Source organism: Aromatoleum tolulyticum (assembly GCF_900156155.1).
Classification (GTDB): Bacteria; Pseudomonadota; Gammaproteobacteria; order Burkholderiales; family Rhodocyclaceae; genus Aromatoleum; species Aromatoleum tolulyticum.
The window spans coordinates 1-55,110 of the sequence record NZ_FTMD01000014.1 but is presented as its reverse complement, the minus strand read 5'-3'; the positions used below and the strand labels follow the sequence as shown (position 1 = coordinate 55,110).

Here is a 55,110-nt window from a genome sequence, read left to right as displayed (position 1 = left end):
CGGGGAAATCGCCTTGCCCAACGATACCGACGTCAGCCCATCCGCCCTCGCGCCGCTGCGCCAGCCGATGTTCCGCATGCTGTGGATCGCATGGCTCGCCGCGAACATCACGATGTGGATGAACGACGTCGCCGCGGCCTGGCTGATGACGTCGCTGACGACCAGCGCCTTCATGGTCGCGATGGTGCAGGCCGCCTCGACGCTGCCCGTGTTCGTGCTCGGCCTGCCGAGCGGCGCGCTGGCCGACATCATCGATCGGCGCAAGTACTTCGCCGCAACCCAGCTGTGGATCGCGGTGGCGGCGATCCTGCTGTGCGGACTCGCCCTGGCCGACGCGCTGACCGCGGAACTGCTGCTCGCGCTCACCTTCGCCAACGGCATCGGCCTCGCGATGCGCTGGCCGGTGTTCGCCGCGATCATCCCGGACCTCGTGGCGCGCCGCGACCTGCCCGCCGCGCTCGCCCTCAACGGCGTCGCGATGAACATGTCGCGCATCATCGGCCCGGTCGTCGCGGGCGCGCTGCTCGCAGGCGCCGGCAGCGCCTACGTGTTCCTGCTCAACGCGCTGCTGTCGATCTTCGCCTTCGTGATGATCCTGCGCTGGAAGTCCGAACCGAAGGTCAGCGCGCTGCCCGGCGAACGCTTCCTCGCGGCGATGCGCGTGGGCCTGCAGCACGTGATGCAGTCGCCGCCGATGCGCGCGGTCCTCGCGCGGATCTTCCTGTTCTTCCTGCAATCGACCTCGCTGACCGCACTGCTCCCCCTCGTCGTACGCGACCTCCACGCGGGCGGCGCGACGGCCTATACGAGCCTGCTCGCGGCGATGGGCGGCGGTGCGATCCTGGCGGCACTGAACCTCGAGCGCCTGCGCCACCGGCTGGAACGCGAGGACTTCGTGCACTGGGGCACCCTCGTCCATGCCGCAAGCGCCGCCGTCGTCGTCCTCGTACCGACACTGTGGGTCGCGATTCCCGCGATGTTCGCCGCCGGCATGGCGTGGATCGCCACCGCGAACGCGCTCACGGTGGCGGCGCAGATGGGGCTGCCGAACTGGGTTCGCGCCCGCGGCATGTCGATCTACCAGATGGCCCTGATGGGCGGCAGCGCCGCCGGCGCCGCGGTGTGGGGCTACGTGGCGAACCTGACGTCGGTCACCACCAGCATCCTCGTCGCTTCCGTCGTGGGCCCGGTGGTGCTGCTGCTCACCCGCCGCCATGCGCCGATCGGCGCGCACGACGTCGACCACAGTCCCGCGGCCGTCGTCGCGATGCTGCCCCCGCCGGCCATCGACATCGAACCCGACGAGGGACCGGTGATGGTGACGATCGAATACCTGATCGACCCCGCGCGCGCTGCCGGTTTCAACGCCGTGATGCAGGACACCCGCCGCGCCCGCCTGCGTCAGGGTGCGCTGTCCTGGGGCCTGTTCCGCGACACGGCGCGGCCGGAGCGCTACATCGAATATTTCCTCGACGAGAACTGGATCGAGCACCAGCGGCGCCTGGAACGCTTCACTGCCGCGGACCTGGGCCTGCGCGAGCGGCGGCTTGCCTTTCATATCGGCCCCGACGCACCGCTGATGCGCCGCTATGTCGCGGAGTCGGTCGATGGTCGGCCGGGCGGCGACGCCGATACGCGCTAAGCCGCCGCTTCAGCCTGCGTCGTGCGGGCCCGTCCTGCCGTAGAGGCGACGCAGTTCGTCCTTCGCCGCCTCCAGGCATGCGCGCCGCTCGACGGAGAGGTTCCTGCCTGCCCGGTTGATGTAGAAGTTCAGCATCGACATCGCCGAGCGGAACGGCTCGGTCTTCCGCTTCACGCTGGCCTCGGCAGATCGCTGCAACGAAAGCGCGACTTCCCGCGGATCCTCGAGCGAAAAGACCCCCGGCTCGAGATCCAGCGCCCGGCTGCTTTCGGTAACCTTCTGCGACCAGCCTCGAGCGGCCAGCACCATCGCGTGGCCGCGGCTAGGCGCGCGGCCCGCGCATCGCCCGGACACAGGCCCAGGCGATGATGCCGAAGAGGACAACCACGCCCAACACGTGCTCCATGCCTATCTCCATGGTCGGGAACGGGCGTGAATTATGCGCCCAACGCTGCTTCATGGCTCCCTTGCCCGGCACGCCATCCCCTGCAGCCCTTCACTTCTCGGTGCGCGGCGGCCCCGGCTCGGACGGAGAACCCTTTCCGAGCAGGTAACCCGCGAGCGTCCCCAACAGACCCATCACCGGCGCGACCTGCTGGTCCGTGTATCCGGCCACCACCAGGAACAGCGCGCCGGTGATGATCAGCACCGTGCCGAAGACGCGCAGGATTGCCTCCGGCGACGGACGCGAACTGCGCATCAGCCCGGCGCACAGCACGAGCACGACGATGCCGAAGATCAGCACCACCGCGCTCATCGTCATCGCGTTCTGGTTCGACCACCACTCCGGCCCGGCGGCGGGCGGCGTCACGACGGCCTTCCCCGGCGCCGCGGGCACCTGCGACAGTTCCCGGTCGAGGTCGGCCATCTGCTTGTCGAATTCCGCCTTCGTCATTGCCCGCCCTCCAGCGATCTCACGCGCTGCCTCAGCAGCTCGACCTGCTTCTCGAGGAGGTCCACCTTGCGCTGCAGCACCGCATTCTCGCGGCGCAGCGACGTGACGTCCCCGGACGACTCACCGCTGCGGCTCATTCCCGGCACCTGCCGATCGCGGTCAGCTCCGGGGGGCGATCCCGTTGCCTGCTCCGGAGGGACGGGGGCCGGCACGGTTGGTGGCGACTCGCTTCCTGACGGCGTCCCGGTGGCCAGCCCTGGGCGCTGCGGCGCCCAGACCGGCCCCGCCGCGAAAACGGCCAGCAGTGCAACTGCAAGGAACTTGCGCATGACGCCCTCCGCACACGGATGCGTTCGTCGATGCCATTGACGGGACCGTTCGGCCGCCGGCACCGGCGGCTAGTCAATCGCCATGGGGCAAACGCCCCAAATGCATGATAGGACAGAAAAACCGGCGGTGCCGGCAGCGCCCGACCGGTAAAGCCGCACCGCAACCGGTCTGAAACCGGGCGTTGACTACAATCCATACATGCCGCCACCGGAACCGGACACCATGCCCCGCTACGCACACACCGTGGATGGAAAGCGCTACCGGTTCGCCGATCTGAAGAGCCTGCTCGCCAAGGCCACGCCGGCGCGTTCGGGCGACCAACTCGCCGGCATCGCCGCAGGCAGCGACGAAGAGCGCGTCGCAGCCCGGATGGCGCTCGCCGCACTGCCGCTGGCGACCTTCCTCGACGAGGTGCCGATCCCCTACGAAGAGGACGAAGTCACCCGCCTCATCATCGACGAGCACGACAAGACCGCCTTCGCACCGGTCAGCCACCTCACCGTCGGGGACTTCCGCAACTGGCTGCTGTCCGAAGCCGCCGACGCAGCCGCGCTCGCCGCCCTCGCGCCCGGCCTCACGCCCGAAATGGCGGCAGCCGTCAGCAAGATCATGCGCGTGCAGGACCTGATCCTCGTCGCCAAGAAATGCCGCGTCGTGACCGCCTTCCGCAACACCATCGGCCTCGCCGGCCGCATGGCCACCCGCCTGCAGCCCAACCACCCGACGGACGATCCCGCCGGGGTCGCCGCCAGCATCGTCGACGGCCTGATGTACGGCTGCGGTGATGCGGTCATCGGCGTCAATCCCGCCAGCGACAACGTGCACACCGTCACGACGCTGCTGCGCATGCTCGATGCCGTCATCGCCAAGTACCGCATCCCGACCCAGGCCTGCGTCCTCACCCACGTCACGACCACGATCGAGGCCATCGGCCGCGGCGCCCCGGTCGACCTGGTATTCCAGTCGATTGCCGGCACCGAATCCGCGAACGCCGGCTTCGGCATCAACCTCGCCGTGCTCGCCGAAGGACGCGACGCGGCCCTGTCGCTGCGGCGCGGCACCGTCGGCGACCACGTCATGTACTTCGAGACCGGCCAGGGCAGCGCCCTGTCGGCCAACGCCCATCACGGCGTCGACCAGCAGACCTGCGAGGCGCGGGCCTACGCCGTCGCGCGCAAGTTCAAGCCCCTGCTGGTGAACACCGTCGTCGGCTTCATCGGCCCGGAATACCTGTACGACGGCAAGCAGATCACCCGCGCCGGCCTCGAAGACCACTTCTGCGGAAAGCTGCTGGGCGTGCCGATGGGCTGCGACGTCTGCTACACCAACCACGCCGAAGCCGATCAGGACGACATGGACGCGCTCCTGACGCTCCTCGCCGCCGCCGGCGTCAATTACGTGATGGGCGTGCCCGGCTCGGACGACGTCATGCTCAACTACCAGTCCACGTCCTTCCACGACACCCTGTACATCCGCCAGGTCCTCGGCCTGCGCCCCGCGCCGGAGTTCGAAGCCTGGCTGCGCGACATCGGCATCTTCGCGCCGGGCGAGGCGCTGGCGCTCGCGCAGGACCTGCCCGCCCCCTTCCGCCACGCGCTCGCGAAGCTCGACTGAGGATGCAGTGATGGACGACCCCGCCGACACGCCCGTCATCCCCGACACCTGGGGAAAACTCCGCCGCTTCACCCCTGCCCGCATCGCGCTCGGACGCGCCGGCACCAGCCTCCCGACCCAAGCCCAGCTCGACTTCCAGTTCGCCCACGCCCGCGCGCGCGACGCCGTCCATCACCCCCTTGCGACCGGCGTCCTGCGCACGGCGCTCGCGCAACGCGGCCACACCGTCGCCACGGTCCGCAGCGCCGCCCCCGATCGCCGGACCTACCTGCAGCGCCCCGACCTCGGGCGGCGCCTGGACGAAGCCTCGCGGGCAGCACTCGCCGCACTCAGTGCGGCCGACGACGCGCCCTTCGACGTCGCCTTCATACTCGCCGACGGGCTCTCCGCCTTCGCCATCGAGCAGAACGCCCTGCCCTTCCTCGACGCCATGCTGCCCCGCCTGCCGGCCCCGGCGTGGAAGCTGGCCCCGCTCGTGATCGCCGCACAATCCCGCGTCGCCCTCGGCGACGACATCGCCGTCACCTTGCACGCGCGCATGGTCGCCATCCTCATCGGCGAACGCCCCGGCCTCAGCTCCCCCGACAGCCTGGGCATCTACCTCACCTGGCAGCCCCGCATCGGCACGACGGACGCCCAGCGCAACTGCATCTCCAACATCCGCCGCGAAGGACTCGATATCCACCTCGCGGCCGACAAGCTGCTCTGGCTGATGAACGAGGCACGCAGCAGGCAGCTGTCCGGGGTATCCCTCAAGGACGACACGCAAGCGCCCGATGAACGCCTCGCTACGCCGGCGACGAACTTCCTGCTCGACTCGCGGCCGTAACCGGAGGGTGGGGTGCCGCACGGTGAAGCGGCCCGCACAATGCCCAACGTACTCCGCCTGCACGCAGATGAGTGGCCAGACGGGCCGCGATGAGCGATATTTCAGCCCCTGCCACGCCGCGGTGGCCGAATGGCAACCCACTTCCTGTCGAGACTCACGAATTGAGAATCCTGCATACCGCCGACTGGCACCTCGGCCGCGTCTATCACGGCGTGTCGCTGCTCGAAGACCAGGCTCAGGTCCTCGACGACCTCGTCGCGCTGATCCACGCCGAAAAGCCCGACGCCGTGCTCGTGGCCGGGGATATCTACGACCGCTCCGTCCCGCCGGCCGAGGCCGTGCGCCTGCTCGACGACACCCTCACCCGCATCGTGATCGGCGAGCGCGTGCCGGTCATCCTGATCGCCGGCAACCACGACAGCCCCGACCGCCTCGGTTTCGGCGCCCGCCTGCTGTCCGAGGCCGGCCTGACCGTGCGCGGCACCGTCACGGCGGACATCGCGCCGGTGATCCTGCGCGATGCCGACGGCGAGGTCGCGTTCTACCCCCTGCCCTACGCCGAACCCTCGATGCTGCGGCACTGCCTGGCCGAGGACTCCATCGCGGACCATCACGCCGGCCTCAAGGCACAGCTGAACCGGGTGCGCGAACGCCATGACCGCTCGCGGCGCTCGGTCGTCCTCGCCCACGCCTTCGTGATCGGCGGCACGGCCTCGGAGTCGGAACGTCCCCTCTCGGTCGGCGGCACCGAGGCGGTGGGCAGCGACGTCTTCGACGGCATCGATTTCGTCGCGCTGGGCCACCTGCACCGCCCGCAAACACTGGAAAGCGGTCGCCTCGACTACGCCGGCTCGCTGATGAAGTATTCCTTCGCCGAAACCGGGCACGCCAAGAGCGTCTCGCTGGTCGACATCGACGGCCGCGGCCGCACCGCAATCCGCCGCGTGCCGCTCACCCCGCGCCGCGACCTGCGCGTCCTCGAAGGTCCGCTCGAGGACATCGTCCGCCAGGCGGCCGACGACCCGCGCCGCGACGACTACGTGCTGGCACGCATCTCCGACACCGGCGCAATCCTCGACGCGATGAGCAAGCTGCGCACGGCCTACCCCAACGCGCTTTCCATCGAACGCCCGCAGCTGTCCGGCAGCGGCGCCGGTCTCGACGCCGGCACGGATCACCGCAAGGTCGAGACGCAGGACCTGTTCGCCAGCTTCTATCGCGAGATGACCGGCGCCGACCTGGACGAACCCGCCGCGCAGCTCCTGCATGCCGAGATCGCCGCCCTCGCCCGGGCCGATCGGGAGGCCGCGCAATGAAGCCCTGCCGCCTCGCCCTGCAAGCCTTCGGCCCCTTCGCCGGCCGCGAGGAAATCGACTTCGGCGCACTGCCCTCCGACGCCCTCTTCCTCATCCACGGCCCGACCGGCGCGGGCAAGACCTCGCTCCTCGACGGCATCTGCTATGCGCTCTACGGCGAAACCTCCGGCAGCGAGCGCTCCGCCAGGGAAATGCGCAGCCACCACGCCCCGGACAGCGTCCTGACGGAAGTCGAGTTCGAGTTCGAACTCGCCGGCACGCGCTACCGCATCCGCCGCTCGCCCGAGCAGGAACGCACCGCCCTGCGCGGCAAGAAGGAACTGGTCAAAACGCCGGCAAAGGCCGAGCTTCACGTCCACGACGCCGCCGCCACAGGCGACTGGACGCCGCTGGTGAGCAAGACCACCGAGGTCACCGAGCGCATCGTCGCGCTCCTGGGCTTCGAGGCCGACCAGTTCCGCCAAGTGATCATGCTGCCCCAGGGGCAGTTCCGAAAACTCCTGACCGCCGACTCCAGGGATCGCGAGAAGATCCTCGAAGCGCTGTTCTCGACCGAGACCTACAAGCGCCTGCAGGAACGCCTCAGCGGCTCCGCGCGCCAGCTCGAACAACAGGCGGAGGCGGCCAGGACGCGGCGCACGACGCTGCTGGAGCAGGCCGGCGCGCAATCCGGCGACGAACTGGCCGCGCGCGTGAGCGAATCCGAAACCCGCCTTGCCGAGCTCGCCATCCAGGAGAAGCAGAGCCGCAGCGACGACGCCGCGGCCTCTGCGGCGCTCGCCGCAGGCGAAGCGCTGACCGCCCAGTTCAAGGAAGTCGACCTGGCGCAGCAGGCCCTGGAGAAACTGACGGCCGGGGCGGCGCTCGCGGATGCGCAACGGCGCGAGCTGGAAGACGCCACGCGCGCGCAGAACGTCATCCCCGCGCACGCAGGCTTTACCGAGGCACGCCGGCACCAGCAGCAGCTTGCCGAGCAGACCGGGACGGCCAAAGGCAGCGCGGAAAGCGCGACGGCGGCACTGTCGGTGGCCGAAACCGTGGTGACTGCGGAAACCGCTCGCGCAGCCGAGCGCGATGCCGCTGCACGCGAACATGCGCGCCTCGAAGGCCTGCGCGAGACCGTGCTGGGACTGAAAGTCGCACAGCGCGAGCTGGCCGCGGCCGACACCTCCGCACGCTCGGCCCTGCAATCGCTCGCCGGACTGCAGACGCAGCACGACAACCTGACCACCCAACGCAGCGCGCTGCAGCAGGCCATCGAACTCCACGGCCCGCAGGCGAACCGCTGCGACGCCCTGCAGGTCCAGATCGAGCAGCAAACCCAGCGCGTCGCTGCGCTCACCCGGCTTGCTGCCGCAAAGGCCACGCTCGCCACGAACCAGACCGAAGCCGGCAACCGCAAACGCGCCTTCGAAGCGGCGCAAACCGCTCGCCAGCGCGCGCTCGAACACAAGGAAGCCCTCGAAGCACGCTGGCGCGACGGACAGGCCGCCGTGCTCGCGCACCACCTCGCGGACGGAGAGCCCTGCCCCGTCTGCGGCGGCCTCGAGCATCCCCACCCCGCCGCGAGCGGCGAGGCCGTCCCGAGCGAAACGGAGCTGCGCGCCGCCACCGCCGCGCTGCAGAAAGCCGAAGGCGCGCTGGATCAGGCCCGATCCGCCCATCACGAAGCCGCCAACCGGGTCGCCGCCGACGAATCGACCGTCACGACCCTGCTGTCCGGCCTGCCCGCTGAGGTGCCCGATGCGGCGGCGGCACGACAGGCCCTGCAGACGCTCGAACGGGAACTCGCCGCCGCCAGGCAGGCCGCGACGGCCTTGAACCTGGCAAGAGCCGGGATCGAGACCTGCGATCGGGACCTCGCCGCCACGACGCAGGCCGTGGAGCTTGCGCGCGGCAAGAGCGAGGAAGCGGGACTCGCGGCCGCCACGGCGGCGTCGCGGGTCGCCGAGCGGTCCGCCCAAGTCCCCGCCGACCTGCGTGAAGACGACGCGCTCGAGCGCACGATCCGTGCGGCGCAGGTGCGCAGCGACCAGCTCCTCGAACAACTGAAGACGGCACAGGACGCACATCGACAAGCCCACGCCGCCGACGCCGCCGCCCGGGCCACCCTCGCGACCCTGAGCGAATCGCTCGCCGCGGCCGAACGCCGCAGCACCGAGGCGCGCGAAACCCTCATCCGCAGTTTGAACGAACACGGTTTCGCCGGCGAGGACGGCTTCCTGCAGGCCCGTCGCTCCCCCGATGCGATCGCCGCCTTGCGCACCAGCCTGCAGGCGCACGACGAAGCGCTCGCCGCCGCCAAGGAACGCGTGGCACGCGCCGAAGGCTGCGTCGCGGAGAAAACGCCGCCCGACCTACCCGCACTGAAGAATGTCCAGAGCGCAACGCGGGAGCGCGTCGAAGCGCTTGTCGCGCAGCAGAACACCCTCAAGGAGAAGATCGCCCACGAGCGCAGGACGCTGGACGCGCTCGCGGGCATCCGCCGGGAACTGGGCGGCATCGAAGACCGCTACCGCGTAATGGGCCACCTCGCAGCCATCGCCAACGGCGACAACAGCCGCAAGCTCACCTTCCAGCGCTTCGTCCTCGCCGCGCTCCTCGACGACGTGCTGCGCCAGGCATCGCTGCGCCTGAAGGCCATGAGCTGCGGCCGCTACACGCTGCAGCGCCGGACCGACGTCGCCGACGCCCGCAAGGCCTCGGGACTGGACCTGGAAGTCTTCGACGACTACACCGGGCGCGCCCGCCCGGCCAGCACGCTCTCGGGCGGCGAAGGCTTCATGGCATCGCTGTCGCTCGCACTCGGCCTGTCGGACGTCGTCCAGTCCTACGCCGGCGGTATCCAGCTCGACACCCTCTTCATCGACGAGGGCTTCGGCAGCCTCGATCCGGAATCGCTCGACATGGCCATGAAGGCGCTGATCGACCTGCAGCAGAAGGGCCGCATGGTCGGCATCATTTCCCATGTCGATGAACTGAAACGGCAGATCGACACGGGCATCGAGGTGAGCCTCGGGGCCGCCGGAAGCCATGTCCGGATTCGGGGATGCGCATGACCACGCAGGAACGAATCGCCAAGGCCATGGCAGACAGGGTTCATGCCGGAACCCGCTGCGGAGTAACCGGGTGAAACTGTTCTACGCCGACCACTTCGTCCTGCCGCTGCCCGCCGGGCACCGTTTCCCGATGGAGAAGTATTCGCGCCTGCGCGAGCGGCTATGGAACGGCGGCCTGTTCTCGCACGACGATTTCATCATTCCCGAGGCGGCCACCGATGCCGAGATCCTGCGGGCGCACGACGCGGCGTACCTTGATCGCGTTGCGAGCGGAACGCTGGACGCCGCCGAACAACGGCGCATCGGCTTTCCGTGGTCGGCGCAGATGGTGGAGCGCTCGCGGCGCTCGGCGGGGGCGACGCTCGCGGCGTGCCGGCACGCGCTCGTCGAGGGCTGCGCGGCGAACCTGGCCGGCGGCACGCACCACGCGCATCGCGATTTCGGGTCGGGCTTCTGCGTATTCAACGACGCGGCCATCGCCGCGCTGGCGATGCGTGCGGAGGGCCGTGCGCGCACGGTGGCGATCATCGACTGCGACGTCCACCAGGGCGACGGGACGGCAACGATACTCGGCGGCGTCCCGGACGTCTTCACGCTGAGCCTCCACGGCGAGAAGAATTTCCCCTTCCGCAAGGCGAGCTCCAGCCTCGACATCGAGCTTCCCGACGGCACCGGCGACGCGGATTACCTCGCTGCGCTGCGCCATGGCCTGGAGCAGGTGTTCGCGACGATGCAACCGGATCTCGCCATCTATCTAGCGGGGGCCGACCCCTATCGCGACGACCGCCTGGGCCGTCTGGGGCTGAGTTTCGAGGGGCTCGCGGCGCGCGACGAGCTGGTGCTGCAGCGCTGCGTCGCGCATGGCACGCCGGTGGCGGTCGCGATGGCGGGCGGTTACGCGCGCGAGATCGATGACACGGTCGCGATCCACGCGACCACGGTCACGACGGCGGCGCGCTTCGCCCCGGTCCTCGGTTCGGCGGCGCGAGGGCGGCACGAGGAATCACCCCCCGCGCCCCTGCCGTCCGGGCGCTGAGAAGAAGATCAGCGCGCCTGGCGGCGGCTGCGTTCAGCCCGCAACAGCCCGGCAATGTCGGTATTGCCGTTTTCCAGCGCCCAGGTTTCGGCCGTGAAGCCGGCATCGTTCTTCTGGTCGAGATCGACGCTGGTCTTGAGCAGGCGACGGACAACGTCGATATGGCCATTGCGCGCCGCCAGCATCAACGGACTGGAACCGTTCGGCGCCAGCGCAGCGACGTCCGCCCCGCGCGCGAGCAGGCGATCGACGATTTCGGTACGCCCCTCGAAGGCGGCGTACATCAACGGCGTCCAGCCATCGTGGTTCACCTCCGCACCCGCCTCGAGCAGCACGTCGACGACGGCGGTCTCACCCTTGAGCACCGCCATCATCAGCGCGGAATCGCCCGCCGCGTTGCGCAACGACACCTTGGGACGATGCTTGAGCAGCTCCTTCACGGTATCGAGGTTGCCTTCGCGCGCGGCGAGGATCAGCAGGGAACTGCCCTGGGCGTCCACGGTGTTCGGATCCAGGCCGCGCGAGATCAGCTGCATGAGCTGCGGCGTATCGCCGCGGCGCGCCGAGCTGAGCGCATCTTCGTAACTGTCGGCGTGCGCCGCGGCGCCGAGGAGCGCGCTTGCGAGGATCGCGGAGATGACGAGGCGCTTGATCGATTCAGTGGGCTTGGGCATGGCGGAACAGTCGGAAGAAGTTTTCGGTGGTGGCGGATTCGATGCGTTCGAGCGGCTCGTTGCGCAGGCGGGCGATCTCTTCGGCGACATGGACGACCCAGGCGGGCTCGTTGGTCTTGCCGCGATGCGGCACCGGCGCGAGATACGGCGCATCGGTTTCGATCAGCAGGCGGTCGAGCGGCACATATTGCGCGACGGCCTTCAGGTCCTTGGCGCTCTTGAACGTGACGATGCCGGAGAACGAGATGTAGAAGCCGAGATCGAGGGCGGCCTCGGCGACTTCGCGCGATTCGGTGAAGCAGTGCATCACGCCGCCGGCCTCGCCGGCCCGCTCCTCGCGCATCAGGCGCAGGGTGTCATCGGCGGCGGAACGCGTATGCACGATCAGCGGCTTGCCGCACTTGCGGGCCGCGCGGATGTGGGTGCGGAAGCGTTCGCGCTGCCACTCGGGCGCGTCCTTCTGCCAGTAGTAGTCGAGCCCGGTCTCGCCGATCGCGACGATCTTGGGGTGGTCGGCCAGCGCCAGCAGGCGCGCTTCGTCCGGCTCTTCCACGCCGTCGTTGTCCGGATGCACGCCCACCGAGGCGAACAGATTGGCGTGGCGCTCCGCGAGGGCGAGGACGCGGGGGAAATCTTCCATCTTGACGCTGACGCACAGCGCGTGGCCGACGCGGTTTTCCGCCATCGCTGCGAGGATGGCCTCTTCGCGCTCCGCCAGGTCGGGGAAATCCAGGTGACAGTGTGAATCTACGAACATCGATGAAGCTTCACAGAGTATGGGTGGGGCGGTTCGAGCCGAGGTGCCCGGCGAGGATCTGCTCGATGCGCGCACGCAGCGCCTTGCCGGATTCGTCCGAACTGAAATGCACGCCGATACCCTGGGTCTTGCCGCCCTGCGCGCCGTGGGGCGTGACCCACACGACGGTCGCCGCGACCGGATGCTTGGTCGGGTCGTCCATGAGCTGCAGCAGCATGAAGACCTCGTCCCCGAGCGCATGCACACGCGGCGTCGGCACGAAGATGCCGCCATTGGCCAGAAAGGGCATGTAGGCGGCGTACAGCGCGGACTTCGAGTTGATGTTCAGCGACAGCACGCTGGGGCGTGCGACGCTCGGTTTGGGAGCTTCGCTCATCGGCGGGTTCCGGTCACGGCGCGCGCATAGCGCAGGAGCATGTCTTCGAGCATCAGCCTTGCATTCAGCGGATGCTGTACGACCCGGCGAATCCGGGCGAGTTCATTGTAGCAGTTCGTCACCGCGGCCACGCTCGTGCGTTGGGCGAGCGCGGCGATGACACCATCCTCGCCGGGAAAGAAGCGCACGCGCCCGCCGAGGCGCAACGATGCGAGGTCGGTGACCCAGCGCTGGATCCACTCGACGAGCTGCGGCATGCCGAAGCCGGCGGCGAGCGCTTCCTTCGACTTGAGCCAGCTTTCCCATTGGCCGGCGAGTTTCAGCGGATCGCCGGCCGGCAGCGCCGCGATGTCCTTCACGAAGCGCCGCAGAAGGGCGTCCGAGCCGCTCTTCGCGAGGCGCTGGGCAGCGAGCGGCATGCCGCCGGTGAGCGCGAGCAGATCCGCGGGCGGCGCGTCCGGGCCCAAGAGCCATTGCGCGACGACGTCATCGGCCGGACGCGAGAAACTCCACTGCTGGCAGCGGCTGCGGATCGTCGGCAGCAGGCGGCGCGGCGCCGACGACACGAGCAGGAAGATGCAGCCTTCCGGCGGCTCTTCGAGCAGTTTCAGCAGGGCGTTGGCGGTGAAGGCATTCATCGCCTCGGCCGGATCGACGACGATCACGCGCCGGCTGCTCTGGTGTCCGGTCACCGAGAGCGTTTCCTGCAGGTCGCGGATCTGTTCGATCCGGATCTGCGAGGACTTTTTCTTGCCGCTGCCCCCCTCGCCGCCCTCGCCGCCTTCCCCGCCCTCGCTCTCCGGCGCCGCATCGGCTTCAGGAACGATGGGCAGCAGGTCGGGGTGATTGCCGGAAAGGCGCAGCTGGCAGGGCACGCAGTGACCGCAGGCGTGCCCGTCCACTGCAGGGGCCGAGCACAGCAGGCGAGCCGCGAGCGTATCGGCGAGGTCGCGCTTGCCGAGGCCTTCCGGCCCGACGAAGAGCAGCGCATGCGGCAGCCGCCCGCCGAGGCCGACCAGCCGCTGCCAGGTGTCCGCCAGCCAGGGATGGATCATCGGAAGAAACGCTCCGCGACGATCGCCTCGATCTCGGCACGGATCTGTTCGGGCGCACGGTCGGCCGCGATGACGCAGATACGCTGCGGGGCCATGTGCGCGCGTTCGAGGTAGGCCGCACGCACGCGCTCGAAAAAGTCGCGCTGCTCGCGCTCGAAGCGGTCCGGTGCGTTGCCGGTGTTGGCGACGCGTGCGGCGGCGACTTCCGGCGGCAGGTCGAAGACGAGGGTCAGGTCGGGCTGGAAGCCGGGGTGCACCCAGTCCTCGAGGGCGGAGAACTTCGCCGCGTCGAGCCCGCGTCCACCCACCTGGTAGGCGTAGGTGGCATCGGTGAAGCGGTCGGACACCACCCAGCTGCCGGCCTCGAGCGCCGGATGGATGCGGGCGGCGAGATGTTCGCGGCGCGCGGCGAACATCAGCATCGCCTCGGTCTCGAGGTGCATGGGTTCGTGCAGCAGAAGCTCGCGGAGTTTTTCGCCGAGGGCCGTGCCGCCCGGTTCGCGCGTCTGGTCCACGGTCAGCCCGCGCGCCTGCAGGAGCGCGACGACCGCCGCGATCTGGCTGCTCTTGCCCGCCCCGTCGATGCCTTCGAAGGTGATGAAGCGCCCGCGGGCGCGCGTCTGGTTCAACTTCCCGATCCCCGCTGATAACGATTGACGGCCTTGTTGTGGTCGTTGAGGTTGGAGGAAAACTCGCTGGTCCCGTCGCCGCGCGAGACGAAATACAGGTATTCCGTCTGTGCCGGGCGGACCGCGGCGTTGAGCGATTCCTCGCCCGGCATCGCGATGGGCGTCGGCGGCAGGCCGGCACGCGTGTACGTGTTGTACAGGTGGTCGGTTTCGAGGTGCCATTTCTTCAGGCGGCCATCGAAAGTTTCGCCGTAGCCGTAGATCACCGTGGGGTCGGTCTGCAGACGCATGCCGATGCGCAGCCGGTTGGCGAAGACCGAGGCGACCAGTCCGCGATCCTCGGGCCGTCCGGTTTCCTTCTCGACGATGGATGCGAGGATCAGCGCTTCGTAGGGCGACGAAAGAGGAACCCGCGGATCACGCGTTTGCCACGCCTGCGCGAGGCGCTGCTTCATCGCCGAATAGGCGCGGAGCAACACCGCGGTTGCGCTCGACTGCTTGTCGAAGAGGTAGGTGTCTGGGAAGAACAGCCCTTCCGGATGCGTTTCCGTCGCCCCGATCGCACGCAGGATGTCGGCGTCGGCAAGGCCGGCGGTGTCCTGCAACAGGTGCGGATTGGATTCCAGCGCCGCGCGCACCTGGCGGAAGTTCCAGCCTTCGACGAAGCGGACTTCCGCCTGCGAGACGTCGCCGCTGGACAGCTTCAAAATGAGCATCCACGGCGTGATGCCCTGGTGCACCTCGTAGCTGCCCGCCATGATGCGGCCGGCCTTGCCGGTGATCCGCGCGATCCAGTACAGCGCCCGCGGACTGACGTCGACGCCCGCCGCAGCGATCGCCGCCGCCGCCTGGCGCATCGTGTGCCCGCGCTGGACCGTGAAGTCGACGACCGGCTGCGCCAGATTGAGCGGACGCTGCGCATACCACCACGCGGCGGCGGACACGGCTGCGACGGCGAGCGCGAGTGCGATCAGCAGGCGGAGAACGAGGGGCTTCATCGGGACGGTTATCGTGGCGCGACGCGCGGCGAGGAGGCTGGCGGAAATGTTTGGCCCGCAACCATTGCGTCTGCGGGGCCCTATAATACTTCATCCCAATTCCACATCCCTCCCCCGCCCCGACAAACGCACATGAACACGCCCTGGATAGAATTTCTCGTACGCGAAGGCGCCACGCTGGAAGACTCCGGCATCCGTTTCGATGCTCCGGAAGCGGAGGTCGGCGCCGTGGAGGCCGGCACCGTGGTCGTGCCGCTGGTGCACCTCGGCCTGATCCGCTGCGCCGGCGACGACTCGGTCACCTTCCTGCACAACCTGTTGTCGAACGACGTCAAGAAGCTCGGGCCGCAGTCGGCGCAGTGGTCCAGCTTCAATACGCCCAAGGGCCGCATGCTCGCCAGCCTGCTGCTGTGGAACGACGACACCGGCCGGATGATCGCCGCCTCGGCCGACGTTCAGCCGATGCTGCAGAAGAAGCTGTCGATGTACGTGCTGCGCAGCAAGGTGAAGCTTGCCGACGCCACGCCGGACACCGTGCTGATCGGCGTGAGCGGAGCCGCCGCGGACGCTGCGCTGGCGAATGCCGGCATCGCCGCGCCGACTGCCCCGATGACGCAGTCGGTCGCCGGCGAAGTGCGCTGCATCCGGCTCGATCAGCGCAATCTCGTCGTCGCAGTGCCGGCGGCGGCTGCCCCCGAGGTCTTCACGAAACTAGCCGCAGGCGGCGCGACGAAGGCCGGAACGGCGGCGTGGCAACTCGCGATGATCCGCGCCGGCCTGCCGCTGATCACCGCGGCGACGCAGGAAGAGTTCGTCGCGCAGATGCTCAATTTCGAGGTCATCGGCGGCGTCAGTTTCAACAAGGGCTGCTACCCGGGCCAGGAGATCGTCGCCCGCACGCAGTACCTCGGCAAGCTCAAGAAGCGCATGTACCGCGTGCATGTGCCCGGTGACGCGCCTCCCGCTGTCGGTGCCGACCTGTTCACGCCGGAATTCGGCGACCAGTCGGCCGGCAAGCTCGTGAACGTCGTGGCCGCACCCAAGGGCGGCTTCGAAGCGCTGGCGGTAATGCAGATCAGTTGCGCCGAAGCCGGCGAGGTGCATCTGGGCAGCCCGCAGGGGCCGCAGCTGCAGTTCCTCGACCTGCCTTACGCACTGCCCGAAAAATGAGCGGCGACGCATCGGCCTGCGTGCATTACTTCGTCTATTACCGCGTCCGTGCCGATGCCGAGCACGAGGACGCGGAGGCGACCGTGCGCGCCATGCAGGCGGCGCTGGAACGACGCACCGGCGTCGCGGGGCGGCTGATGGAGCGGCGCGGCGACGCGGTGACGTGGATGGAAGTCTATGAGGGCGTGGCCGATCCGGACGCCTTCGAGGCGGCCCTGCGGATCGAGGCAGACGCGCACCGGGTCGCGAGCTTCGTCGAACCCGGTTCCGCGCGCCACATGGAACGCTTCGTCGAATGTGCCTGATCGTCGTCGGCTGGCACGCCCATCCGGCCTACCCGCTGGTCGTCGCCGCCAATCGTGACGAGTTTCTCGCCCGTCCGGCAGTTCCGGCGCACTGGTGGACCGACGCCCCCGACCTGCTCGCGGGTCGCGATCTCGAAGCGGGCGGGACGTGGATGGGCCTCAGCCGCGGCGGCCGGTTCGCCGCGCTGACCAACTACCGTGACCCGACCCTCCACCGTCCGGGCGCGCCGTCGCGCGGCACGCTGGTGCGCGACTGCCTGACCGGCAACGACGACGCAGACCGGCAGCTGCGGAAAGTGGCCGAGGTCAGTGCGCAATATGCGGCCTTCAACCTGCTGGTGAGTGACGGCCGGCAGCTGGGAATCCATGAGAGCACGACGGGTGCGGTGCGGATGCTCGACCCCGGCGTCTACGGGTTGTCGAACCATGTACTCGACACGCCCTGGCCCAAGGTGAAGCTGGCGCGCGAGCGTTTCGCCGCGGCGCTCGGCCGTCTGCCGGACACGGACGCGTTCCTCGAACTGCTGCGCGACGACGAACCGGCGCCCGATCAACATCTGCCGGAAACCGGTGTCAGCGCGGACTGGGAACGGTGGCTGTCGTCGGCGTTCATCCGTGCGCCGGGCTACGGTACGCGCTGCTCGACGCTGATCCTGGTGGATCACGGCGGCAAGGTGACCTTTCGCGAATGGTCCTGGAACGAGCGGGGCGAATTCGCGAGCGAAGTCACGCACCGCTTCACGGTCGCGGCCGGCGGCTGACGCCTTCAGGCGCGCGTCGGCGCCAGCGCGCGGCGCATCGTCTGATGGCGGATGCCCGCCTCGATGAAGATTTCCCCCTGCTGCTCGAAGCCGTGCCGTAGATAGAAGTCGACGGCGTCGATCTGGGCGTTCAGGACGACCTCGCGGAAGCCGAGGCGCGCGGCTTCGGTGACGAGGGCTTCGAGCATCAGCCCGCCGATTCCCCGGTTGCGCCACGGAGCGGCGACGGCCATGCGACCGATGTGGCCGTCGGGCAGCAGCCGGCCGGTGCCGACGACCTCGCCGGCCGCAGTCGTGGCGACGGCGTGGCGACAGTGCGGATCCCTGGCGTCGCGTTCGAGTTCGGCGGGCACGCCCTGCTCCATCACGAACACCTGTTCGCGCAGCGGCATCGCGAGCGCCGCGGCCGCGTCCCAGTCGAGAATCCGGATCGTCGGCACAGCGTCCAGGTTCGTCGTCTCAGCGATGTCCACTGCCGTCCCGGCCTGCACCAGGTCGAACAGCTCGATCACGTCGTCGTTGCGCATGCGGATGCAGCCGTGCGAGCGCGGCTCGCCCATCGGCTGATCGTCCGGCGTGCCGTGGATATAGATGTAGCGGCGCATCGAGTCGAGCTTGCCGAGACGGTTGCGCCCCGGCTCGCAGCCGCTGAGCCACAGGATGCGCGACAGGATCCAGTCGCGTCCGGGATGGGCCGCGGCGAGTTCCGGCGTCCAGATTTCCCCCGTCGGGCGCCGCCCGCGGAAGACCGCGGCCTTCGCGGCACCTGCGCCGATCTTCGCGCGGATGCGGTGACGGCCGCGCGGCGTGCAGCCACTGTCCCGGATTTCGCCCGGACCGTTCAGGGCAGTCGAAACGGCGTAGCGGCGGATGCACGCGCCATCTGCCCCGAAGAGGCTGAGGCGCTGGGCCGCGAGGTCGATCAGGATGCGCACGGCGGTCACGCGACGAGCGTGCGGCCGCGTCGGGCCGCGAAGAAGCTCGACAACAGGCCGCCGCACTCCTCGGCGAGCACGCCGCCCGCGATCGTCGCGTGATGGTTCAGGCGCGGTTCGGCGAAGAGGTCGATCACGCTGCCGGCGACGCCGGTCTTGGGGTCGCGCGCGCCGAACACGACGCGCGCAATGCGCGAATGCATGATCGCGCCGCAGCACATCGCACAGGGTTCGAGCGTGACGTACAGCTCGCAACCGGGCAGCCGGTAGTTTCCGAGCCGGGCCGCGGCGTCGCGCAGGGCCATCACTTCCGCATGGGCGGTGGGGTCGTGCCGCCCGATCGGCTGGTTGAAGCCGCGCCCCACGATCTCGCCGTCGAGCACGACGACGGCACCGACCGGCACTTCATCGCAACTCCCCGCCTCGCGCGCCTGCTCCAGGGCGGCACGCATGTAGTCTTCGTCATTCATCCCTTGCTCTCCATCCGGCGAAGTTTACTGGAGCGCGGCCCGAATGAGCCAGATTCGCGCAGCGCGGGCAGCAAATGGATGGCGGATCAACAATTTGCTTGAATCGTGGCCGATGTCACGGCCCCCCCTGCCGTTCCCACATAAAGTGTTGCAAACAACGGGAGGGGCCCCTGACCGAGCAGCACTGCTTCAGGGAGAACGCCGGCGCCGTGGGGCACGTACCGCCCACCGCCGGGCCGATCAGGGCAAAGGAGAAGAACAATGGACACCAATCGACTGCTTGCGCTTACCACGCTGTTGGCGGCGCTTTCGATGCCGGCATTCGCCAGCGCGGCACCTGTTGCCGTGGAGATCTCCGGCGGGAGCTGGAGTCAGGGCTCTGGTTGGAGCACTGCATGCACGAGCGCAGGCTGCGACGAGGGGCACAGCTTCCTTAACGCCAACTGGACCATCGACCCGGACCTTGCGGGAACGAGCTTCATGCTCACGGAGCTCGGCGACTTCGAGACGGTTCTTTTCGGCAAGGGCACCCTCGCCGAGGAGGATGCCGCGATCAGCACCAACGGCAGCGCATCCGAGGTCGATCACCTCGCCCTCGCAGCCGTGATCGAATTCGACGCGCCGGCCGGCGGCCCCGCGGATCTGGAAGCCACCGTGCAGGCCACGGTGGGCCCCTTCTGGGACAAGGGGGCCGGCCCGGCGAATACCGACCTCGCTGCGACTTTCCTGCCTTTCCTGCTCACGCTCGACAACGGTGGCGAGATCGAGATCAGTTTCTCGCCCGCGGTCTGGCTATGTGAAGGAAACAGCGGCCAGTGCACATGGAGCAAGCCGAGTCCGAACGATATCTATGCAAAATTCACGCTGACGAAGGCCCCGCTCGAGGCAGAGGCGACGGACGGTATCGTCGCGCAGGCGGTTCCTGAGCCTTCCTCCCTGCTGCTCATCGGCGCAGGGCTTGTCGGGCTGGGATTCGGACGTCGCCGGCAGAAGCCGGCCTGAACGAACGCCGCCCCCTGCGCGCCAAACGACGACGGGCGTCCGAAAGGACGCCCGTTTCGCTTCCGGCATTGCGCCATGAAGCGCGGCGACGGCGGGCAGCGGCCCGCCCCGCTCCAGGCAGATCAGGCCGCGGCCATCGCCTTTTCGAGCTTGGCCTTGAGGCGCTGGGCGGTCTTCTCGGCGCCGACGATGAAGCGGCTGTGCTTGCCGCGCGCGACTTCCTCGAGGGCGTCGCGGGCGGTGAACTCGAAGGTCACGGCCGGGCCGTTCACTTCGACGAGCTTCACGGTGATCTCCACCCACATGCCCAGCAGGGTCGCGCCGACGTGGTCGAGTTCGACGCGGGTGCCGACCGAATCTTTCCCGGCGTCGATGTTTTCCAGCAGCAGGTCGCGGCATACGACTTCGATGTCGTAGAGCAGCGCCGGGGTCGAGTAGACGCGGCAGTCGTCGCCCATGAAGCCGATGGTGCGGCCCTGGTCGATGTCGTAACGGCGGGTGGAGCTCAGGCCGGCTTTCAGTTCGCTCATCTTTCAGTCTCCTTCGTGTGAGGCGCCGGTCCAGGCCGGCGCCGGGTTCATTGCGGATCGGGTTACTGGTTGCGTTCGCGGATCGCGTCGGCGTCGAGGCGGGCCTCGACGTAGCGCGCGAGCGCCCGCGTGCCGCGGCCACAGTTGCGGAACACGCACACGCCCTGGTCCATCAGCTTCGCGGCCATCGCGTCGTAGAGCGAGCCGCCATCGACGATGCCGATGACGGGCTTGTCGGACTTCGCGGCGAGCGGCGGGTAGATGTGCACGGTCCCTTTCGGGTCCGACAGGTCGTAGCCGGGGCGCAGCCTGCTCGTCTCCAGGCCGCGGATCGACGGCGCGGTGGGGTCGAGGCCGACGACGACGGCGTCGATGTTGGGGTCGTCGAGGAAGGCTTCGGTGATCTGCAGGTGGGCCCCGTCGTCGGCGCCGGGGTTGATGTCGATGGGATTGCGCACCTCGACCAGCGCGTCGAGGCGCTTGGCGGCGAGGATGGCCTGCACGCGTTCGACCGTCGCGGCTTCGAGCGCACCCATCTCGAGCGAGGACGTCTCGGTCGCGATCGAGTCGGCCATGCCGACGGCCTCGAAGCCGGCACCGCTGATCGCCCCGAGGCGCTTGCCGACCTTCTTGCCGTGCAACGCGCCGGCGATGTAGAAGAGGTCGTCGAAGGCGTTGAAGTCCTCGGCGACGATCGCGCCGGCCTGGCGCAGCACGGCCTCGAAGAGAACCGGGTCGCCGGCAATCGACGCGGTATGGCCCATCACGCCGCCCGCGCCCGCTTCGCTGCGGCCGGACTTGTACACGACGACCTGCTTGCCGTTGAGCACCGCCTTGCGCACGGCGCGCGCAAAGTCGAGGCCGTCGCCATCCTTGAAGCCTTCGATGTAGATGCCGAGGGTGTCGATCTCCGGGCGATCGGCGAAGAAGCCGAGCATGTCGCCGTGCGTGAGGTCGGTCTGGTTGCCGAGCGCGAGCATGTAGGCCGGGTCGAGCCACGGGTTCTGCGAGATGCGCGTGATCATGAAGGCGCCGGACTGGCTCAGCATCACCGAGTTGCGTTGCGCCTTCTTCTGCGGCTTGGGCAGGCGCTCGAGCGGGATGAACCAGGAATCGTAGCCGCCCGGATGCGAGACGACGCCGAGGCAGTTCGCACCGAGGAAGACTGGGCCGCCGCCTGGATTGCCGTGGGCGGCGTTGATCTTCGCGGCGAGCGCGGCGGCGGGTTCGCGGCTCTTGGCGGTCTCGCCTAGGCCGCCGGGGATCAGCATCACGGATTCGACGGCGTCGGTTGCGATGATCTCATCGACAAGTTCATACACCGCGTCGTTAGGCACCGCGACGATCAGGAGATCGAGCTTCGCGGGCAGCGCGCGCAGGCTCTCGACGCAGCGCACGCCGTCGATCTCGGCCTCGCCGGGACGGATGATGGTCAGCTGGTCCTTCGGATAGCCACTGCCCATCAGGTTCTTCAGGATGATGCGGCCGAAGTTCATGCTCGTCGCGGACACGCCGATGATGCCGATCGACTGGGGGTGGATGAGCTTGTCGATCTTGTGCGCGGGACGCGGCAGGCGGCCTGCGACAGGCTGGCCGAATTCGACGCGTGCGACGCCGACCGTGGGCTTCTTCGCGAACTGCACCTGATCGAGCTCGAGCTGGCGGATCACGAATTCGGCCTGCGGGTTCTGCGCGGAATATTCGCGGCCGAGACCCAGCATCAGGCCGAAGCAGAATTCGAGGACCGGATCGGGCGCACGACGGCCATCGCGCTGGGCGAGCGCGGCCATCTTCTGGTAGGCGACGGTGCGGCGGAATAGACGCAGGAAATCTGGGGCGTCGGTGAGTTCGACCGACGCCGACACGGCGGCGCGGTCCTTGCGGAAGTTCGCGCGATCGAGCGCGCCGTCGAGACCGCCCTGCCCCGCCGTGAGCACCATGCCGAATTCGCGCGTATTTTCCAGCGCGATGCGCAGGTCGACGCCGCCGGGCACGCCTTCGGCGAGTACCGCGCCGAAGCTCGCGACGAAGCGTTCGCACTCCGCGGCGTCGAAGGCGTCCCGCCCCAGCCCTGTCGCCTGCCTGAACAGCTTGCCGGTCGCGGCGTTCAGCGCCTCACCGGGACTGATGGTTGTCCGATCGTTCACTATCGTGTCTCCGTGCTTACCACTCGTTTCCGGTGGCCGGTTAGTTGTTTTCTTCCCCTTGGCCCGCCACTTTTCGCCGCGTCAGCCTTTCGGCCGCTTGTCGATCACACGCTTGGCCTTGCCGACCTGGGTGCGCTCGATGCGGCCCGTCTCGACGATATGGACGTCCGCGCTCACCCCTACGCGGCTCTTGATCTCGTGCCGGACTTCGGCCGCGATCTTCGAGCGCTGCGCATCGTTGAGCCCGTCGGACAGGTCGTGGCGCACTTCGGCGAGCACGGTCAGTTCGTCCATGTGGCCCGGGCGCGTGATCTGCAGCTGGTAGTGGCCGCACAGGCTGTCGTGACGCAGGATGATTTCCTCGATCTGCGTCGGGAAGACGTTCACGCCACGGATGATCAGCATGTCGTCGCTGCGACCGGTGATTTTGCCCATGCGGCGCATCGTGCGCGCGGTGCCCGGCAGCAGCATCGTGAGGTCGCGCGTGCGATAGCGGATGATGGGCAGAGCTTCCTTCGACAGCGAGGTGAACACGAGTTCGCCCGGCGTGCCGTCGGGCAGCACTTCGCCGGTAACGGGGTCGATGATTTCCGGGTAGAAGTGGTCTTCCCAGATGTGCGGGCCGTCCTTGGTCTCGATGCACTCGCAGGCCACACCCGGCCCGATCACTTCCGAGAGGCCGTAGATGTCTATCGCGTCGATGCCCAGCCGCGTCTCGATCTCGCGGCGCATTTCGTTGGTCCACGGTTCGGCACCGAACACGCCGATGCGCAGCGTCGTCGAGGCGGGGTCGATGCCCTGCTCCTGCAGCCCGTCCGCCACCGTCAGCATGTAGGACGGGGTCGCCATCATCATGGTCGGCTTGAACTCGCGGATCAGCTGGATCTGCTTCTCGGTGTTGCCGCCGCCCATCGGTATCACGGTCGCACCGAGCGCCTCACCGCCGTAGTGGGCGCCGAGGCCGCCGGTGAAGAGGCCATAGCCGTAGGAGTTGAGGATGATGTCGTCGGGCGTGCCGCCCGCCGCGCGCAGCGAACGCGCCACCACCGAGCCCCACATCGCGATGTCGTTCCGGGTGTAGCCGACGACGGTCGGCAAACCGGTGGTACCGGACGAGGCATGCACGCGCACGATGTCGCGCATCGGCACCGCGAACAGTCCGTAAGGATAGTTCTCACGCAGCTCCTTCTTGGTCGTGAAGGGGAAGCGCGAGAGGTCAGAGAGCTGCTTCAGGTCCGACGGATGCACACCCGCCGCGTCGAAGGCCTGCTTGTAATGCGCGACGTTGTCGTAGGCATGTTGCAGGCTCCACTTGAGCCGTTCGAGCTGCAGCGCAGCGAGTTCGTCGCGGCTGGCCTTCTCGATCGGATCGAGCGTCTCCGGTGCCGCGCCCTTCCCCGTTGCCCCCTTCGGTGCTGCGAAACCATCCCTAGCCGACATGTGCATGCTCCGTCATACGTTCCACGAATTTCTGGTTTTCCACGACCTTCTTCTGAATGTGCTCGACCTGCTCCGGCGCCAGGTGGCGGAAGCGGCCCATCGCCTTGAGGTACTCGGTGACCGGCAGCGGGTTGTCCACCGACTTGGTGAAGTGCAGCCCGTCCTGCGGCGTGTACTCCCACAGCATCACGAAGTTGGTCTCGACCGCCTTGCGCGCGACTTCCATGTTCAGGTTCGACGGGAAGCGCCAGCCGGTCGTGCAGGGCGAATACACATGCAGGTACGCGAAGCCGGTCTTCGACGCCAGGATCGCCTTGTCGAGCTTCTCGTACAGGTCCTCCATGTACGCGGTGGACGCCGTCGCGACGTAGGCGCAGCGGTGGTTCACCATGATCAGCGGGAGGTTCTTCGCATCCTGCGTCTTGCCGCGCGAGGTCTCCCCGACCGGCGTCGTCGAGGTCCAGGCGCCGTATGGCGTGCAGCTCGAACGCTGCATGCCGGTGTTCATGTAGCCCTCGTTGTCCACCACCATGAAGAGCATCTGCTCGCCGCGCTCGGCCGCACCGGACAGCGACTGGAAGCCGACGTCGGATGCGCCGCCATCGCCGGCGATCGCGAGCGCCTGCACCTCGCGCCCGACGCGCTTGTACTGGCGCTTGATGCCGGCAAGCATCGCTGCGGTGTTGGTGAGCAGCGGATGGAAGACCGGGATCTTGGTGCCGGTCGTGCCGTTGAAGCCCACCGAGCCCATGCCCGGCACGCAGCCCGGCGGCGTCGCGAGCACGGTGTCGGGGCCGACGCGGCGCAGCGTGTGGCGCATCAGCAGTTCGGTGTTGCAGCCCTGGCAGCCGGCGAGGCCGGGGGCGAAGAGGTCTTCCCAGTCGCCAACCTCGTTGTAGATGTTGGCGGTGGTGATGTACTTCAGCGCGCCGTGCGGACAGGCGGGTACGCAGGCGGGGTTGCCGTCGCAGGTGTCGCACTTGGACACGTGCCCCGCGGTTTCATCCAGCGCGATGCCGGCATACGAACAGCCGACCGTGCACAACAGGCAATCGACGCACTTGGATGCGTCCCAGCCGATCACACCGGTGGTGCCGTCCTTGTTCAAGGCGCCCGCCGGGCACACCGTGACGCACTTCGGGTCGGCACACTGGCGGCACAGCGCCAGTTCGAAGTCTTTCTCCCGGCCGTAGATCTGGATGCGCGAACGCGCGACATCGTCCGTGCCGGTCTTGGCCTGCGCGCAGGCCTTCATGCAATCGCCGCAACCGTCGCACTTGGCGGGGTCGAAGGCGATCGTGCTGTAAGCTCGTCCCATTGATTGCTCCTTAGCGCCAGGTCTGCGACATGATTTCGCGGCCCACGGCGAGCGGGTTCGCGACGAAGCGCTCGCGCAGCGCCGTGAGGTCGATGCGGCGCAGGATCAGCTGGGCCATCACCCCGCCGTCGAAGAATTCATTCACGCCGAAGATGCCGCTGAGGCAACCGTCGGCGCCGAAGATCGCCTTGAGGTAGCGACCGGTCTGCTCGTCGAAGCGCGTGACGACCTCGCCGCCTTCGGGCACCTTGCTCGAGCCCACCGAGATCGCATGGCGGCCGAAGAAGTGATAGGTGTTGAGCGGCACGCCGCCGGCGTAGTCCTGGATGCCGGGGTCGCCCGCCATCGCCATGCCGGCCACCCGCCCCTGGATCGTCGCGTCGGGCAGGATCGCGTTCATCATCGGGGTGCCGGTGAAGAAGCCGCGCGCCTGCGCGCAGTCGCCCGCCGCCCACACGTTGGCGACGGTGGTCTGCATGCGGTCGTCGACGACGATGCCCTGCTGGTGCTCGACACCGGAGCCGTTGAGGTAGGCCATCTCAGGCTTCACACCGGTCGCGACCAGCAGCAGATCCGCTTCCAGCGTCGTGCCGTTTTCCAGCGTCAGCTTCGCGCCGGCCGCGGTGGGTTCGAGGCGCACGACGCGGCTGCCGGTCATGATCTTCGCGCCCGCATCGCGGAAGGCCTGCTCGATCATGTCGGCGGCGACTTTGTCGAAGTAGCCCGAGGTGAGCTGGTCGCTCATCTCGACGATGGTGACGCTCGCCCCCGCCTTCACGAGGTTCTCGGCGGCGTGCATGCCGACGAGGCCCGCGCCGAGCACGACGGCCTGTTTCGACGCGCCGATCGCGCCGCGCAGCTTCAGCGCGTCGTCGAGGGTGCGCAGCACGTGGAAGGAGACGGTGTCGATGCCGGGAATCGGCGGGATCGCGGGCGAGGCGCCGGTCGCGAGCAGGAGTTTTTCGTAAACGATGCTGGAACCGTCCGCGAGCTCGGCAGTGTTCTCGTCGGCGTGCAGTACCTTCAGCGCCGACTCCGGCCGGTAGCTCACCTTGTTGCGCGCGAAGAAGTCTTCGTCGCGCAGGAAGATGCGCGCGGGTGCGGACTTGCCGGACACGACGTAGGGCAGCACGGTCGGCGAGTACGGCAGGTGCGAATCGCGCGTGACGACGGTGAGGCTGCCCTCCGGGTCGTGCATGCGGATTGCGTTGATCGCCTCGAGCGCGGCATGGCTGCTGCCAGCGATGAGGTATTTGGTGTGTTCGATGGCTCGGTCCATGCTGGCCTCAATCCTGTTCGTTGAGCCACACCGGCTCGGTGGGCGCGGGCGCGCCGTTGAGCAGCGCTTCGGTGTCGGCGATCACGCGATGCACGTGCGGGATCGTAATGTCCGCGCCGGCCAACCCGCCGATGAAGCTCATCGACGGGATATGGCGGCCGAGGCGGTAGAGCACGCCCAGCGTCTCCTGGTACATCGGCCCGCAGTTCCAGCGGAAGCCCACCGAGCGGTCGATCACGCCCAGGGCCTTGACCTTGCCCAGCGCCTTCATCAGCGCGTCCACCGGGAAGGGGCTGAAGGTCTTGATCTTGATGAGGCCGACCTTCTTGCCGGCGTCGCGCGCTTCGTCCACGGCGTCCTTGGCGGCGCCGGTCATGCTGCCCAGCGTCATGATCGCGAACTCGGCGTCGTCGAGCCGGTATTCCTCGACCAGCGGCGCGAAGCTGCGGCCGATGCGCTTCGCCCAGTCCGCATGCACTTCCTCGATCACGGACAGCGCGTTCTGCATGCCGCGGCACTGGCCCTTGCGGTAGCGCACGAAGGTCTGCGGCCCCTTGCCGGTGGTACCGCCGGTGAGCGGATCGACCGCCATCGGGCGCAGCGGGTCGAGCGCGACGTGCCAGTTCACGTTCTTCTCGCCCATGAAGGCGTCGACGTCGGCCTGGTCGGGCAGCTCGACGCGCGAGGCACCGTAGGAGAGGTAGTTGCCGTCGAGACACACGTTCACCGGCAGCATGACGTCGTGGTGCTCGGCGATCTTGAAGGCCATCACGGTGGTGTCGAGCACTTCCTGCACGCTCTCGCAATACACCTGGATCCAGCCCGCCTCGCGCACCGTCATCGCGTCCTGGTGGCCGCCCCACACCGACTGCGGCGTAATGCCGTCGCGCGTGACGATGGTGAGCACGATCGGCAGGCGCATGCCGGAGGTGCGGAAGTAGGGTTCGAACATGAAGGCGAGGCCCGGGCCGCAGGTCGCGGTGTAGGTGCGCGCACCGGCGAGCGCGCCGCCCTGCAGCACCGACAGCACCGAGTGTTCGCCTTCGGCATCGACGATGTCGGCGTCCATCCGGCCGTCCGCGATCAGCTTCGCCAGGTGCTCGACGAGCGAGGATTGCGGCGTGATCGGGTACACCGACACCATGTCGGGGCGGGCAAGCGCCACGCCCAGCGCGGCCGCTTCATTGCCTTCGGCGAGGATCACCTTCTGCTTGCGCGGCGCCTCGGCGGCCGCCGTCTTTTCCAGCGTGGCTGTCGTCATTGGGTTTCCCCCACCATCGTGATCGCCCGCTGCGGGCACTCGTTGGCACAGATGCCACAGCCCTTGCAGGTCTTGAGATTGAAGTCGAACCACGCGGCGTGTTCCTCGACGCACTGCACCGGGCAGTACAGCCAGCACACCGCGCACTTCACGCATTTGTCGCGGTTCACGACCGGCCGCATGCTGCGCCAGTCGCCCGGCAGCATCGGGCTGACGACGGTCGCGACCGGGCAGAGGTCGTCGGGCACGCCTGCCTGCTCGAGGTTGAAGAGCGGATAACTGTGGTGCCGGCTCATGCCGCGGCCCTCCTTTCGATCTGGTGCACGACGACCTCGGCGTAGCCGCGTTCGAGCGCCGTCATGTTCTGCGCGAGGCCGGCGTCGCGGAAATCCGAGTCCTCGAGCGCCCGCTTGAGCGAATCGAGCGACACGACCCCGGTCGTCCTCGCGAAGGCGCCCAGCATCAGCGTGTTGGTGATCGGGCGTTTGAAGATCTCCAGCGCGATCTTCACCGCGTCGAGCAGGCCCACGGTCGTGACACAGTCGGGCAGCGTGAGCTCGGACAGCGGCTGGTGCGTCGCCTGCACCAAAGTGCCACCCGCCTTCATGCCGGCGAAGATATCGACGGATTTCATCAGCGTCGGATCGACGCACACGATGCAGTCGGGCTGGTAGATGTTGGTGAGCTGGCGGATCTCGCGTTCGCTCATGCGCAGGAAGGACACCACCGGCGCGCCGCGGCGCTCGAACCCGAAGGACGGGATCGATACCGCGTACTTGCCTTCCTCGACCATCGCCGCGGCCAGGATGCCCGACGCCATCACCGAACCCTGGCCGCCACGGCCATGGAATCGCACTTCGTACATCTCGTCTCCTCCTGCGTTGCAGGGGCGGGACTCGCTGGCCCCGCGTTGTTGTTCAGATGCTGACTTCGCAGGGCGGAAAAGCGAAGCGCCCTTCCGCCGTTTGTGCTTCTAATGAACCTTGCATGCCGCGGATAACGCTTCGCTCATCCGCCCTACGCCCCGCCCCAACCGGGTTTCACCGCCGGACCGGCCGTGCCGCGACCACGCACCGGCAGGTGCGGAATCGCGAAACCCTGCGTGTAGGCCGCGCGGCGCACCAGCGTGTATTTGAACCACCAGCCACCCGCGACGGCGACCAGCCCGGCAAGGATCAAGGCCGGACTCGCCAGCGGCGCACCGAGCACGCCGACCAGCAGCAGGATCGCCGGCAACAGGTTGCCGTACTTCAGGAACTGCCCGTCGATTGCGGACAGCGCGCGCAGGCTGCCTTCCGGCGCACCGTCGCCGCGCAGGCCGCGCAGGTAATTGCGCCACAGCAGCACGCGGACCAGCAGCAGCGCCAACACTCCGGCCGCCACCGCGATCTGCCCGGCGACCTGCGGGATCACGAAGGGCGCCGCGACCGCGAGCAGGCTCGCGCCTTCGGCGAATCCGGTCGCCGCCACGACGGGCATGCAGCGCGGATGCCGCCAGGCGGGGATGCCCTTGTCGGCCGCGAGGATGCGCGCCTGCGCATAGACAAAGCACGCACCGAAAATCCCGGTGAGCAGCACGAACAGGCTCTGTCCCGTCGCCAGCGCCAGCACGCCGGAGCCGAACACGAAGGGCGCCACGGCGGCCTCGCGCGTCATCCACGAGGTCGCCAGGTGCCGATATACGTTGAGCGCACGCCACGGCTTGCCGATCTCGAACCACACGCAGGTGAGCCCGATGCCGATCAGCGCCATGCCGGCCACGAGCAGAGCGCGCACGTCCGTGCCCCACAGGCTGGCGAAGGCCGCAAAGGCGAGCAAGCCGCCGCCCGTGCCGCCGGCGATGAAGTTCGACGCCGCGCGCCAGTCCCAGTTGTGCTGTTGCCGCGGCCCCACGCGGTCGCCGGGGCGGGGCTTTCCCGATTTCGTGCTCATGTCAGGCCCGCTCCTCACGCTTTATCCCAGATGTAATACACGCCCGGCCCGGTGCCGAGTTCCTCGTGCATGCGGAAAGTCTTGTTCTCGGCGAGCAGGCGGCTGACCTTGCTGTTCGGGTCGTCGATGTCACCGAAGGCCATCGCCCCCGAGATGCAGGAATTCACGCAGGCCGGCGTCACGTCCGGGTCGCGCCCCGGCACCTGCCCCGTCTTCGCGGCAAGGTCGATGCGGTCGATGCAGAAGGTGCATTTCATCGACACCGAGATGCGCGCCGGGTCGAAGCGCACTTCCTCCGACTTGATCGGCTTGTCGCCGTAGGCGAACTTCACTTCATGCACGATCGAGCGCGCCTCGTACGGACAGGCCATCACGCAGTTCGCACAGCCGATGCAGGTGTCGTAGTCGATGGCGACGAGGCCGTCGGGGCGCTTGGTCGTGGCCTTGGTCGGGCAGACCTCCTCGCACGGCGGCTCGTCGCAGTGCATGCAGGCGACCGGCACGAAGCTGCGGCGGACGTCCGGGAATTCCCCTGTCTCGAGGTCCAGCACGCGGCGCCACTGCACCCCCGGCGGGGTCGCGTTGGCGTTCTTGCACGCGGCGGTACAGGTCTGGCAGCCCACGCAGCGGCGCAGGTCGATGGCCATCACGTAGCGGGTCATACAACCTCCTTGCGTTCGACCTTGCGCACCGCGACCCGCACGATGTCCGAGCCGGAACCGGTCGCATCCGTCAGCTCCATCGACATCGGCGCGATGGTGTTCAGGCTCGGCATGCCGAAGTCCTTGGCGAGCGGGGTCGCCCAGTGGTCGAACTGGCCGAGGATCACCAAGGTGTCGGGACGCACGCCCTGGGCGAGCACCGCGTCGCCGTAGGTCGCGCCGATGTGCGAGCGCACCTCGATGCGGTCGCCGTCGGCAATGCCGAGGCTCTTCGCGGTCTTGGCGTTGATGATCACGCCGGTATGGCCGCGCACGTTCTGCGAGACCTCGCGCATCAGCGCGATGCTGGCGTTGCCGCCGGTGTGGTACTGCATGCTCTTGGTCGCCAGCAGCCACAGCGGGAAATCCTCGGGCTTGCCGCCGGCGTTGGCGATCTGCTGCGTCCAGCGGCCCGGCACGTCGTGCCACTCGGGCAGCGCCGCGTATTCGGAAAGCTGCTCGTCCCACCAGTGCATCTTGTGCTCATGCAGGCGGTTGCCGAGCTCGCGGCCGATGCGCAGCAGGCGCTCCTGGTAGGGCATCTCGTAGCGCAGGCCCTGCTTTTCCAGCGTGGGGCTCAGGTACCACTCGGTCTTGGACATCGGCACGGTGTAGAAGCCATGCTCCTTGAACCACTCCAGATCATGCACCTCGCGCCCTTCGCTCAGGCTCGCACTCGACGCACGGCACACGGCGTCCCAGATCTCCTCGACGCCGTGCTCCTTGCTCGCGTCGAGGCTGTAGTCGTAGCCGTCCGCCTTCAGCGGCGCGCCGCCGCCCGCGCCGCGATTCAGCGCGTTGTTGTAGGCCTCCAGCAGCCCCGTGCGCTTGGCGAGCTGGGTGCTGATCCAGGTGAAGTCGCGCGTATCGCCCTGCGGTTCGACCGCCGGCTGGCGCAGCACGACGCCGCGGTGCTCCCAGAACTGCTCTACGAACTTGGTGCCGCCAACCTTGATCATCTGCAGCGATTCGAGGTCGGTCGCCTCGGGCAGCAGCAGGTCGGCCATCCAGTTCGTCTCGTCCAGCGTGTAGGCGAAGGACACCGTGAAGGGGAACTTCGCGATCTCCTCGACCAGCGTGCGCGTGTCCCAGAACGAGATCGCCGGATTGGTGCGGTAGATGAACCACACGTCGGGCAGCGTCGGCGGGGGCATGTTCCAGTCCGACGGCACTTCGCGCTGGAACATCCACGCAAGTTGCGTCGGCCCCAGCGCCTGGCTCCACGCGGTGTTGCCGACGATGGGCACCAGCGTGCGGTGGATGTTGCGCCCGGTGGGCTTCGCGACCCAGTGTTCCTTGTCGGTCGGGTTGAAGTACTGCGCCATGAAGCCGTCTTCACCGGCCTTCACGCTCAGCAGGCGGTTGTCGTGCGGGCGGTTCAGGCGCACCGTCGTACCCAGCGTGCCGCCGGGGTTTTCCAGGGCACCGACCAGCGTCGCGAGCAACGTGCGCGCCCAGCAGCATTCGAACGCACCCCAGCCGTTGTTCACCGACTTGCCCAGCGTGACCGCGACGGGACGCAGCGGCAGGGTCTGGCCGTCGATCTCGATGGTCTCGCCGATCGAGGCGTTTTCCAGGTATTCGTTGGCGATGCGGCGGATCGTCGCGGCGGGCACGTCGCAGATCGACTCGGCCCATTCGGGCGTGTATTTCGCCATGTGCTCGACGAGCTTCGTGTAGGCGGTGACGCCCTCGGCGACGTCGAACTGCTGCCGCGCATCGTCCGCGTCGATGCTGATCGCACCTTCCACGCGGAAGCGACCCGCGACCGCCGGCACCGCGCCTGCCGTGTCGAAGGGCACCGCGCGGCCACTACATTCATCCCACAACAGCGGCTTGCCCGATTCCGCGTCACGCAGGTACAGGCCGTCGGGTCCGACCAGGTACGGCGACGAGCTGCGATCGCGCAGGAAAGCCACATCGAGCTTGTCCAGCCCCTGCTCGCACACCAGCACGTGGATCAGCGCGAACATGAAGGCCGGGTCGGTCTTCGGGCGGATCGGCACCCATTCGGCCGAACAGGCGCCCGTCACCGACAGGTGCGGCTCGACCTGCACGCGCTTGTAGCCACGCACGCGGGCGTCGGCGTGGCGCGTCACCGCACAGGGGCCGCCCGAGGCTTCGACGTTCGAGCCGATCGAGATCACGTAGCGCGCGAGCGGCGTGTCGGCCGCGACCGTGAAGCCACGATGCCAGAACTCGCCGTAGAGGTGCTCGGAATGCACGCACTTCACGCCCTGGCCGGAGCCGAAGCTGTAGTCGATCGGGCCCCACGCGGCGAGGAAGGCCGGCAGCGAGCCCATGTACATGCCGGGCGTGCCGCCATGACCGAAGGTCGCAGCAACACGCGGCAGGCCGGAGTCATCGACCAGCCCCTTCGCGCGCACCGAGGTCAGCTTCGCGCTGACCAGGTCCAGCGCCTCGTCCCACGAGATCGGCACGAAGCCCGGATCCTCATTGCGCCCCTTCTTCGGGTTGGTGCGCTTCATCGGCTGCAGCACGCGGTGCGGGTTGTAGGTCTTCTGCACCAGGCCGTAGGCCTTCACGCACACGCGGCCGCGCGCTGGGTGGATGTCTTCGGCGGCGAAGTTCGGCTCGATCTCGGTCGCGACACCGTCGACGACCTTTACGTTCATGAAATCCGGCCCGGCCACGCAGTTGTAGCAATAGGTCGGGACCTTCCGCACCGATTGCGGATTGGTAGTTGAGGACATGTCTCCCCCGTTTTGCTTTTTTAGTGAACCCGCTCGGGGTGGGAATAGACGCTGTGGCGCTCGCCACGCGCAAAGCCGATCAGGGTCAGGCCGGCGGCCTGCGCGACGCGCACCGCCATGCCGGTCGGCGCCGAAACCGCCGCCACCACCGCGATGCCGACCGCCGCCGACTTCTGCACGATCTCGTAGCTCGCGCGGCTGGTCATGAACAGGAAACCGTCGTTGAAGGAACGATGCTGCGCCGCGATGGCGCCGATGAGCTTGTCGAGCGCGTTGTGCCGGCCGACATCCTCGCGCACGAGCTCCACGCGGCCGTCGAACCCGCACCAGGCGGCGGCATGCACGGCGCCGGTGAGGTCGAACAGATGCTGGCGCGACTGGAGTTCTGCCTGGGCGCGCTGCAGGGCGCCCGCATCGAGCATTCCCGTCGCGCCGACTTTTGCGATCGGACGACAGGCGAGCTGATCGAGGCTTTCGACGCCGCAGATGCCGCACCCCGTGCGCCCCGTCATGGCACGACGGCGCGCCCGCAGCTGGGCGAAGCGCTCGCCCGCCAACTGCATCTGCACCTCGGTGCCGTGAGCGTGTTCGACGACCTCGATGTCGAGGATCTCGCGGGCGTTGCCGGCGATGCCCTCGCTCAGGCTGAACCCGAGCGCGAAGTCCTCCAGGTCCTGCGGCGTGGCCATCATCACGGCATGCGAAAAACCGTTGTACACCAGCGCGACCGGCACTTCCTCGGCAACGGAATCCGCGGCGCGGACCGCAGCACCGTCGGTCCACCGGTCCACGTCGTACATTCCGTGAGCATCCGCCATCGAAACCGCATCGTGCCGCATCGTCCACCTCGCAAACCGGATTTGTGTCGCCTGCCGATACCGACGTCCCCGCCTTCCGACGTCTTGCGTTCACGATACAAACTGATCGCTATATGGTCAAGATTTTTGTATCGCTTTTTTCCTCATTGTTTGATTTTCATCAATAACTCAAAATACCCCCGCCGGCTCTTGCGACGCCCTCCGCCGCGCGTTCATTTCCCGCGCTTCCGACATGGCGTTAGAATCGACCGACCCCAACACGAACGCGTCCTGCGGACATACAAAATAGCGGTGCAAAAACAATGAAAAGCCGTTTCCTCGAACAGTGGATCAGCGACTATCTGGCCGAGCGCCGGGTGCGCGCGAACTCGCTGATCATTACCGTGTACGGCGATTTCATCGCGCCGCACGGCGGCACCGTCTGGCTCGGCAGCTTCATCCGGCTGGTCGAGCCGCTGGGCCTGAACGAGCGCATGGTGCGCACCAGCGTGTATCGCCTGTCGCAGGACAACTGGCTGGAATCCGAGCAGATCGGGCGCAAGAGCTACTACAGCCTCACGGCGTCCGGCCGCCGGCGCTTCGAGCACGCCTATCGCCGCATCTATGACACGCCGCAGGAAAGCTGGAACGGGGAATGGCAGCTGGTCGTGCTCCCCTCCACGCTGGGCTCGCCGGAGCGCGACACGCTGCGCAAGGAGCTGTCGTGGGCGGGCTACGGCAACGTCGCACCGGGCGTGATGGGACACCCGTCGACCGACACCGCGACACTGATGGAAATCCTCCAGGACACCGGCACCCAGGACAAGGTCGTGCCGCTGCAGGCGGCGACGCTGGGTGCGCTATCGACGCGGCCCTTGCAGGATCTGGCGCGCGAGTGCTGGAACCTCGACGAGATCGAGGCGACGTACCGGGAGTTCTCGGAGCGCATGCGCCCGGTGTTGCGCTCGCTGCGCAGCACCCGCAACCTCGACCCGGAACAGTGCTTCCTGATCCAGACGCTGACGATGCACGAATTCCGCCGTGCGCTGCTGCACGACCCGCAGCTGCCGGCGCAACTGATGCCGCGCGACTGGAGCGGCACCGCGGCGCGTGCGCTGTCGCGCGCCATCTACCGCATCACCTGGCGTCACGCGCAGCAGCACCTGATGGCGGTATGCGAAACACCCAGCGGGCCGTTGCCGAACGCTGCGCCCTACTACTACGAACGCTTCGGCGGCCTCGAAGCGGAATCTCCCGAGCAGGAACTGGCCGAGAACTGAGCGCGACAGGAGCGGCCCTGCTCACCCACTGCGGCATCCCGGTCCTCGTCTACCGTAGCCGCCTCGGCGATCCGCCTCAATGGCCGGGTGCAGAGGCGCGCAAACGTGCTACATGCCGGCCATGGAGGAGGTAGAACGCGCCCATGCACAGGACGGCGAGCGCCGCCATCGCCCAATACAGGTTGCGGTAGCCGATCTGCGAAATCACGAAGCCCAGGAGATAGGGGCCAAAACCGAGACTGGCATCCAGAAAGATGAAGAAGGTCGATGTCGCCAGACCCATGCGCTGGGGCGCCACCACCTTGACGGCGACCGCGTAGAACGCAGACTGGAGATTGCCGAATCCCAGGCCGATCAAGGCCGCCGCCACCAACAGCATTGCCGCGCTGTGCGCGTTGGCCAGCAGGGCGAGCCCGAGCGCGAGGAGCACGCAGCACGGCAGGACAACGACGTTCGAACCCTTCCGGTCCAGCAGGCGCCCGGTGAGCGGGCGAGAGCACAACACCACCGCCGAATACACGATGAAGAAGAAACTCGCCGCCGTCACGAGGTCGAGTTCGACCGCGTAAACGTTGATGAAGGCCAGCACGCTCGCGTAGCACAGCCCTGCGAGGAACGTCACCACGGCAACCGGAATCGCGCGGCGCTCGAGCAGGCGGCCGAACGAGAACTCGAATCCACGGATTTCCCTGTGCGCAGCGTCGAGCTCGGGCACCCGCAGAAAGGTGGCCGCCAGCAGGCCGAGGACCGCCACGGCGACGCAGGTCGCGAATATCCACTCGAAGCTCGCATGCTGCAGCAGCCATAGGCCGAGGAAGGGTCCGATCGCCGACGACAGCGTCGTGCTGAGACTGAAGTGGCCGATGCCTTCGGCCTTGCGGTCCGGCGGGATGATATGCGCCACCGCAGTACCGGCGGCCGTGCTGCCCACGCCCAACGCCACCCCGTGCAGGAAGCGCACCAGGATCAGCGTCGACACGGAATCGCTCAGGAAATACAGGCAGGTGGTGAGCGCAAAAGCCGCCGTACCGACGATAAGGGTCTTCTTCCTGCCGATGACGTCGATGAGCTGGCCGATGACCAGCCGCCCCGACAGGGTGCCGATGACGAAGATGCCGGCGACCAGGCCGGCCTCGCTCAGCGAGGAGCCGTATGCCTCGATGGCATACGCGCCGACCACGACGATCAGCATGTAAAAGACCAGGGCGAGAAAGAAGTTCACACCCGCGACGATCAGGAAGTCGCGGGTCCACAGCGGTGACGATTGCATGTTGGGGAGGATCGGGATTGTTTTTTTGGGATTGTTATTTGAGATTGCCGAGCAGCTGCCTGAAGACGGCGGCCGTCTGCTCCAGCGCACGGACGTCGATTCCGGCGGTGACGCCTTGCTCCAGCGCAGTGATCTTCACGCGGCACTCGGAATAGACGCGCTGCCCCTGCTCCGTCAGCGCGACCGACTTCTCGCGCCGGTCGTTGCCCGGAACACAGCTCAGATACCCCAATTCCTCCAGACGCTGCACCCTGCGGGTAACGCCAGGTTTCTCGATGCCGTAGTACTGGGAAATCTCGACGAGCGAGGCGTGCGCATGCTCCTGGGCGTAGAGCATCACTTGCCACAGGGAGTACGAGAGTTCGTGAGGCTGGAGGAGTTGGTTCAGCGCCTGGATCAGGGGCCGATAGACAGACAGGTAAGACCTGAAGAATCCTTGCATCGCGCCGTATGATTGCCTTGATTAACAGTTAACCAGAGCAACTATATGACCGAACGGCGCATCGGTCAATCGGGCAGACAGGAAGAATATCCTTCGGAAAAGACACCGTTGCGGAGCTGACGTGGCAGAGCCCTCGGCCTCCGCGCGGCCGAGGGCGCCTTCGATTTTCCGCGATACGCTCTACGCGCGGGGCTTCACGCCGCCCGCGCCACGATCGCATCGACCGGACAGACCTCCTTGCACTGCGGCGTGTCGTAGTGGCCTTCGCATTCGGTGCATTTGGCGGCGTCGATGACGAAGATGTCGCCCCCTGCCGCAATCGCCTCGTTCGGGCATTCCGGCACGCACACGTCACAGGTGATGCAGTCGTCGATGATTTGCAGCGCCATTTGTTGATCTCCGCTTTGTTTTAGAAATGATTGTCTCTGATGGGGTTGGGGGTGCGCCCGATGGGATCGCACCCCGCGCTGATCGCCGTCACAGCGCGAAATCGGCTTCCAGATCGGCCACCGCCGCCGCGCCCTTCGCCTCGGGCTGGTAGGCGGGGCGGTCGCCCTTGTACAGCACCTTGCCGACGTTGAAGCCGTCGTCGGTCATCAGCCGGCGCGCGGCGCGGGCGGCGTCGTCGGTGACATCCACCGCCGCGGTGCGCACCATGTGCTTCCACTCGAGCTGCTCGGGGCGGAAGGTCACGCACGGGCTCAGCACCTGCACCATCGAGAAGCCCGGGTGCCGGATCGCCTGCGTGATGATGTCGGCGACGTTATTGGGGTCGCTGCTCGAGCAGCGCGCGATGAAGTTCGCCCCGGCGGCGAGCGCGACCACGAGCGGGTGGAAGGATTCGATGCCCGCGCCGTCGGGGGTGAGCTTGCTGCCTTCCCAGTCCGGGTCGGTGGTGGGCGAGGCCTGGCCCTTGGTCATGCCGTAGACCTGGTTGTCCATGACGATGTAGGTGAGGTCGACGTTCCTGCGGCAGGCGTGCAGGAAGTGGTTGCCGCCGATCGAGAAGCCGTCGCCGTCGCCGCCCGTCACCAGCACGGTGAGGTCGGGGCGAGCGATCTTCAGGCCCGTGGCGACCGGCAGCGCCCGTCCATGCACGCCGTGGAAGCCGTACACGCTGGTGTAGGCCGGGATGCGCGAGGAGCAGCCGATGCCCGACACGACGGCGACGTTCTCCGGCGCGAGCTGCAGTGAGGCGAGCGCGCGCGTGATCGCGGCGAGCACCGAGTAGTCGCCGCAGCCGGGGCACCAGATCGGCTTGACCTCCGACTTGTAGTCCTTGGCGGTGTAGTCCCGCTGCTTTACACAGGCATCCATGCTCAGCTCCACTGGGTGATGTGTTCGACGATGGCGCCGGGGCGAACCGCCAGCGGGCCGGGATGGTGCAGCGCCTTGACCTGGCGCGGCAGGTCGTACTGCGCGCGCAGGTAGCGGTGGAACTGCCCGCTGTGCGATTGCTCGACGACGAGCACACGTTCGACGCCTTTGAGCGCCTCGGCGAACTTCTCCGGCTGCACCGGGGAGATCAGGCGCACGGCGACGAGTTTCACCGCGTGGCCGGCGGCGCGCAGGCGCTCGAGCGCTTCGCGCGCCGGGCCGGCACTCGAGCCCCAGGTGAGGATGGCGGTGTCGGCGTCTTCGTCGCCGGTGATGTCGGCCCAGTGGTCGCCGTAGTTGTAGCCGGTGAGCTTCCTCAGGCGTTTGTCGAGCTGGGCCTGGTGGTCGGAGGCTTGCGACGAGGGGGTGCCGGTCTCGTTGTGTTCGAGGCCGTCGGCTGTGTAGGTGTAGCCGGCCATGCCGGGGATGGCCATCGGCGACACACCCGAGGCGGTGTTGGCGTAGCGCTTGTACTGCACGCCTTCGGCAAGGGCGGCGGGCTTCTCGCGCTGGCCGATGAAGCTGACCGCGGCCGAGCGCGGCATCACCGCGCGCGCCTGGCCCATCGCCTGGTCGGTGAGCACGATCGCGGCAGTCTGCAGGCTTTCGGCGAGATGCACCGCCCACTGGGTCGTGAACAGGCAGTCGGCGACCGAGGTCGGCGCGAGCACGAGGTGCGGGGCGTCGCCATGCAGGCCATACACGGCGATGTTGAGGTCGGCCTGTTCGGATTTCGTCGCGATGCCGGTCGAGGGGCCGACGCGCATGACGTCGATGACGACGATGGGCACTTCGGCGGCCACCGCAAGACCGAGCGATTCGGTCATCAGCGCGAGACCCGGGCCGGAGGTGGCCGTCAGGGACGGGACGCCGCCGTAGGACCCGCCGATGATCTGATTGATCGACGCCAGCTCGTCCTCGGCCTGCACGAGCACGCCACCCACCTTGGGCAGCGCCGGGGCGAGCCATTCGAGCACTTCGGTGGCCGGCGTGATCGGGTAGGCGGCGACGAAGCGCACGCCGCCGCGCAGCGCGCCCATGCCGGTGGCTTCGTTGCCGGTGATGCTCCAGCGCTCGCTGGTGTCGGCCTGGGTGGCGGGGAGTCTGGGCACTGCGGGGAAGTCCGCGGCCGCTTCGACGCCGGCGCGGAAGGCAGCGAGGCTCGCGGCGATCGCCGCTTCGCCCTTGCGCTTCAAGGTGTCGCGCAGCACACCGACGACAACGTCTTCGGTGAGGCCGATCATGCCGGCGATGGCGCCGAAGGCGACCATGTTGGGGCGCCCGTCGGGAACTGTCTTCGCGAGCGCCTTCATCGGCAGCGCGATCTGCTGTGCGCCGCTGCGGGTAAATACTTCGGGGGTCTCGCCTTCGCCGGGATCGCCGATGATCAGGCTCTCCGGCCCGAGCGGGATCTCGGCGGCGAAGCGGCCGACGTTCTGCCAGTCGACGCCGACCAGCAGGTGGAAGCGGTCGTCATGCGAGGCGAGCGGCTCGGTGCCCAGCCGGATCATCACCGCCGCTTCGCCGCCGCGAATCTGCGGGCCCGACGAGCGCGTCATGTACGCGTACCAGCCGGCGCGCGCCGCCGCCTCCAGCAGCAGGCTGCCCGCGGTCACCACCCCCGCCCCGCCGCTGCCTGCCATCACCAGTGAAACTGTCTGTCCGCCCATCCGACCCTCCGTCTGCGACGACTGGAACTGGCACGTAGACCACGCACCCCGATGAGCAAACTCTACCGATCGCATTGCTTCCTGTCAAATTGTTTGTCTTCCACTATTTTTATCAACGTTTGGACGGCATACTTGGGAGACCCAACGTTTTGTTTTTCCCCTATTCATTCCATGACACAAAAAAAACCAACGGAAAAGAAAGGTCTCGACTTCGGCATGCTGCCCGGCCTGGCCGGCTACCAGCTGCGTCTCGCGCAGATCGCGATCTTCCGTGACTTTTCCGAAGGACTTGGCGAATTCGACGTCACCCCCGGCCTGTTCGGCATCCTCGTGATCATCGAGGCCAACTCCGGACTCAAGCAGACCGAGCTCGCCCGCGCCGCCCACCTCGACCGCTCGACGGTCGTCTCCGTCATCGACAACCTCGAACGCCGCGGTCTGGTCGAGCGCCGGCCGGCCGAGAACGACCGCCGCTCGAACTCCCTCGTACTCACGACCGACGGCGTGGCGCTGCTGAAGAAGCTCAAGCGGCGCGTGCAGGAACATGAAAAGCGGCTCGTCGAACATCTCAGCGAAGACGAACGCTCCACCCTCGTGAGCCTGCTGCAGAAGATCTTTCCGGAACACCGGTGAGCGACGCACAACCCGGAAACCCGCTTCACGGCGTCACGCTGGAAGCCATGCTGACCCGCCTGGTGGAGCACTATGGCTGGGACTCGCTGGGCGAACACATTGCCATCCGCTGCTTCACGCATGAGCCCAGCATTCCTTCCAGCCTCAAGTTCCTGCGGCGCACGCCGTGGGCGCGCGAGAAGGTGGAGTCGCTGTACCTGTACATGCTGCGCACGCAGGCAAGGAATACGAAATGACCTACGAAGAACATCTCGATGAAGTCACGACGCTGATCACCGAGAAATACAACGTCGAGGACCAGGCCGCCATCGACATGGTGATGCGCGCCCAGGCGGACGATTTCTTCACGCTTCACGACGACGATCCGTCGATCTGCACTCTCGACCGCGCCCACGCCGACGCGCGCGCCGTTTACCAGAAATATCGCTGAGGAGAAGCACACGATGTCGCAGCATTCCGCCGCGATCGAATGGTCGCGCGCCCCCGATCCGGGCGACCCCAAGACCTATTCGCGCAACCACCTCGCCACCCTTGCCGGCGGGCAAGAGGTGAAAATGTCGTCGTCGCCGGACTTCCTCGGCGACCCGCTGCGCGCCGACCCCGAGCAGATGGTCGTCAGCGCCCTTGCAAGCTGCCACATGCTGTTCTTCCTCGCGCTCGCGGACGTGAAGGGTTTCCCGGTAGCGCATTACAGCGACAATCCGGTCGGCCACCTCGAGAAGACCGAAAAGGGCCTCGCGATCACGCGCATCGTGTTGTCGCCGCGCGTCGATTTCGTCGACAAGCAGCCCGATGCCGACACGCTCGCCGCGATCCACGCCAGCGCCCACAAACGCTGCTTCATTGCCAACTCGCTCACCGCCAAGGTCGAGCTGGACCTCGGCTGATCATGGCCCGGTCGCTCCCTCCCCCATTCAAAGGGGAGGAACAGGCGGCCCGAGCAGAGCTCATGTAGGTGTTTGCCGCGTCAATTGCCGTAATGCCCGCGCAGGAATCCGGTACGCGCGGCATGCGCCGGGCAAGGCGCGCGATCTGTGCTATAGCGGAACATCGACCAGCCGGGAGCCGAAGATGTCACTGCTGCGCTGTCTTGCCGCGGCCCTTGCCCTCTTGTCGCAGATCCTGCCATCGACCGTTCACGCGGCCGACGCTGCACTGGTCGAAGCGCTGCGCACGGGCGGCTACGTGCTCTACTTCCGCCATGCCCAGACGGACCGGACGCAATCGGACCGATCGAAGGATGCGGGCTGGGCAAGCTGTGCGCCGGCACGCATGCGGCAGCTTTCGGAGGCCGGTCGCGAAACGGCCCGCCAGGTCGGGGACGCGCTGCGGCGACTGAAGATTCCGGTCGGGCAGGTCCTCGCGAGCGAGTTCTGCCGCACGCAGGAAACCGCCCGATTGCTCGGACTGGGCGAGGTCGCCGTCACGCGCGCGTTGATCAACGAGACCCACGCCGAGCATGCCGGCGGAACCGCCGCGCTGCGCGACGCCGCGAAGCGGCTGATGGCCACCCCGCCGCCGAAAGGAACCAACACCGTACTGGTCGCGCATGGAAACGTGTTCATGCTGGTCTCCGACCGGCGGCCGGTGGAGGCCGGCGCGGCGGTGCTGCGCCCGGACGGCCGCGGCGGATTCGAGGTCGTCGCGCACGTGGGGCCGGACGAGTGGATCCGGCTGGCGCAAGAACGATGAGCAACCGAAGGAGGACGGGCGATGCGCTGGATGAACTCGATCGGGGCCCTGCTCTTCGTCGCGGCGACCGTCGCGAGCGCAAGTGACGTTCGGGTCGAGCGCTTTGCAGTCCCGGCGGGCGCGCACCCGCACGACGTTGCGCCCGCTCCCGAACCGGGCGGACCGGTGTGGTACACCGCCCAGCGTCAGGGCGCGCTCGGCGTCCTCGATCCCGCCACCGGCAAGACGCGCCACATCCCGCTCGGCCGCGGCTCCGCACCGCATGGCGTGATCGTCGGCCCGGACGGCGCGCCGTGGATCACCGACAGCGGACTCAACGCGATCGTCCGCGTCGATCCCAGAACCTTCGAAGTCACGCGCTATCCGCTGCCCGAGGGCGCCTACGCGAACCTCAACACCGCCGCCTTCGACGGCAGGGGCATCTTGTGGTTCACCGGCCAGTCGGGCATCTACGGCAGGCTCGACCCGAAGACCGGCGCGGTGCAGGTGTTCGACGCCCCGCGCGGGCGCGGCCCCTACGGCATCGCCAGCACGCCCGGCGGCGAGATCTACTACGCCTCGCTCGCCGGCAGCCATATCGCGCGCATCGACAGCGCGAGCGGCAAGGCCGAAGTCATCGAGCCGCCGACGCCCAACCAGGGCGCCCGCCGGGTGTGGTCCGATTCCAAGGGCCGGGTCTGGGTCAGCGAGTGGCAGTCGGGGCAGCTCTCACGCTTCGACCCGAAGACCAATGAATGGCGCGCATGGCGGGTTCCGGGCGAGGGCTCCAAACCCTACGCCGTGTATGTCGACGAGCGCGACCACGTGTGGATCAGCGACTTCGGCGCGAACGCGATGCACCGCTTCGACCCGGCAAACGAGCGCTTCGAGTCCTTCCCCTCGCCCGAATCGAACGCCGCGGTCCGCCAGATCCTCGGCCGGAAGGGTGAGGTGTGGGCGCCGGAGTCCGGCACCGACCACCTCACCGTCTATCGCACCAATCAATAACCCCCGTTCGGGCTGAGCCTGTCGAAGCCCTGCAATTGCCCTTCGACAGGCTCAGGGCGAACGGAGCACCTGATTGCCGCCTCGATAGCCACTCAGAACGGCAACACCAGCTTGAACAACGCCTTGTCGCCGCGGAAGCGGTTCTCGGCCTCGGTCTCGTGCTGCCACTGCGCGATAAACATCGTGCCGCTCTTGTTCGTGTAGCTCACGCTCGGGCCGATCGCGAACACCTCGCCCTTGCGGCCGCGCGACCATACGCCCGGCACTTCCGGCAGCGTCTCGCCTTCCAGCTTGTCGTTCTCGGTCTGCTTCAGGTAGTAGCCGGACAGGCCCACCGCCCACGGTCCGAAGTGCTTGCCGACGACGTAGTCCATGTGGAAGTCGTCGCCCGACTCGTAGTCCATCTTCGGCATGCCCGGCGCAAGGCGGAAGTCCTTGTTCTTGCGCTTGATGTTGTACATGAACTTGCCGGACACCTCCCAGCCGTCGTCGGACAGCCAGGTCGCCGCGAAGATCGGCTCGAGGCTCCAGTAGTTCGTGCCGATACTCTTCCTCGGGTCACCGGACTTGTACTTCCCCGTCGGCATGTTGATGTCCATCGCGACCGTCCAGTGCAGGTTCTTGGTATGCCACGCGATGATGATCGGGTTGAAGGTGATGTCGCCCAGCCCCGTCACGGTCTTGCCGTCACCGCCGAGCTTCACTCGCTGCTGCACCACCGGCACGACGAGGTGCATGCCCCAGTCGCCCCCGAGGATCTTCGTGTCGGTCATCTTGATGAAACGCATCGCCTCGAACCACGCGTCGACCTCGGCACCCGGCACCTTGTCGCCGTCGCCATCGCGCAACTTGCCACTGTAGTGGCCGAAGTAGTTCAGGAAATAGTTGCCCGGCGGCGGCACCGCGCCCGCGAGCCAGCCTTCGGCGCCGTTCGGGTACTGGTCGCCGCCCTCCTTCGCGACGGCACTGCCGGTGGCGAGCACTGCGAGTGCGACTGCTGCGCTGATCTGTCTCATTTTCATCTTGTCTCCTCCCTGATTATTTGCGCGGCAATGAAACATATGAACTCTGCTCGACCCCACGGTCGCCCCCTCCCCTTCAAGGGGAGGGTTGGGGTGGGGATGGGTTCAGCAGCCTCCTAGAACGGGAAAGCCCGCTTGCCCATCTGCACGGTGATCCACTTGAGTTCGGTCATCTCGTCCATCGAGTGATGACCGCCCTCGCGCCCCATGCCACTGTCCTTGACGCCGCCGAAAGGCACGTGCGGCTCGTCCATGATCGAGGCGTCGTTGATGTGCACCATCCCCGCCTCCAGCCGCAGCGACAGGTCGAACGCCTTCTGCAGGTCGTTGGTGATGAGCCCCGACGACAATCCGTAGCACGAATCGTTGGCGAGCCGCAGCGCCTCCTCGCTGTCCGCGGCGCGAATCACCGACACCGCCGGGCCGAAGCTCTCCTCGCGGAACACGACCATGTCGGGCGTCACGCCGGCGAGGATCGTCGGCTGGTAGAACGCCCCCTCGCTCCTGCCGCCCGACAGCAGCTTCGCGCCCTTCGCGACCGCGTCGGCGACGTGGCGGTCGAGCACCGCGCACTGCTTGCGGTCGATCAGCGGCCCGATCACTGTCTGCGGATCACGCGGATCACCGACCTTGAAGCCGCTGATCTTGGTTGCGAGCTTGTCGCAGAAGGCATCGAAGATCGGCGCCTCGACGATCAGGCGCGAGTTCGCCATGCACACCTGCCCCTGGTGCAGGAAGATGCCGAAAGCCGCCGCATTCACCGCGTAATCGATGTCCGCGTCCTTCAGCACGATCAGCGGGCTCTTGCCGCCGAGCTCCAGCGTGATGCGCTTGAAGTGCCGACCGGCTTCCGCCGACAGCTCGCGGCCGACCTCGGTCGAGCCGGTGAAGGTGATCATGCGCACGCGCGGATCGGCGACGAACTTGTTGCCCAGCACCGAGCCCTGCACCGGCACGACGTTGAGCACGCCTTTCGGCAGCCCCGCCGCCTCGAAGATCTCGGCGATCTTCAGGCTCGTGACCGGCGTATAGGTCGCGGGTTTCAACACGAAAGTGTTGCCCGCCGCAAGCGCCAGCGCGACCTTCTTCGTCGCGAGCAGGAAGGGGAAGTTGAACGGCGCGATGCCGGCGATGACCCCCAGCGGGCGGCGCACGCTCATCGAGAACACGCCGGGGCTGTCGGACGGCATCGTCTCGCCGGTGATGCGGCGGCACTCGCCCGCGGCGCTGCGCAGCAGATTGACGACGAAGGACGCCTCGAACATCGCCTTGCCGAAGGTCGAGCCGGCCTCGTCCATCAGCACGTCGGCGACCTCCGGGATGCGCTTCTGCAACTCGTCGGCCGCGCGCAGCAGGATCGCCTCGCGCTCGTTGGCGAGCGTGTTGCCCCAGCTTTCGCGCGCGCGGTAGGCGGCGGCGATCGCCCGCTCAAGGTCCGCGGCGGACGCCTGATGCACCCTCCCCCACACTTCACCGGTCGCCGGGTTGATGTCGTCCAGGATCGTCTCGGTCGACGACGCCACCCATTCCCCGTCGATGAACAGCTTGTATTCCTTCATGTCTCCCCCTTAAAGGCTGATGCCGCACCGTCCCGGCGCGATGATGTTGTTGGGGTCGAGCGCCTTCTTCAGGCGCTTCTCGACGTCGCGCTTCACCGGCCCGTAGGTCGCGGCAACCTTCTCCGCGAAGGCGGTGTTCGCGCGGTACATGCCGTAGCCTTCCTTGGCGAAGGTATGCAGCAGCTCGTCGTAGCACGCATACGCCTTCTCCATCTCCTCCGGCTTCGAGCGGTCGTAGAGCAGGTCGATGACGTGGTGCATGTCGCGCCAGCCGACGATGAATTCGCCCACGTAGTCGAAGCCGTACTTGGCGAGGATGGTCTTCGCCATCTGCATCTGCTTGAGCGTCTCGGCACCCTTCGCCTGCGACACCGGCGCGAACCAGATCGAGCCGCCGCCGCCGCGCCAGTTGTAGAGGCCGAACTCACCGAGGTTGGGCTTGCCCTTCATCAGGTCGAAGCGGTACTGCAGCGCCTGGCTGCCCTTCGAAGCTTCCTGCGTGATGATCTTGCCGCCGGTACCCGCCGCCACCGCCTCGATGATCTTCCAGTTGGCGTCGTTGGTTTCCTTCGTGCCGTACAGGCCCGCATATACGTTCCACGCGCCGATGCTGTGGTCGGCCTGGATCTTTTTCACGGCTTCATCGGGGATCGCACCCGGCCCGGTGTAATAGTCCGCGCGCTTCACCGGCGTGCACGGCGCCTCCCACAGCGTGTGCGCGATCACCACCGCGTTCGGGATCACCATCGCGATGCGCAGCGGACGCAGCGCCTCGACGATCTTGGTGATGTCGGCCTCGTTCGGATACTGGATGCAGAACGGGCGGAAATCCGGCGGCGCGGGCATCAGCCACATGCCCATCTTGGTCACGACGCCGTAGTTCGACTGCGTGAACATGCCGTCGAGCGTCGGCCCGTAGCCCCACTTGAACACCTGCCAGGTGTTGGAGTTCTCCATCGCCCCCATGCCGGTGCGCAGCACCTGCCCGTCCGCCAGCACCACCTCCATGCCGCACGAGAACATGAAGTGCTCGCCATACGGCGTGTAGCCGACGCCGCGGTCCACCATGTTGCCCACCGGCCCCGCGATCGCCGACGGGGCCGGACACGAGAACCACAGCGGCAGCTTGTGCTCCTGCAGGTAGTCGTAGAGCTGCTGATAGGTCACGCCGGGCTCCACCAGCGCCGTGCACAGCTCCGGGTCCACCTCGATGATCCGGTTCATGCGCCGCAGGTCCATCACGATCTGCCCGCGCTGCACCGGCGCCGCGGAACCGTAGCCGAGGTTCTTGCCGGTCGAGATGGGATAGACCGGGACGCGGTACTTGTTCGCCACCTTCATGATGCGCTGGATCTGCTCGACGCCATCCGGCATCACCGACGCCGACAGCTCGTGCTGCTCGTCCGGCACCGGCATCATGATCTTGCGATACGGTGCGAGCTTGTCCTCGTCGACCAGCACGTGCTCGTCACCCACGATGGCCCTGATCTCGCGCACCACCTTGTCGAAATCGGCCGCACTCACGCCTTTCGGCAGCGCCTTGCTCTTCGAAACCATTCGATTGTCTCCGTTGTATTTGTATCTGCCGCGCAGGGCGTCAGGTGTTGATCGCGAACGAGACCAGGCTCGCCCTGCCCACACGGCGGTGGGTATCCATCACGAGCCCCGCGCCACGCGCCGCGGCGATCTGCTGGAAGATCAGCGCCGATGCGTCATCCATCACCCCGATCACGCGCGCCCCCGCGGCCCTGTCGAGGATCTCCGTGATGCCTGCATAGGTACCGAGCTGCCGGGCATCCACCGCAACGGGGCTGGCCCCCACGCCCGCGGCAATCCCGCGCGCAATCGCCATCGCCTGCGGCAGGTCGCCCTGCGCGAGCAGCATCACGCCCTGCCGCGCTTCCGTCGGAAGCGCCGACACCTCCGCCAGGGCCGCCACCGGCGCCAGACCCAGCGCTCCGCCCCCCGCCATGCCTTTCAGGAAGTTCCGCCTGTCCATGATCCGGTCACTCCCGCGCCAGCACAGCGCCAGTGCTGATCCGGCGCGCGACATCCGCCAGCGTCGCATCGTCGATCTCGGTCGGGCGGAATGCCGGCATCGCCCGGTTGCCCATACGCACGACACGCTGGATGTACTCGGGCGGCAGGCTGCGCCCCTTCAGCACCGGCCCGACGTTCGCCTCGTGACAGTGGCCACACACCTTCTGGTACAGCTCCGCCCCGTCACGCCACTGTCCCGCGCCCGCACTTCCCGCCGCGGTCACCAACGCCAACACCCCCAGGCACCCGGCCCACGCTCTCGTTCGCATCTTTTGCGCCCCTTCTGATTGTTTGACTTCAAACATCTCCGACCAGAGCACAGCAAGAGCGATGCCTGCTTTCGCGTTACGCGCTTTTCTTACTTATTTACAGGCACTTGCAGCACGCAATGGAGGAAAACGCCCGCCTAAAATGAAACGGGGCGGTGTCTGAAATACAGACAGCGCCCCACCGCAAACAGCCCCGCGCGCCTCGCCCCACCATGCGCGACGCGACAGTACCGTGCGATTCGCAAATTCAGACACTGTCTGAATTTGCGACACTCGCAGCGCTCACCCCGTCAAGTCGAGCGGACTCCGCACACCGCGCCCTCCCCGGTTCAGGACGTGGGTGTAAATCATCGTCGTCGACACCTCCGCATGTCCGAGCAACTCCTGCACCGTGCGGATGTCGTAGCCGGCCTCGAGCACGTGAGTGGCAAAGGAGTGCCGCAGCGTGTGCGGACTCACCGGCTTCACGATCCCGGCGCGCGCGGCGGCCGCCTTCACCGCCCGTTGCACCCGCTTCTCATCGACGTGATGACGCCGCACCGCCCCCGAACGCGGATCCACCGACAGCCCCGCCGCCGGAAACACGTATTGCCAGCCCAACGAAGTCGCAGCCGCGGGATATTTCGTCGCCAAGGCTTGCGGCAACCACACATCCCCCCGGCCCGCCTTCAACTCCGCCGCGTGAAGCGCACGCACCACAGAAACCTGCGCGCGCAAGCGCTCGATCAGGCTCCCCGGCAACATTGTCACGCGATCCTTGTCGCCCTTCCCCTCCCGCACCACGATCTCGCCGCGCCCAAAGTCGACGTCCTTCACCCGCAAGCGCAGCCCTTCGAGCAAACGCATGCCCGTCCCGTACAACAGCGAGACGATCAACCCCAGCAAAGGGTCATCCACCGCCGCAATCAATCGCTGCACTTCCTCGCGCGACATCACCGAAGGCAAGCGCGCCGGCCGCTTCGCCCGCGTCACCTCATCCAGCCACGGCAAGGGCTCCTCCAGCACCTCCCGGTAAAGGAACAGGATCGCCGACAACGCCTGCCCCTGCGTCGCCGCACTCACGTCGCGCTCGACGGCGAGAGAGGTCAAAAAAGCCTCGACCTCCCGCTTTCCCATGTCCTTCGGATGGCGCCGACCATGATGAATAATGTATCTTTTGATCCAACCAACATACGCCTGCTCCGTGCGCAGGCTGTAGTGCATGAGGCGCAGCCGATCCCGAACAAGATCGAGCAAGCGCGGCGCAGTCGAACCGGCAGAAGGAAAATCTTGATCCATGTTATCGGACAGTATGCTGTATGGATATACACATCATACCTGCTAGACCAATGACTTGCCAGCCGTTGCCGGTTTATCCGCCATGTCCAATAACACTTTTACGCCGACACTTGGTGTCGACCATACGTTCCCCAACATCGAACGCTACGCCGACAAAACTTACTAGCATATCGCATACGACATGCGTATATACAGCGCCGAAAATCTGCTAATTTGCGGAGCGCAATTTGCGCGCACGCATAACACCGCAGGTGTTCATGCGGACACGCAAGCCGCGCTCCGGAGAAAGAGCACGCTATCTGAGCCGTATTTTTTCTTTTCTTATAGATACTTAGGTCGTTCGTGCCCGCCGCGCTCGCTGTCGGAGAACGACTCGTTAGAGGGAACACCGCTCACTACGTTCGCGGCTTCGCCCCTGGCGGGGTGTCCCTCAACTCGATCACGTTAGGCATTGCAATGCATCCACTCGACGACGCCGATCTGCACGCAGGTTTGACAGGCCTTGAGCTTGCGACTGACTCAGTCGACCTCGGGGATGGTGTTCTTCTCGCCCCTACGCATGCCAAGTTTCTGACGCCACTGACACTCGTCAATACATCTCCTCCCTCGACTGATCCACTCAAACCGAAGCCCGCGTTTTGGCAGATGGGAGCGAGCGAAAAGAACATCACGGCACAGCTGATCATTCCTCGGCATGTCGCCAAGTCTTTCGATGAGAGATTTGAACTCGCTCGATTCGCTGTTCTGGTCTTGCGCCTGTGGAGCGATCCAGGCATCGGCCTGCATGTGGTTTCGAGTCACAGATTTGAAGAACTTTGCGAGCTTCCAGGCAATGACCGCCCCTTCATGGTTCCTATTGAGACAAGGCCTCGGCACTTTCCCTTGGGGACAATTGATCCAACGAGCGTTCTCGCAAGCCTTAAATGGGTTCAAGAGAACTGGAGGGCTGCGCACAAGTTGTATTCATCGAGCACCGAGTTCCGTCTCGCTGCGGACAGTCTAGACGCAGGGCAGTTCGTGCCAAACCATGCGCTCACTCTTGTTTCGCTATGGGCTTCTCTCGAAGCAATCTTTTCGCCGTCAACAAGCGAGCTAAAGTTCCGCGTGTCCGCTCTGATTGCCGCCTACCTTGAGCCGCCGGGCGCCAAACGCCTTGAGCTTCAAAAGCAGGTCGCGTCGCTCTACGACATGCGCTCTGCTGCGGCTCACGGGAAGCCACGCCATGAGCCTGAGCACTTGCTAAAGTCATTCGAGCTTGTCCGTCGGGTTTTGCTGCGCATGATTCATGAAGCAGCCGTTCCTACCAAGGAACTTCTGGAGCGCCGCCTATTTGGCGCGGCTTGACGCAATGCCTAACCCCTCCCTAAGGGACTTCCCGTCAACCCCATCCTCTTGCAGACCGGCCGCAGGCCGATCCTGACGTCGATCACGTACTCATTTTCAGACTTCCGCGATCACGCACACGCGTGACCGGTTTTCGACTGCCGACATCGCATGGACAAAGACAGAGCAGACTGCCTTTCCCTAATCGGCCTTGTTCGGCGCGCTGGCGCCGGGGCCCTGCGATTAACCGCACCGGCTGGCCTCTATCGTTCCTCGGCGCGACCGGGGCGCGGGGATCAACCGCGACACCCTATTTGGTCGGCCATTGGGTTAGCCAGGCTCTCAGCCGGTCGGTCTGACCTGTTTGTCTATCGCGTGCGCGCAGTCATGGGAACACCTTCAAAGAACCCCGATGCTTCAGGATGCCGGTTGCTCGACCGAGTCGTGCCATTGGTGCCACGCCTCGGGGTTGTAGCCTTCGCCCTTGGCGAGCACCGCCCACAGCTGGCGGGCATGCTTGTTGGCAATGGCCACCAAAGTCTTGTGGTAACCGATGCGTCCGTTGAGCGTCACGATCCACTGCTGCAGTCGCGTGAGCGCCTCGGGCGTGTTGCGCGCCTTGCGCAAGGCGGCTGCAAGCACGCTGCGGGCGCCCTGCACGAGCAGCGTTCGCAGGTAGTCATCGCCCCGCCGGGTGATGCGGCCGAGTTTGGGTTTGCCCCCGCTGGAGTACTGGCTCGGGGTGAGTCCGAGCCAGGCGGCGAACTGGCGACCGTTGTGGAACATCGTGGCGTCGCCGACGCTGGCGACCACGGCATCGGCGGTGAGCATGCCGACGCCGGGCAACTCACGCGCGCGGCGGGCGGCGGCGTCATCGGCTTGCTGGGCGGCGATCTGGCGGTCGCACTCGGCGATGCGCAGATCGAGGGCGTCGAACTGGTCGCGCACGCCTTGAATCAGGTGGCGGATCGGCGCCGGCTGCGCGGTGTCGAATTCGTGCTCGGCGAGCTTGCGTCGCAGCCGCAGCGCACCGGTGTCGACCACCATGCCGAACTCGGCGAGCAGGCCGCGGATGCGATTCAGGAGAGCCGTGCGCTCCTCGATCCAGCCCAGCCGCAGGCTGTGCCACGCGAGCCGCTGTTGCTGGGCCTCGGTCTTGACTGGAATGAAGCGCATCCCCGGCGCGAGCAGTGCCGCGACAATCGCGGCCGCATCCGCCCGGTCGTTCTTCACCGCCTGGCGCTTGCGGTAGGGACGCACGAACTCCGCTGCCATCAGCCGCGGCTCCAGCCCCAGCGCCTGCATCGTCCGGCCCCAGCAATGCGCGCCACCGCACGCTTCCATCGCGACGATCGTGCCATGCGGCAATGTCGGCAGCCACGCCAGGAATCCCGCGCGGTTGAATTCGCGCGTCTCGACCACACGCCCTACGCCATCGGCCACGCAGGCGACGAACACGTTCTTTGCCAGATCCACCCCGACCGTCGTAGCATTCATTTGGACTTCCCCTTTCGCGTCTTCAGATTGAACTTCAGCAATTCAATCTTGGCACTTCGATGCCGTGCGGCAAAGGCCGCGGGCGGAAGTGGGAAGTCCCTTTGTAGTCCATCAAGCGGGACGCGCTAAAGCGCGCCCCTTATGTCAAACGTTGGGCTCAACAATGACGACAGCCAACGAACTCTCCGGGCTTTACTACCCGTTTTCCCGTCCTATCGACCTTGCTTCTTTGAAGCAAATGTTGCTCGTTTTCGATAGCGTGGCATTTCTTGATCCTGTCGATGACGACTCTTGGAGAGCAAAGCTTTTCGAAGGGTTAGAGCGGCAAGAGGATAAGCGGTTTGCCGCATATCAGAAGGTGCACGACAACCTCCGCCTTCTCTTTCAGGAAGGCGCAGCGCGCCGTATCGATCCAGTGAACGTAGCTGCCATAGAGAATCCGGTGACCACAGCATCAGCTCTAAGCGACTTGCTCGATGACAGCTGGACAAGAGTTGCCTCGAATCCTGGACGCTTTGGCATGCCGCATCGTTGCCTCCGCGGCGACGGAAGTGCCACGTGGCAAATTTTTCTCCCTAAGATGCCCGGGCGATTCGTCGAGTCTTTGTGTTCAGACGACTCTCTGCTTAGAGGACACCTAGTTCAACAAGGCGACGAACTCTCGTCTTGGACTTTGTCATATGAAGCAGGATCGGCGGTGTCGATTAGTGTCCATCTATCAGCCGCTGAAGAACTAGGCTTGTCGCCAGTCACAGACAGTGCAATGCACCATGAACTTTTGATTCGGAAACTCATTCGGAATCGAGAATACCCCAACGAACGGTCTCGACCAATTGATGAAAAAATTGTCATGCAACTGACTCACTCAACCGTTGCCGCGCTCATCGACGAGCTTGTACCGCGGGAGTTGCTCGAGACAATGGATATGGAGCAGATACTTCGATTTCGTGAGCAGACAAGTCCGCTGAGAAAACAGGCTATGGGCGAGATGGGCAATCGGCTCCGCATTTTGAGTAAAGTGCCCAGTACGGATGATTTTCTGGTTGCTAGCTACGAAGTCCAGCAACAAATTCGTACAGATCTACGTGGATATCGTGCGGAACTTGCGGCGACCAGAGATAAGCTGTGGCCCACGTTGGTTGGCTCCATGAATTCAAACATTGCCGCAGGAAGCGTTGCAGCTGTAGCGATGAACTTCATTGGCGGCCCTGGGTACGCGCTGGCGGCCTCAATTCTCGCAGGATCATTGGCGCTATTGAAGGGAACTCTCGATTTAAGACTAGAAAGAACGAAACTCGAAGCGTCCCGATCACCTGCGGTCACGTACTTGGCACGGGTACAGAGCCTACGATGAAGGCAAGGCGCCCAACAATGCGCTCCAGGGGACGCGCCACAAAGCGGCGCGCCCCTGAGCTAAGACGTTGGGCGCCCTTTCGGTAGTCCGACATTCAGACCAACCGTTATCCTTGTCCGGAGGACTTATGCGTAGCTACATAATTTGCATCCTTGCAGCACTCTCATTTTTGTCGATTGCAGGCTGTGCAAGTAGCGGGACGAAGATCGACCAGGCGAACATTCAAAAAATTAGGCCCGGGGCAACAACCAAGCAACAAATGCTCGAAATGTTCGGCTCACCGCTCTCGCAGTCCTACGGCACAGAAGGGAAGCTCACAATGCTCTGGCATTACGTTTACGTAGGACCATTCGGCACCGGCATGAAGCAGCAGAACTTGGCAGTGCTCTTTGACCAACAAGATAGGGTCGAAAAGTACAATCTCGTAGACAACACTGGAAATGGTGTCCGACTAGGCCAGTAATCGTGCAGCGCGCGCCCAACACTACGCTGCAGCCGACCGGTCAAAAGCTGCGCTTTTGCCCGTCGGCTGATCTTCGACGTTAGGACTTAGCAATGCAACCGCTCCCAGATTTGGTCGTTGGCGCACTGCTGGCTCTGCTTGGCGTCTTAGTTTCACAACTCGTAGCCATGTTGCAAGCGCGGCTAGAACGCCAGAACAAACGCGAGATACTTTTGCGTACCAAGTACGAGGAGCTTGGGGCTCATTTCCTTGACTCAATGAAACTTCCCCACGCTTTAATGACTTGCACAAGTACAGAAGACATTCTCGTTTTAACTCATCAGGCATCTGGTAATAACGCGCATCTTCTTGCGCTGCTCTACTTTCCGTTACTTCGACAAGCAACCGGACAGTACATCGATTCGTACTCCGCACTTTTATTGACCGCGACATCACTGCACAACCCCCAAGATAAGCGACATCTCGGCACGCAGGTTTTCGACAAACCTGAATACATTCAGGCTCGAAATAATCACCTCGCAGCCAGAGACTACTTGCAAGAACAAATTCAGGTTCATGCCCCCACGTATGCAAAGTCCTAACATGGCGCTCAACCTCGCTTCGGTCGCTGGACCCTTCGCCGGCAAGCCGGCTCGGGCCGGTTAGCAGGGTGATGCAAAAACGCGCGACACGGTGTCAACCGGGGGGGCACGGATTGATTTTCATGACGACTTCCTCGCCGGAATTGGATTTTCAATTCGGCTCGAATTGCCCAAGCGGCCACCGGCGTGTGCCGTGGAGGCCCTTTTTGCTCCGCAGTTCACGCCTTCACCCCCGAATCACTCAATTTCGCGATTCTAAGCAGGTTGTACGCCGCGCCAGAGATGAAGGCCGCCATCTGGGTCTTCGCCTGCCCGATGAATCGACTCTTGCGCATTCCACCGACCGTTTTAAGCCAGCCGAAGATTTCCTCGACCCGTTTGCGCTTGCGTTGGCTGATTCG

56 protein-coding genes and 2 pseudogenes are annotated in these 55,110 nt (G+C 66.4%); 21 read left to right on the top strand and 37 right to left on the bottom strand.

The features are described 5' to 3' along the window. Positions 1 to 13: 13 nt before the first annotated feature. A complete protein-coding gene (locus BW991_RS18660) occupies positions 14 to 1,642 on the top strand; it encodes an MFS transporter (RefSeq protein ID WP_076603629.1) in 1,629 nt (542 codons plus the stop codon). Positions 1,643 to 1,651: 9 nt separating this feature from the next. On the opposite strand, the gene BW991_RS18655 is transcribed toward BW991_RS18660, so the two are convergent. The 3 genes from BW991_RS18655 to BW991_RS23935 form a co-directional block, all read right to left on the bottom strand. Beyond that, positions 1,652 to 1,951, bottom strand: a complete 300-nt coding sequence (locus tag BW991_RS18655; RefSeq protein ID WP_076603628.1) for a DUF3175 domain-containing protein — start codon at positions 1,949 to 1,951, stop codon at positions 1,652 to 1,654. A 187-nt stretch (positions 1,952 to 2,138) separates the two neighbouring features. Then, positions 2,139 to 2,537 carry a hypothetical protein gene (locus BW991_RS18650; RefSeq protein WP_076603627.1) on the bottom strand — a complete coding sequence of 133 codons (399 nt, stop codon included), beginning with the start codon at positions 2,535 to 2,537 and terminating at the stop codon, positions 2,139 to 2,141. After that, the gene (locus BW991_RS23935) at positions 2,534 to 2,674 is read right to left on the bottom strand and encodes a coiled-coil domain-containing protein (protein WP_157058422.1); all 141 of its coding nucleotides are present in this window, start codon (positions 2,672 to 2,674) and stop codon (positions 2,534 to 2,536) included. Before BW991_RS23935 ends, BW991_RS18650 begins: the two co-directional genes overlap by 4 nt. Before the next feature lie 415 nt (positions 2,675 to 3,089). On the opposite strand from BW991_RS23935, the gene BW991_RS18645 reads away from it, so the two are divergent. From BW991_RS18645 to BW991_RS18625, 5 genes are all read left to right on the top strand, one after another. Beyond that, positions 3,090 to 4,481, top strand: coding sequence for an ethanolamine ammonia-lyase subunit EutB (locus BW991_RS18645; protein WP_076603626.1), 1,392 nt, complete (start codon positions 3,090 to 3,092; stop codon positions 4,479 to 4,481). 10 nt (positions 4,482 to 4,491) lie between these two features. Continuing rightward, complete coding sequence (eutC, locus tag BW991_RS18640) at positions 4,492 to 5,310, top strand: ethanolamine ammonia-lyase subunit EutC (RefSeq protein WP_076603625.1); 819 nt, start codon at positions 4,492 to 4,494, stop codon at positions 5,308 to 5,310. A gap of 161 nt (positions 5,311 to 5,471) precedes the next feature. Further along, positions 5,472 to 6,626, top strand: coding sequence for an exonuclease SbcCD subunit D (locus BW991_RS18635; protein ID WP_076603624.1), 1,155 nt, complete (start codon positions 5,472 to 5,474; stop codon positions 6,624 to 6,626). After that, complete coding sequence (locus tag BW991_RS18630) at positions 6,623 to 9,685, top strand: AAA family ATPase (protein WP_076603623.1); 3,063 nt, start codon at positions 6,623 to 6,625, stop codon at positions 9,683 to 9,685. Before BW991_RS18635 ends, BW991_RS18630 begins: the two co-directional genes overlap by 4 nt. A gap of 70 nt (positions 9,686 to 9,755) precedes the next feature. Continuing rightward, complete coding sequence (locus tag BW991_RS18625) at positions 9,756 to 10,721, top strand: histone deacetylase family protein (RefSeq protein ID WP_076603622.1); 966 nt, start codon at positions 9,756 to 9,758, stop codon at positions 10,719 to 10,721. A gap of 8 nt (positions 10,722 to 10,729) precedes the next feature. On the opposite strand, the gene BW991_RS18620 is transcribed toward BW991_RS18625, so the two are convergent. From BW991_RS18620 to mltG, 6 genes are read right to left on the bottom strand one after another with little or no spacing between them, the layout of a single operon-like run. Then, positions 10,730 to 11,395: an ankyrin repeat domain-containing protein gene (locus tag BW991_RS18620; RefSeq protein WP_076603621.1), complete on the bottom strand. Its 666-nt coding sequence runs from the start codon at positions 11,393 to 11,395 to the stop codon at positions 10,730 to 10,732. Beyond that, positions 11,379 to 12,152 (bottom strand): TatD family hydrolase, encoded by a 774-nt coding sequence (locus tag BW991_RS18615; RefSeq protein WP_076603620.1) that lies wholly within the window; start codon positions 12,150 to 12,152, stop codon positions 11,379 to 11,381. The genes BW991_RS18620 and BW991_RS18615 overlap by 17 nt, the downstream gene beginning before the upstream one ends. A 10-nt stretch (positions 12,153 to 12,162) precedes the next feature. Next, complete coding sequence (locus BW991_RS18610; protein ID WP_050416460.1) at positions 12,163 to 12,528, bottom strand: PilZ domain-containing protein; 366 nt, start codon at positions 12,526 to 12,528, stop codon at positions 12,163 to 12,165. Next, entirely contained in the window at positions 12,525 to 13,583 is a 1,059-nt protein-coding gene (holB, locus tag BW991_RS18605) for a DNA polymerase III subunit delta' (protein ID WP_076603619.1), read from the bottom strand. Before holB ends, BW991_RS18610 begins: the two co-directional genes overlap by 4 nt. After that, the gene (tmk, locus tag BW991_RS18600; RefSeq protein ID WP_084205153.1) at positions 13,580 to 14,212 is read right to left on the bottom strand and encodes a dTMP kinase; all 633 of its coding nucleotides are present in this window, start codon (positions 14,210 to 14,212) and stop codon (positions 13,580 to 13,582) included. The genes holB and tmk overlap by 4 nt, the downstream gene beginning before the upstream one ends. Next, complete coding sequence (gene mltG / locus BW991_RS18595; protein WP_076603618.1) at positions 14,209 to 15,210, bottom strand: endolytic transglycosylase MltG; 1,002 nt, start codon at positions 15,208 to 15,210, stop codon at positions 14,209 to 14,211. Before mltG ends, tmk begins: the two co-directional genes overlap by 4 nt. Positions 15,211 to 15,342: 132 nt before the next feature. On the opposite strand from mltG, the gene ygfZ reads away from it, so the two are divergent. Genes ygfZ through BW991_RS18580 form a run of 3 tightly spaced genes read left to right on the top strand, consistent with a single transcriptional unit; the run spans position 15,343 to position 17,446 of the window. Next, positions 15,343 to 16,380 carry a CAF17-like 4Fe-4S cluster assembly/insertion protein YgfZ gene (gene ygfZ, locus BW991_RS18590; protein WP_076603617.1) on the top strand — a complete coding sequence of 346 codons (1,038 nt, stop codon included), beginning with the start codon at positions 15,343 to 15,345 and terminating at the stop codon, positions 16,378 to 16,380. Further along, positions 16,377 to 16,685 (top strand): DUF4936 family protein, encoded by a 309-nt coding sequence (locus BW991_RS18585; protein ID WP_076603616.1) that lies wholly within the window; start codon positions 16,377 to 16,379, stop codon positions 16,683 to 16,685. Before ygfZ ends, BW991_RS18585 begins: the two co-directional genes overlap by 4 nt. Further along, positions 16,676 to 17,446, top strand: a complete 771-nt coding sequence (locus tag BW991_RS18580) for an NRDE family protein (protein ID WP_076603615.1) — start codon at positions 16,676 to 16,678, stop codon at positions 17,444 to 17,446. The genes BW991_RS18585 and BW991_RS18580 overlap by 10 nt, the downstream gene beginning before the upstream one ends. Positions 17,447 to 17,451: 5 nt before the next feature. Here the strand turns inward: BW991_RS18580 and BW991_RS24035 are convergent, their stop codons facing one another. The 3 genes and pseudogenes from BW991_RS24035 to tadA form a co-directional block, all read right to left on the bottom strand. After that, the gene (locus BW991_RS24035) at positions 17,452 to 17,838 is read right to left on the bottom strand and encodes a GNAT family N-acetyltransferase (protein ID WP_244551761.1); all 387 of its coding nucleotides are present in this window, start codon (positions 17,836 to 17,838) and stop codon (positions 17,452 to 17,454) included. Positions 17,839 to 17,904: 66 nt separating this feature from the next. Next, positions 17,905 to 18,381 (bottom strand): annotated as a pseudogene (locus BW991_RS24240) (L,D-transpeptidase family protein); the annotation flags it as partial. Positions 18,382 to 18,386: 5 nt separating this feature from the next. After that, positions 18,387 to 18,851: a tRNA adenosine(34) deaminase TadA gene (gene tadA, locus BW991_RS18565; RefSeq protein WP_076603614.1), complete on the bottom strand. Its 465-nt coding sequence runs from the start codon at positions 18,849 to 18,851 to the stop codon at positions 18,387 to 18,389. A 261-nt stretch (positions 18,852 to 19,112) separates the two neighbouring features. On the opposite strand from tadA, the gene BW991_RS18560 reads away from it, so the two are divergent. Then, complete coding sequence (locus BW991_RS18560) at positions 19,113 to 19,853, top strand: PEP-CTERM sorting domain-containing protein (RefSeq protein ID WP_076603613.1); 741 nt, start codon at positions 19,113 to 19,115, stop codon at positions 19,851 to 19,853. 122 nt (positions 19,854 to 19,975) lie between these two features. On the opposite strand, the gene BW991_RS18555 is transcribed toward BW991_RS18560, so the two are convergent. From BW991_RS18555 to fdhD, 12 genes are all read right to left on the bottom strand, one after another. Continuing rightward, a complete protein-coding gene (locus tag BW991_RS18555; RefSeq protein WP_076603612.1) occupies positions 19,976 to 20,383 on the bottom strand; it encodes a thioesterase family protein in 408 nt (135 codons plus the stop codon). 62 nt (positions 20,384 to 20,445) lie between these two features. Next, positions 20,446 to 22,530, bottom strand: coding sequence for a CoA-binding protein (locus BW991_RS18550; RefSeq protein ID WP_076603611.1), 2,085 nt, complete (start codon positions 22,528 to 22,530; stop codon positions 20,446 to 20,448). Between the two features lie 81 nt (positions 22,531 to 22,611). Next, positions 22,612 to 23,970, bottom strand: coding sequence for a phenylacetate--CoA ligase PaaK (paaK, locus tag BW991_RS18545; protein ID WP_076603688.1), 1,359 nt, complete (start codon positions 23,968 to 23,970; stop codon positions 22,612 to 22,614). Beyond that, entirely contained in the window at positions 23,960 to 25,288 is a 1,329-nt protein-coding gene (gene padI, locus BW991_RS18540) for an NADH-dependent phenylglyoxylate dehydrogenase subunit beta (protein WP_076603610.1), read from the bottom strand. Before padI ends, paaK begins: the two co-directional genes overlap by 11 nt. Before the next feature lie 10 nt (positions 25,289 to 25,298). Beyond that, the gene (gene padH, locus BW991_RS18535; RefSeq protein ID WP_076603609.1) at positions 25,299 to 26,567 is read right to left on the bottom strand and encodes an NADH-dependent phenylglyoxylate dehydrogenase subunit epsilon; all 1,269 of its coding nucleotides are present in this window, start codon (positions 26,565 to 26,567) and stop codon (positions 25,299 to 25,301) included. 7 nt (positions 26,568 to 26,574) lie between these two features. Beyond that, positions 26,575 to 27,828, bottom strand: a complete 1,254-nt coding sequence (gene padG / locus BW991_RS18530; RefSeq protein WP_076603608.1) for an NADH-dependent phenylglyoxylate dehydrogenase subunit alpha — start codon at positions 27,826 to 27,828, stop codon at positions 26,575 to 26,577. Next, positions 27,825 to 28,124 (bottom strand): NADH-dependent phenylglyoxylate dehydrogenase subunit delta, encoded by a 300-nt coding sequence (padF, locus tag BW991_RS18525; RefSeq protein ID WP_076603607.1) that lies wholly within the window; start codon positions 28,122 to 28,124, stop codon positions 27,825 to 27,827. The genes padG and padF overlap by 4 nt, the downstream gene beginning before the upstream one ends. Then, a complete protein-coding gene (gene padE / locus BW991_RS18520; protein ID WP_076603606.1) occupies positions 28,121 to 28,693 on the bottom strand; it encodes an NADH-dependent phenylglyoxylate dehydrogenase subunit gamma in 573 nt (190 codons plus the stop codon). The genes padF and padE overlap by 4 nt, the downstream gene beginning before the upstream one ends. 152 nt (positions 28,694 to 28,845) lie before the next feature. After that, positions 28,846 to 29,760, bottom strand: coding sequence for a DmsC/YnfH family molybdoenzyme membrane anchor subunit (locus BW991_RS18515; RefSeq protein ID WP_076603605.1), 915 nt, complete (start codon positions 29,758 to 29,760; stop codon positions 28,846 to 28,848). Between the two features lie 14 nt (positions 29,761 to 29,774). Next, entirely contained in the window at positions 29,775 to 30,422 is a 648-nt protein-coding gene (locus tag BW991_RS18510; RefSeq protein ID WP_076603604.1) for a 4Fe-4S dicluster domain-containing protein, read from the bottom strand. Continuing rightward, the gene (locus BW991_RS18505) at positions 30,419 to 33,175 is read right to left on the bottom strand and encodes a molybdopterin-dependent oxidoreductase (RefSeq protein WP_076603603.1); all 2,757 of its coding nucleotides are present in this window, start codon (positions 33,173 to 33,175) and stop codon (positions 30,419 to 30,421) included. Before BW991_RS18505 ends, BW991_RS18510 begins: the two co-directional genes overlap by 4 nt. A 20-nt stretch (positions 33,176 to 33,195) precedes the next feature. Further along, positions 33,196 to 33,975: a formate dehydrogenase accessory sulfurtransferase FdhD gene (gene fdhD, locus BW991_RS18500; RefSeq protein WP_088179634.1), complete on the bottom strand. Its 780-nt coding sequence runs from the start codon at positions 33,973 to 33,975 to the stop codon at positions 33,196 to 33,198. 320 nt (positions 33,976 to 34,295) lie between these two features. Between fdhD and paaX the strand changes: the two genes are divergently transcribed. Continuing rightward, a complete protein-coding gene (paaX, locus tag BW991_RS18495; protein WP_076603601.1) occupies positions 34,296 to 35,252 on the top strand; it encodes a phenylacetic acid degradation operon negative regulatory protein PaaX in 957 nt (318 codons plus the stop codon). Between the two features lie 76 nt (positions 35,253 to 35,328). Here the strand turns inward: paaX and BW991_RS18490 are convergent, their stop codons facing one another. The 5 genes and pseudogenes from BW991_RS18490 to BW991_RS18470 form a co-directional block, all read right to left on the bottom strand. Continuing rightward, positions 35,329 to 36,522 carry an MFS transporter gene (locus tag BW991_RS18490; protein WP_076603600.1) on the bottom strand — a complete coding sequence of 398 codons (1,194 nt, stop codon included), beginning with the start codon at positions 36,520 to 36,522 and terminating at the stop codon, positions 35,329 to 35,331. A 34-nt stretch (positions 36,523 to 36,556) separates the two neighbouring features. Then, the gene (locus BW991_RS18485) at positions 36,557 to 36,964 is read right to left on the bottom strand and encodes a MarR family winged helix-turn-helix transcriptional regulator (protein WP_076603599.1); all 408 of its coding nucleotides are present in this window, start codon (positions 36,962 to 36,964) and stop codon (positions 36,557 to 36,559) included. 212 nt (positions 36,965 to 37,176) lie between these two features. Beyond that, positions 37,177 to 37,353 (bottom strand): annotated as a pseudogene (locus BW991_RS18480) (YfhL family 4Fe-4S dicluster ferredoxin); the annotation flags it as partial. 88 nt (positions 37,354 to 37,441) lie between these two features. Then, positions 37,442 to 38,281: a 2-oxoacid:ferredoxin oxidoreductase subunit beta gene (locus BW991_RS18475; protein ID WP_076603597.1), complete on the bottom strand. Its 840-nt coding sequence runs from the start codon at positions 38,279 to 38,281 to the stop codon at positions 37,442 to 37,444. A 2-nt stretch (positions 38,282 to 38,283) separates the two neighbouring features. Further along, entirely contained in the window at positions 38,284 to 40,011 is a 1,728-nt protein-coding gene (locus BW991_RS18470) for a 2-oxoacid:acceptor oxidoreductase subunit alpha (RefSeq protein WP_076603596.1), read from the bottom strand. A gap of 171 nt (positions 40,012 to 40,182) precedes the next feature. On the opposite strand from BW991_RS18470, the gene BW991_RS18465 reads away from it, so the two are divergent. The 6 genes from BW991_RS18465 (at position 40,183) to BW991_RS18440 (ending at position 43,323) form a co-directional block, all read left to right on the top strand. Further along, entirely contained in the window at positions 40,183 to 40,644 is a 462-nt protein-coding gene (locus BW991_RS18465; protein WP_076603595.1) for a MarR family winged helix-turn-helix transcriptional regulator, read from the top strand. Further along, on the top strand, positions 40,641 to 40,880 hold the full coding sequence (locus BW991_RS18460) for a VF530 family protein (RefSeq protein WP_076603594.1): 240 nt from the start codon (positions 40,641 to 40,643) through the stop codon (positions 40,878 to 40,880). The genes BW991_RS18465 and BW991_RS18460 overlap by 4 nt, the downstream gene beginning before the upstream one ends. Further along, positions 40,877 to 41,074 carry a hypothetical protein gene (locus BW991_RS18455; RefSeq protein WP_018990247.1) on the top strand — a complete coding sequence of 66 codons (198 nt, stop codon included), beginning with the start codon at positions 40,877 to 40,879 and terminating at the stop codon, positions 41,072 to 41,074. The genes BW991_RS18460 and BW991_RS18455 overlap by 4 nt, the downstream gene beginning before the upstream one ends. A gap of 13 nt (positions 41,075 to 41,087) precedes the next feature. Then, a complete protein-coding gene (locus BW991_RS18450) occupies positions 41,088 to 41,531 on the top strand; it encodes an OsmC family protein (protein ID WP_076603593.1) in 444 nt (147 codons plus the stop codon). A gap of 184 nt (positions 41,532 to 41,715) precedes the next feature. Then, the gene (locus tag BW991_RS18445) at positions 41,716 to 42,336 is read left to right on the top strand and encodes a histidine phosphatase family protein (protein WP_076603592.1); all 621 of its coding nucleotides are present in this window, start codon (positions 41,716 to 41,718) and stop codon (positions 42,334 to 42,336) included. Between the two features lie 21 nt (positions 42,337 to 42,357). Next, positions 42,358 to 43,323 carry a Vgb family protein gene (locus BW991_RS18440; RefSeq protein WP_076603591.1) on the top strand — a complete coding sequence of 322 codons (966 nt, stop codon included), beginning with the start codon at positions 42,358 to 42,360 and terminating at the stop codon, positions 43,321 to 43,323. Positions 43,324 to 43,415: 92 nt separating this feature from the next. On the opposite strand, the gene BW991_RS18435 is transcribed toward BW991_RS18440, so the two are convergent. The 6 genes from BW991_RS18435 to BW991_RS18410 form a co-directional block, all read right to left on the bottom strand. Beyond that, entirely contained in the window at positions 43,416 to 44,345 is a 930-nt protein-coding gene (locus BW991_RS18435; RefSeq protein ID WP_076603590.1) for a SphA family protein, read from the bottom strand. A 116-nt stretch (positions 44,346 to 44,461) separates the two neighbouring features. Next, a complete protein-coding gene (locus BW991_RS18430) occupies positions 44,462 to 45,904 on the bottom strand; it encodes an aldehyde dehydrogenase family protein (protein WP_076603589.1) in 1,443 nt (480 codons plus the stop codon). A 9-nt stretch (positions 45,905 to 45,913) separates the two neighbouring features. After that, positions 45,914 to 47,461 carry an FAD-binding oxidoreductase gene (locus BW991_RS18425; protein WP_076603588.1) on the bottom strand — a complete coding sequence of 516 codons (1,548 nt, stop codon included), beginning with the start codon at positions 47,459 to 47,461 and terminating at the stop codon, positions 45,914 to 45,916. A 40-nt stretch (positions 47,462 to 47,501) separates the two neighbouring features. Further along, positions 47,502 to 47,903, bottom strand: a complete 402-nt coding sequence (locus BW991_RS18420) for a twin-arginine translocation signal domain-containing protein (RefSeq protein WP_076603587.1) — start codon at positions 47,901 to 47,903, stop codon at positions 47,502 to 47,504. A gap of 7 nt (positions 47,904 to 47,910) precedes the next feature. Continuing rightward, positions 47,911 to 48,213, bottom strand: coding sequence for a c-type cytochrome (locus BW991_RS18415; RefSeq protein WP_076603687.1), 303 nt, complete (start codon positions 48,211 to 48,213; stop codon positions 47,911 to 47,913). Positions 48,214 to 48,495: 282 nt separating this feature from the next. Further along, positions 48,496 to 49,491 (bottom strand): integron integrase, encoded by a 996-nt coding sequence (locus BW991_RS18410; RefSeq protein ID WP_076603586.1) that lies wholly within the window; start codon positions 49,489 to 49,491, stop codon positions 48,496 to 48,498. 456 nt (positions 49,492 to 49,947) lie between these two features. Here BW991_RS18410 and BW991_RS18405 point away from each other — a divergent pair, with 456 nt between their 5' ends. After that, positions 49,948 to 50,835: a HEPN domain-containing protein gene (locus BW991_RS18405; RefSeq protein ID WP_076603585.1), complete on the top strand. Its 888-nt coding sequence runs from the start codon at positions 49,948 to 49,950 to the stop codon at positions 50,833 to 50,835. Between the two features lie 396 nt (positions 50,836 to 51,231). On the opposite strand, the gene BW991_RS18400 is transcribed toward BW991_RS18405, so the two are convergent. Continuing rightward, positions 51,232 to 52,311 (bottom strand): IS110 family RNA-guided transposase, encoded by a 1,080-nt coding sequence (locus tag BW991_RS18400; protein WP_076603584.1) that lies wholly within the window; start codon positions 52,309 to 52,311, stop codon positions 51,232 to 51,234. A gap of 163 nt (positions 52,312 to 52,474) precedes the next feature. On the opposite strand from BW991_RS18400, the gene BW991_RS23740 reads away from it, so the two are divergent. From BW991_RS23740 to BW991_RS23735, 3 genes are all read left to right on the top strand, one after another. Beyond that, positions 52,475 to 53,665, top strand: a complete 1,191-nt coding sequence (locus tag BW991_RS23740; RefSeq protein ID WP_139335957.1) for a hypothetical protein — start codon at positions 52,475 to 52,477, stop codon at positions 53,663 to 53,665. A gap of 127 nt (positions 53,666 to 53,792) precedes the next feature. Next, entirely contained in the window at positions 53,793 to 54,128 is a 336-nt protein-coding gene (locus tag BW991_RS18395; protein WP_076603583.1) for an outer membrane protein assembly factor BamE, read from the top strand. Positions 54,129 to 54,220: 92 nt separating this feature from the next. Continuing rightward, a complete protein-coding gene (locus tag BW991_RS23735) occupies positions 54,221 to 54,709 on the top strand; it encodes a hypothetical protein (RefSeq protein WP_139335956.1) in 489 nt (162 codons plus the stop codon). Between the two features lie 218 nt (positions 54,710 to 54,927). On the opposite strand, the gene BW991_RS18390 is transcribed toward BW991_RS23735, so the two are convergent. After that, a partial coding sequence (locus BW991_RS18390; protein ID WP_139335914.1) for a transposase occupies positions 54,928 to 55,110 on the bottom strand: 183 nt, incomplete at its 5' end.

Excerpts from the sequence above, each read along its gene's own strand:
- BW991_RS18655 (WP_076603628.1), bottom strand. The coding sequence starts at position 1,951 with ATGGTGCTGGCCGCTCGAGGCTGGTCGCAGAAGGTTACCGAAAGCAGC.
- BW991_RS18650 (WP_076603627.1), bottom strand. The coding sequence starts at position 2,537 with ATGACGAAGGCGGAATTCGACAAGCAGATGGCCGACCTCGACCGGGAA.
- BW991_RS23935 (WP_157058422.1), bottom strand. The coding sequence starts at position 2,674 with ATGAGCCGCAGCGGTGAGTCGTCCGGGGACGTCACGTCGCTGCGCCGC.
- BW991_RS18645 (WP_076603626.1), top strand. The coding sequence starts at position 3,090 with ATGCCCCGCTACGCACACACCGTGGATGGAAAGCGCTACCGGTTCGCC.
- eutC (WP_076603625.1), top strand. The coding sequence starts at position 4,492 with ATGGACGACCCCGCCGACACGCCCGTCATCCCCGACACCTGGGGAAAA.
- BW991_RS18630 (WP_076603623.1), top strand. The coding sequence starts at position 6,623 with ATGAAGCCCTGCCGCCTCGCCCTGCAAGCCTTCGGCCCCTTCGCCGGC.
- BW991_RS18620 (WP_076603621.1), bottom strand. The coding sequence starts at position 11,395 with ATGCCCAAGCCCACTGAATCGATCAAGCGCCTCGTCATCTCCGCGATC.
- BW991_RS18615 (WP_076603620.1), bottom strand. The coding sequence starts at position 12,152 with ATGTTCGTAGATTCACACTGTCACCTGGATTTCCCCGACCTGGCGGAG.
- BW991_RS18610 (WP_050416460.1), bottom strand. The coding sequence starts at position 12,528 with ATGAGCGAAGCTCCCAAACCGAGCGTCGCACGCCCCAGCGTGCTGTCG.
- holB (WP_076603619.1), bottom strand. The coding sequence starts at position 13,583 with ATGATCCATCCCTGGCTGGCGGACACCTGGCAGCGGCTGGTCGGCCTC.
- mltG (WP_076603618.1), bottom strand. The coding sequence starts at position 15,210 with ATGAAGCCCCTCGTTCTCCGCCTGCTGATCGCACTCGCGCTCGCCGTC.
- ygfZ (WP_076603617.1), top strand. The coding sequence starts at position 15,343 with ATGAACACGCCCTGGATAGAATTTCTCGTACGCGAAGGCGCCACGCTG.
- BW991_RS18585 (WP_076603616.1), top strand. The coding sequence starts at position 16,377 with ATGAGCGGCGACGCATCGGCCTGCGTGCATTACTTCGTCTATTACCGC.
- BW991_RS18580 (WP_076603615.1), top strand. The coding sequence starts at position 16,676 with ATGTGCCTGATCGTCGTCGGCTGGCACGCCCATCCGGCCTACCCGCTG.
- BW991_RS24035 (WP_244551761.1), bottom strand. The coding sequence starts at position 17,838 with ATGCCGCTGCGCGAACAGGTGTTCGTGATGGAGCAGGGCGTGCCCGCC.
- tadA (WP_076603614.1), bottom strand. The coding sequence starts at position 18,851 with ATGAATGACGAAGACTACATGCGTGCCGCCCTGGAGCAGGCGCGCGAG.
- BW991_RS18560 (WP_076603613.1), top strand. The coding sequence starts at position 19,113 with ATGGACACCAATCGACTGCTTGCGCTTACCACGCTGTTGGCGGCGCTT.
- BW991_RS18555 (WP_076603612.1), bottom strand. The coding sequence starts at position 20,383 with ATGAGCGAACTGAAAGCCGGCCTGAGCTCCACCCGCCGTTACGACATC.
- paaK (WP_076603688.1), bottom strand. The coding sequence starts at position 23,970 with ATGTCGGCTAGGGATGGTTTCGCAGCACCGAAGGGGGCAACGGGGAAG.
- padI (WP_076603610.1), bottom strand. The coding sequence starts at position 25,288 with ATGGGACGAGCTTACAGCACGATCGCCTTCGACCCCGCCAAGTGCGAC.
- padH (WP_076603609.1), bottom strand. The coding sequence starts at position 26,567 with ATGGACCGAGCCATCGAACACACCAAATACCTCATCGCTGGCAGCAGC.
- padG (WP_076603608.1), bottom strand. The coding sequence starts at position 27,828 with ATGACGACAGCCACGCTGGAAAAGACGGCGGCCGCCGAGGCGCCGCGC.
- padF (WP_076603607.1), bottom strand. The coding sequence starts at position 28,124 with ATGAGCCGGCACCACAGTTATCCGCTCTTCAACCTCGAGCAGGCAGGC.
- padE (WP_076603606.1), bottom strand. The coding sequence starts at position 28,693 with ATGTACGAAGTGCGATTCCATGGCCGTGGCGGCCAGGGTTCGGTGATG.
- BW991_RS18515 (WP_076603605.1), bottom strand. The coding sequence starts at position 29,760 with ATGAGCACGAAATCGGGAAAGCCCCGCCCCGGCGACCGCGTGGGGCCG.
- BW991_RS18510 (WP_076603604.1), bottom strand. The coding sequence starts at position 30,422 with ATGACCCGCTACGTGATGGCCATCGACCTGCGCCGCTGCGTGGGCTGC.
- BW991_RS18505 (WP_076603603.1), bottom strand. The coding sequence starts at position 33,175 with ATGTCCTCAACTACCAATCCGCAATCGGTGCGGAAGGTCCCGACCTAT.
- fdhD (WP_088179634.1), bottom strand. The coding sequence starts at position 33,975 with ATGTACGACGTGGACCGGTGGACCGACGGTGCTGCGGTCCGCGCCGCG.
- paaX (WP_076603601.1), top strand. The coding sequence starts at position 34,296 with ATGAAAAGCCGTTTCCTCGAACAGTGGATCAGCGACTATCTGGCCGAG.
- BW991_RS18490 (WP_076603600.1), bottom strand. The coding sequence starts at position 36,522 with ATGCAATCGTCACCGCTGTGGACCCGCGACTTCCTGATCGTCGCGGGT.
- BW991_RS18485 (WP_076603599.1), bottom strand. The coding sequence starts at position 36,964 with ATGCAAGGATTCTTCAGGTCTTACCTGTCTGTCTATCGGCCCCTGATC.
- BW991_RS18475 (WP_076603597.1), bottom strand. The coding sequence starts at position 38,281 with ATGGATGCCTGTGTAAAGCAGCGGGACTACACCGCCAAGGACTACAAG.
- BW991_RS18470 (WP_076603596.1), bottom strand. The coding sequence starts at position 40,011 with ATGGGCGGACAGACAGTTTCACTGGTGATGGCAGGCAGCGGCGGGGCG.
- BW991_RS18465 (WP_076603595.1), top strand. The coding sequence starts at position 40,183 with ATGACACAAAAAAAACCAACGGAAAAGAAAGGTCTCGACTTCGGCATG.
- BW991_RS18455 (WP_018990247.1), top strand. The coding sequence starts at position 40,877 with ATGACCTACGAAGAACATCTCGATGAAGTCACGACGCTGATCACCGAG.
- BW991_RS18450 (WP_076603593.1), top strand. The coding sequence starts at position 41,088 with ATGTCGCAGCATTCCGCCGCGATCGAATGGTCGCGCGCCCCCGATCCG.
- BW991_RS18445 (WP_076603592.1), top strand. The coding sequence starts at position 41,716 with ATGTCACTGCTGCGCTGTCTTGCCGCGGCCCTTGCCCTCTTGTCGCAG.
- BW991_RS18440 (WP_076603591.1), top strand. The coding sequence starts at position 42,358 with ATGCGCTGGATGAACTCGATCGGGGCCCTGCTCTTCGTCGCGGCGACC.
- BW991_RS18435 (WP_076603590.1), bottom strand. The coding sequence starts at position 44,345 with ATGAAAATGAGACAGATCAGCGCAGCAGTCGCACTCGCAGTGCTCGCC.
- BW991_RS18430 (WP_076603589.1), bottom strand. The coding sequence starts at position 45,904 with ATGAAGGAATACAAGCTGTTCATCGACGGGGAATGGGTGGCGTCGTCG.
- BW991_RS18425 (WP_076603588.1), bottom strand. The coding sequence starts at position 47,461 with ATGGTTTCGAAGAGCAAGGCGCTGCCGAAAGGCGTGAGTGCGGCCGAT.
- BW991_RS18420 (WP_076603587.1), bottom strand. The coding sequence starts at position 47,903 with ATGGACAGGCGGAACTTCCTGAAAGGCATGGCGGGGGGCGGAGCGCTG.
- BW991_RS18415 (WP_076603687.1), bottom strand. The coding sequence starts at position 48,213 with ATGCGAACGAGAGCGTGGGCCGGGTGCCTGGGGGTGTTGGCGTTGGTG.
- BW991_RS18410 (WP_076603586.1), bottom strand. The coding sequence starts at position 49,491 with ATGGATCAAGATTTTCCTTCTGCCGGTTCGACTGCGCCGCGCTTGCTC.
- BW991_RS18405 (WP_076603585.1), top strand. The coding sequence starts at position 49,948 with ATGCATCCACTCGACGACGCCGATCTGCACGCAGGTTTGACAGGCCTT.
- BW991_RS18400 (WP_076603584.1), bottom strand. The coding sequence starts at position 52,311 with ATGAATGCTACGACGGTCGGGGTGGATCTGGCAAAGAACGTGTTCGTC.
- BW991_RS23740 (WP_139335957.1), top strand. The coding sequence starts at position 52,475 with ATGACGACAGCCAACGAACTCTCCGGGCTTTACTACCCGTTTTCCCGT.
- BW991_RS18395 (WP_076603583.1), top strand. The coding sequence starts at position 53,793 with ATGCGTAGCTACATAATTTGCATCCTTGCAGCACTCTCATTTTTGTCG.
- BW991_RS23735 (WP_139335956.1), top strand. The coding sequence starts at position 54,221 with ATGCAACCGCTCCCAGATTTGGTCGTTGGCGCACTGCTGGCTCTGCTT.